The organism is Acidimicrobiales bacterium, assembly GCA_035531755.1.
GTDB lineage: Bacteria > Actinomycetota > Acidimicrobiia > Acidimicrobiales > UBA8190 > DATKSK01.
Genome location: DATKSK010000036.1, coordinates 1 through 57,671 on the forward strand (window position 1 = coordinate 1; position 57,671 = coordinate 57,671).

Sequence of the window (57,671 nt, forward strand, 5' to 3'; positions counted from 1 at the left end):
GAGCTGCGCCGACATGGTGCTGCTGCCCGGGGCTACGAGGACCACCGACCCCGAGGGCTGCAGGTTGCCGCCGTTGCTGATGGAGACGGGCATGCCCGATGCCACCGGGGGCCCCGCCGCAGGGCCGAGGGCGACCGTACCGGACTCGTCGTAGTGGAACGCGGGGACGAAGGTGGGCAACCCGGCGGTCACGACCGAGATCGACGACTGGCTGGGCGCGGCGAGCTCCTGCCAGTCGATGAAGGCGGGGCCGCCGCTCGGGCTCGCCAGGCTGACCGTGTACGTGCCGACCGGCTCCTGGAGGTAGACACAGCCGTACTGGTCGGGGTTATAGGTGGTCGTGCTCCCGCCGTTCGGCGTGACGTTCACCGCCACCCTGACGAGGTTGGCCGTGTCGGCCGGCGCCTTCGGTGCCGACGCGCCCTGGATCTGAACCGAGAGGAAGCCGTCGCCGGGGACGAGCGCTCCGTAGGGAGGGTTGATCACGGTCGTCTCGCCCAGGGACTGGCCGTTCCCCCACTTCACCGTCATGGTGGCCCGGACCACCTGGGGCGGGTTCCCCGAGGTGCACAGGCTGGGCTGGGTCCCTGTCGCCGCCCACTCGAGGTGTGACCACACCGAGTACCCGACGCCGCCGATCGTGACCGGCGTCGCCGTGAGCAGGACGTCCTTGGAGATATTGGCCTGCAGCGAGGACAGCGTCGAGTTCGCCGTCGTCTCCAGGTACTTCTCGGCCAGCTCGGCGGCGGCCACCTTCTCCCGGTTGATCGCCGCCTGCTTGACCGTGGTGTCGACGAGGTAACTGCTCGACACCAGGACGATGAGGAGCACCGACAGCGACAGCATGACCTCGACGAGCCCGAAGCCGTCGTCTCCACGCTCGGACTGTCGACCCCCCCGTGCCATACCTCGTCCTCCCTGCTCCCCGGCCGTCGCCCGGGGAGCCTGCCCGCGCGCCCACGGGCACGACGACGACACCAGTCGCGGTCCGGTGGTCCCCGGCGTGTGCCCGCCGCACCGTCTGCGTGGAGCTGAGCGCGCCTGGCGCGTCCGCCCTGGAGCACCGACGTTCATCGACCGCGACCCGTTCTCGCCACCTTGCGAAGATCGACACCTTCGGGGTCGAACTTGACGGCCGCGTCGTTGAAGTGGCCGACTCCCCGGTTCCAGGACCTCGACGCCGCCGCTGCCGCGAGCGGCCGGGTCGGTACCTAGGCTCGCGTGGGCCAGGGATCGTCGTAGTCGGACGTGCTGTAGCGCGCCTGGGAGTGCTTCCAGGATTCGGCGCTACCGGTCCGAGGCGCCTCCATGATCAGGACCCCCTTGCCGCCCCCGTGCCGAGGCAGGTGGAGACCGAACCGACCGAGCGTTTGCTTCAGTTGCATGGCGAGTCCCTCGTGATCCGCTGTCGGAACCCTCCGGCACTCGGACGCCGTCGGTGACGAGTGTCCTCAGCCGGAGGCTTGTGTTTTGCTGCCGTCTACGTCCCCATAAGTCGGCACTATGAGTGGCGTAGCTTGAGATCTACGACCACGTATTGTGGTAACAGAGGGGAATCCGGCAGACGCGATGCCCGAGTTGACGCCCAGTCAGCGGGACGAGCGCGCCGTCAGCCCGAGATGCGCCGTCAGCCCGAGATGCGCCGCGCCGCCACCTCGGGCAGGGCGAGCTCGGCACCCCGGCGCGGCGGGTCCAGCGCCACCAGGACGAACTCCCGGCGCTCGCCTCGCTCGATCACCTCGCGGGCACCGCGCGGCGGGGGCGTCCCCAAACCCGCGAGCGGGACATAACACAGCATCGCGTCGACATCGACCATGGCGCCGTGCGACACGAACGACGACACCGTCCCCTCCACCGTCGAGCCGACCGGATGCTCGGTGACGAACGTCAGGAAGGTGAGTGGGTCGTTGACGGCGGGCGGCGGCTCGGCGCGCCGACGGGTCGGGGTTGCGCCGGGTGTGGAACCGCCAGGGTGGGGCGGGGCGATCGCCTCGGTCGTGGCCACGTCGATGGCGGCCCGTACGTCCGGGCCCGATGCGCGCCGTCCGCGGCGTCGTCGACCCCGGGTGGCCGGCTGGCCGGGCTCGCCGCCAACGGCGTCCGCGGATATCTCGACCTCGCTCCCCCCGGCGGTGCCGGACCTGGCGCCCCCAGCGCCCGCCGTGCTCCCGGCCTTCTTGCCTCGGGCCGACCGGCCGGCCGTGCCGGCCGTGGCCACCTTGTCGCTCTCGGCAGCCCTACCCGCCTTCTCACTTCCGGCCGCCCTACCCGACTTCTCGGTCTTGGCCGCCTTCTCGGTCTTGGCAGCCCTACCCGACTTCTCGGTCTTGGCAGCCTTCTCGGTCTTGGCCGCCTTCTCGGTCTTGGCAGCCTTCTCGGTCTTGGCAGCCCGCTCGGTCTTGGCCGCCTTGCCCGCCTTCGCGGGTGGCTCGGCACCGGGAGTCTCGCCTGCCTCTACCACGGTGGCCGCGCCGGCCTTGGAGGACCTGCGCGACCTCCTCTTCGGCGCGGTCCCTTCGCCCGACGTCAGTTCGTCGGTCACCTCGGCCATGACCGAGGTGACCGCGTCGGTCGCCGTCGACGACCGGGTGGCCCTGCCCGCCGTTGCGGCCTTCGCCGCCCTCGGCTCCCTGGTGGCTTTGGCGGCCTTGGTCGACCCCGCTGCCAGCGAGGCGCGGCTTCGCGCCCCGCGCACCGGGCTCCGCGGCGTGAAGATCCACCCGGCACCGGGGACCGGCTTCCCGCCGATGAGGCGGCCTTCGTCGAAGAGCCATGGGTGCTCGGCGTGGAATTCCTGGAAGGAGTCGTTGGAGAGCACCTGTCCGCCGACCCGCTCGGCGACCCGGAGGAGGAAGGCGTCTCCCCGTCCCACCGCCCCGGCCGGCGGGGACACCAGCTCGGCATGGGCCACGGCCTCGTCGAACGCCTTGCGCTCGGCCGGGTCGATCCGGTGGCCGAACGTGGCGTCCACCACGACGATCATCTCGCTACCCGGGAATTCCGCCTGGAACTGCCGGACCGCCTGGTCGAGTTGCTCGAGACTGGGCACGGACCTGCCCTCGGTGGCGATATTCGATCCGTCGACGACGACGTATTCGTGGTCCATGCGGGTCCCAGTCAACCATCCCGCGGGGTCGATCGGTCCGACCCTCGCCGGCCCGACCGACCCGACCGGCTCGACGATCACCGGCCCGACCCTGCCGGACCGTCACGGCTCGGCCGCCTCGACCTCTTCGAGCTCGACCGCCTCGACACTTCGGGCCCGACCGCACCGGCGGTGGCCGCGGTCGGGCCACCCCGTCCCTGCCACGCCTGCCGCCCATAGGATGCGGACCATGGCCGGCGACCTGGCAGGAGAAGTCGCAGAGCTCCTGCAGACGATGATCCGCAACGCCTGTGTCAACGACGGCACGCCGACGTCAGGGCACGAGCAGCGCAACGCCGACGTCCTGCGCAGCCTCCTCGAAGGCCGCGGGCTCGACATGGAGGTCTACGAGCCGCTCGCCGGCCGCACCTCCGTGGTGGCGCGGATCGAAGGCAGGGACCGCAACGCCCCGACCCTCGCCCTGCTCGGCCACACCGACGTGGTCCCGGCGAACCCCGAAGACTGGAGCCACGACCCGTTCGGCGGCGAGATCATCGACGGCGAGGTGTGGGGCCGCGGCGCGGTGGACATGCTGAACCTGACCGCCTCCATGGCGGTGGCGGTCCGCCACGTCGCCGACGAGGGCTTCCGGCCCGACGGTGACCTCGTCTTCATCGGAGTGGCCGACGAGGAGGCCCTGGGGAGCCACGGCGCCCAGTGGCTCACCGAGCGCGTCCCCGACGACGTGCGAGCCGACTACCTCATCACCGAGGCCGGTGGGTTCCCCATGGCCAGCCCCGACGGCGTCCGCCTCCCGGTCATCACCGGGGAGAAGGGCGCGTTCTGGTGCACCATCACCGTGCGGGGCACCCCCGGGCACGCGTCGCAGCCGCTGCGGACCGACAACGCGCTGGTAAAGGCGGCCGAGGTGGTGCGACGGCTCGCCGCGCACGAGACGCCCGCCGACATCCACGACGCCTGGCGCCGCTTCGTGGAGGGCATCGGCCTCCCCGCCGAATTCTCGGGGCCCCTGCTCGACCCCGACCGGATCGGCGAGTTCTGTGAGACGCTGCCGGCTCTGGGCCTCGCCCGCCAGGCCCACGCCTGCACCCACACCACCATGGCCCCCACGGTCATGCAGGCCGGGACCAAGGTGAACGTCATCCCCGACCGCGTCAGCCTGCAGGTCGACATCCGGACGCTCCCGGGGTGGGGGCAGGAGCGGGTCGAAGCCATGCTCCACGACGCGCTCGGCGACCTCGCCGACGATGTCGAGCTGACCTGGCACGCCATGGACGTCTCCACCACATCGCCCACCGACACCCCGCTGTGGGACGCCCTCGAACGCGTGGCGCGCCAGTCGTACCCCGATGCGCGCTGCGTGCCGTTCCTCACCGTGGGCGCCACCGACGCCCGCTTCTTCCGGCGGATGGGCACGGTTGCCTACGGGTTCGGCCTGTTCAGCGAGCACCTCTCCTTCGAGCAGTACGCGGCGATGTTCCACGGCGTCGACGAGCGGGTCGACGTGGCCTCGCTGGGCCTGTCCGCGAAGCTGTGGGACGGGCTGGTCCGGGAATCCCTGCGGTGAGCGCGTCGGGCGCACCCGCGCCGGCGCCCGTCACCGCCGTGCTGTTCGACTTCGGCGGCGTCATCACCGACAGCCCGTTCGATGCCTTCGAGCGTTACGAGCGGGAGCACGGCCTGCCGGTCGGGTTCATCCGGCAGGTGAACACCACCAACCACCTGGACAACGCATGGGCCCGCCTCGAGCGCAACGAGGTCCAGTTCGACGAGTTCTGCGACGCGTTCGAAGCCGAGGCCGAGCTCGCCGGTGGCCGCATCGACGCCCGCGAGCTCTTCGCCATGTTCACAGGGGCCCTGCGCCCCGAGATGGTGGAAGCGGTCGACCGGTGCCGGCGCCACTTCACGACGGGACTCCTCACCAACAACTTCGTGACGCCCCTGGCCGCGTCGCGCCCGGCGCGATTCGCCGAGGTGCTCGCCATGTTCGACGTGATCGTCGAATCCTCGGTCGTCGGGGTGAGGAAGCCCGATGAGCGCTTCTACCTGTTGGCGTGCGAGCTGCTGGACATCGAGCCCGGCGAGGCGGTGTTCCTCGACGACCTCGGCGTCAACCTGAAGCCCGCCCGGGCGCTCGGCATGGCCACCATCAAGGTCACCGACACCGAGCGTGCGATCGTGGAGCTCGAAGGCCTCGTCGGCATCCCCCTGCGCCGACATTCGCGGCCACGGCGGTGACGACGCAGGGTATGGCGATGCTGACCTGCACGACTCCGCACCCCGATCGGGCATAGCCTCACCCGGCGTGGGTGTCGTCGACCGGTTCTCGCGCAGGAGGCGGGCGGCGGACGCGATGCCCGGTCCGCTGCCACTGCCAGCCGGTCCGGTCTCCAACGGCGAGTTCATCCCATCGGCTGCGGGCCCCCGAGATCGGGCCGTCGACGATCTCATCCGTTCGGCGATCGACGAATCGGCCCGTCGGCTCAACGTCGACCGTCGCCGCTTCCTGCAGGGTGCGGGCGCGGTGGCCGCGTCACTGGCCGCCTTCGAGCTGACGGGTTGCTCAGGCCCTGGGCCGACGCGTTCGTCAGGGAGGACCACGGGCGGCACGGGCGGCACCTTCGCCGTTCCGAGCCCCGCCGACACCGCCGCATGCCAGGAGGCGCTGGCGGCCGGCGACGAGTTCATCTTCGACGTACACACCCATCACGTCATCCCGAGCGGCCCGTGGGTCCAGAACGCGCCCGAGACGGTCGGCCTGATCCTGGGGATGCTTCCGCCCGGGTGCACCGACAACCCCCGGCTCGATTGCGTCGACCGGGCGACGTACCTGCACGACCTCTTCCTGTCGAGCGACACGACCGTGGCGATGTTGAGCGACGTCCCCAACTCGGGCGACGCGACGGCACCCGTGCCGTTCCCCGATGCGCTGGGCACCCAACGGATCACCGCCGGCTTCACCGGCGGGGGCGCGAGCCGCCTCCTGGTGCAGAACGTCATCGCCCCCAACGTCGGCCCCCTGGGCGCCACGCTCGACGAGATGTCGGGTGCCGTGCAGGCAGGCCCTCCTGCCGCGTTCAAGGTGTACACGGCCTGGAGTCCCACCGCCCGCGGATTCTCCTTGGAGGACCCGTCTATCGGCCTACCCACCGTCCAGCACGCCCACGATCTGGGCGTGAAGGTCTTCGTCGCCCACAAGGGGCTCCCCCTCGTGAACTTCGACCCTGCCTTCAACCACCCCGACGACATCGTGGCTGTCTCACGCCAGTTTCCCGACATGGACTTCGTCGTGTACCACGCCGCCTGGGAGCCGTCCCACGTCGAGGGGCCATACGACGCCATCGCGCCCGTCGGCATCGACAGCCTGCTCGCCGCACTCGATCGCCACAACGTGCCGCCCGACGACAACATCTGGGTGGACACCGCGACGATGTGGCGCCAGCTCCTGACCCAGCCCGACCAGGCCGCGCACGCACTGGGGAAGCTGTTGCGCCGTGTCGGTACGGGCCGGGTCATGTGGGGGACCGACGCGATCTGGTACGGCAGCCCGCAACCACAGATCATGGCCATGCGCGCCTTCCGGATCAGCGCCGAGTTCCAGGACCGCTACCACTACCCGGCGCTGACGGACGAGGTGAAGGCCGGTGTCTTCGGGCTGAACGCGGCCCGCCTCTTCGGCGTCGACCCCACCGCGACCCGTTGCGGGCTCACGACCGACCCCCTGACGGCGAACGTCGAGGAGTCCGCCCAGTTGCGCGGCGACGGCGCCATCCCCTCGGCATGGACTCCCCGGGGGCCGACCACCCGTCGGGACGTCCTGGGCTGGCTGGCCTCACCCACCACGAAGTGGGTGCCCACGTAAGGGACCGCCGATCGGCGCGTCGGCACCCGCTGCCGGCGTCAGGCGAAGGCGCGGACGAGGATGTCCTCCTGCTCCAGGTGGTGCAGTGCCGCGCTCCCCGTGGCCGGGCTCGCCGACTCCGCCCGGCTGACATGGGTCAGGACGAAGCGCTCCCGCAGGAGCCGGTGCAGTCGCCCGTGGACGAACGACCACGCCCCCATGTTCTCAGGCTCCTCCTGCACCCAGACAACCTCGTTCGCGGCCGGGTACCGGTCCATCACCGCGGCCAGCTCCCGCTCGGGCCAGGGAAAGAGCTGCTCGACGCGCACGACGGCGACGGCCGCGGGGTCCACGCCGGGGACAGGGAGCCCCGCCTCGCCACCGGTCAGCGCCTCGCGGCGGGCCATGGCGTCGAAGGCCACCTTGCCCGAGCACAGCAGGACCCGCCGCACCGCACCGGGCTCGACCGGTCGCGCCACCGCCGGAGCACCCCGGCCACCGGTCGCGGCCGGGTCGTCGACGACCTCGGCGAACGAGCCCACCGTGAGATCGTCCATGGCCGAGCGCGAGGCGCGGGCCCGGAGCAGCGACTTGGGCGTGAACACGACCAGCGGCCGGTGGCCGATGCCCCGCACCTGGGAGCGCAGCAGATGGAAGTACTGCGCCGCGGTGGTGGGCTGGGTCAGGCGCATGTTGTCGCGCGCGCACAGGGTGAGGAAGCGCTCGATGCGCGCCGAGGAGTGTTCCGGGCCCTGGCCCTCGTACCCGTGCGGGAGCAACAGCACGAGGCCCGACCGTTGTGCCCACTTGTCCTCGGCGGCGACGAAGAAGTTGTCGATGATGATCTGCGCCCCGTTGGCGAAATCGCCGAACTGCGCCTCCCATGCCACCAGCGCCTCGGGGGACGCCACGGAGTAGCCGTACTCGAACCCCACGGCGGCGTACTCCGACAGCAGCGAGTCGTAGACCCCGAAGTGCCCGATCCCCTCCCCCGGCAGGTGCGCCAGGGGGACGCGCTCCTCCCCGGTGTGGTAGTCGACGAGCACGGCGTGGCGCTGGCTGAAGGTCCCCCGCCGCGTGTCCTGGCCCGACAGCCGGACGTCGGTGCCCTCGAGGAGGATGGAGCCCAGGGCCAGCGCCTCGCCGAGGGCCCAGTCGACCTCGCCGCCGGCCACCATCTGGGCCCGTTGCCCGAATTGGCGCAGCAGCTTGGGATGCACCGTGAACCCCTCGGGCACCGCCGTGGCCGCGGCCACCAGGCGCTCGAGCTCGTCGCGGGCGACCCCCGTCGGCACCGCGGCCGGGGGCTCGACGGGTGCGGCGGGCGTCGGCAGCGCCGTGGGGTGCGGGGGTGCGGCCTGGCGGGTCTCGTCGAGCGCCACCTGCAGCCGGGTCTGGAAGTCCTCGAGCGCCCGCTCGGCCTCGTCGAGCGTGATGTCGCCCCGGCGCACCAGCGACTCGGTGTAGAGCTTGCGCACCGAACGGGTGCCTTCGATGATGGCGTACATGCGCGGCTGGGTGTAGCTGGGGTCGTCACCTTCGTTGTGCCCGTGGCGCCGGTAGCACACGATGTCGATGACGACATCCTTGTGGAACGCCTGCCGGAAGCCGAACGCCAGCCGCGCGGCGCGCATGCAGGCCTCGGGGTCGTCGCCGTTCACGTGGAACACGGGGGCCTGCACCATCTTGGCCACGTCGGTCGGGTACACCGACGACCGCGCCGACTCCGGAGCGGTGGTGAACCCCAGCTGGTTGTTCACGACGACGTGGACGGTGCCGCCGGTGCGGTACCCGGTGAGCTGCGACAGCTCGAGCGTCTCGGCGACCACCCCCTGGCCCGCGAAGGCGGCGTCGCCGTGGACCAGCACCGACAGCACGTCGAAGCACCGGTCTCCACCGAGCATGTCCTGCTTGGCCCGGGCCATGCCCTCGACCACGGGGTCGACGGCCTCGAGGTGCGACGGGTTGGATGCCAGCGTCACGGGGATCTCGGCGCTCGACCGCCCCACGAACTTGCCCGTGGCCCCCTTGTGGTACTTCACGTCGCCCGTTCCCTGGACCGAATTGGGATCGAGGTCGCCCTCGAATTCGCGGAAGATCTCCCCGTACGACTTGCCCACGATGTTGACCAGGACGTTCAGCCGTCCCCGGTGGGCCATGCCCAGCACCGCCTCGCTCAGGCCCGCCTCGGCTGCCTCGTCGAGGACGGTGTCGAGCAGGACGATGGTGGACTCGGCGCCCTCCAACCCGAACCGCTTCTGCCCCACGTAGCGCGTGTGGAGGAACCGCTCGAAGGCTTCGGCGGCGTTGAGCCGGTCGAGGACGTGGCGCTGCTCGGCAGGGTCGAGGGAGGCGGGGACGCCCTCGAGGTGCTGCTGGATCCACTGCTTCTCCTCGGGATCCTGGATGTGCATGTACTCGACGCCGAGCGTGCGGCAATAGGCATCGCGCAGGATGTCGAGCGCCTCGCCGAGGGTGAGGGTGTCCCGCCCGGCCAGCCCGTCGACCACGAACTCGCGGTCGAGGTCCCACAGGGTGAGCCCGTAGGTGGTGGGGTCCAGCTCGGGGTGCAGGGGCCGGGCCTCGGCGGACAGTGGGTCGAGGTCGGCGATGAGGTGCCCGCGCACCCGGTACATGTTGATGAGGCTCTGGACGTGGACCTGCTTCACCAGACGCCGGTACTCACCGTCCCCGGCGTTGACGTCGGGCTGCCAGCGCACCGGCTCGTAGGGCACGTCCATGGCCGAGAACACCGACTCGTAGAAGCCGTGCCCGCCGGTGAGGCAGTCGGCCACGTACGCCAGGAAGAGCCCGGATTCCGCCCCCTGGATGATGCGGTGGTCGTAGGTCGACGTCAGCGTGACCACCGGGCCCACACCGAGCTCGGCCAGGCTGCGCGGGTCCGCCGCCTGGTACTCGGCGGGGTACCCGAGGGCCCCGACCCCGACGATGGCGCCCTGGCCGGGCATCAGCCTCGGCACCGATTGCACCGTCCCGAGGGTTCCCGGGTTGGTGAGGGTGACCGTGGCCCCGGCGAAGTCGTCGGGGCTCGCCTTGGCGGTATGGACCTTGCGCACGAGGTCCTCGTAGGCCATGACGAAGCCCCGGAAGTCGAGCACCTCGGCACCGCGCACGACGGGGACCATCAGCGTGCGCGTCCCGTCCGACTTGGCCACGTCCACCGCCAGCCCGAGGCCCACGTGGTCGTGGCGCGCCACGCCCGGTGTGCCCTTGCCGTCGGCATCGGGGACGAACCCGGCGTTGAGCGTGGGCACCGCCTCGAGCCCGCGGACGACGGCGAAGCCGATCAGGTGCGTGAAGCTCACCTTCCCCCCGGACGTGCGCGCCAGATGCCGGTTGAGCACGGCCCGGTTGACCTCGAGGAGCTTGGCGGGGACGGTGCGCACGCTCGTGGCGGTGGGGACCGACAGCGACGCCTCCATGTTCTTGGCGATGCGGGCCGCCGCCCCACGCAACGCAGAAGTGGCGTGACCGTCGTCGGTGCGAGGCCCGGGAGCGGCCGCCGGCGCCTGGCCTGTCGGCGCCGTCGTCGGCGGGGACGCCGCCGGGGCCGGTGCAGCCGGGGCCGGTGCCGCCGGGGCCGGGGCCGCCGACGTCGGGTGCGCCGGAGCCGGTGCGGTCGCCGCCAGCGTGGCACCCCCCACCGGCACGTAGTCGGCGAAGAACTCCCGCCAGCTCTCGCTCACCGACGACGGGTCGCTGCGGTACTGCTCGTACATGTCGTCGACCAGCCAGGCGTTGGGGCCGAAGGCACCTCCGGCGGCGGGGCTCGTGACGCTGACCTGGTCTTCGGACATCCATGTCGATCCTACCGGGACCCCTCGCAGCCAACCCCCGGTGGCGCTGTAGCCTTCGCGACCGTGCGCGACGGCGTCACGGGCGTCGGCTCGACCCCTGGAGCGGTGATCACGCCGCTCGCGGAGCGAACCGAGCGGTCCGGGTGGCGGCGGCCCCGGTGACGGGGACCGCGCCCGGGGGCCTCCATGTGGTCGAGCACGGCCTCGACGCCCACGCCGCCGGGCTGCCGACGGTGGTCCTGGTGCACGGCTCGCTCGACCGCGGTGCCAGCTTCGCCCGCGTCGTGCGCCGACTGGAGGGCATCCACGTCGTCACCTACGACCGGCGCGGCTACCACCATTCGCGGGCCATGCCCCTGGCCCGGTCCCTGGCGGCGCACGTCGCCGACCTCGTGGCGCTGGTGGGCGACGGGCCGGCCGTGGTGGTGGGCCACTCCTACGGCGGCGACGTCGCCATCGGTGCCGCCCTCGAGGCCCCTGACGCCGTGCGCGCCGTCGGCGCCTTCGAGCCGCCCCTGCCCTGGATGCCGTGGTGGCCCCGGCGCACCGCCTCGAGCATCACCGGCGAGGACCCCGCCACCTTCGCGGAAGGCTTCTTCCGGCGCGTGGTGGGCGACGCCGGCTGGGACCGGCTGACCGACCAGGCCCGCGCCGCCCGGCGGGCCGACGGCCCCGCGCTGGTCGCCGAGCTCGCCGACCTCCGTCGCCACCGGTCCCCGCTCGACCTCTCTCGCCTGCACGCTCCGCTCGTGCTCGGGCGAGGCGGCCGGTCGGTGCCGCACCACCGGCGGGCGATCGACGCGCTCGTCGAGCTCGTGCCCGACGCCGACGTCGTGGAGATCCCGGGGTCGGCACACGGCGCCCCGCTGAGCCATCCCGACGCCTTCGCCGCCTTCGTGCGGCGGGTGGTGGAGCGGGCCGGCATCCCGCCGGCCAGGTAGGCGCGGTCGCCTCGACGCCGACCTGTGTGCCCGGAGGGGGCGGCGGCGCGTGCGGTGGGGGGCGACGCGGCGCGTCAGGCGGGGGGAGGCGTCAGGCGGGGACGCGCGACTGGGCCCACGACCGGTCGCCCTCGACGTCGACGTCGTGGGGCAGCCCGAGGACGCGCTCGGCGATGATGTTGCGCTGCACCTCCGACGTCCCGCCGCCGATGGTGAGCGCCCGAGAGAACAGATAGCCCTTGGCCCACGCCGACGACGGCCAGCCCGACGCCTCGCCCGTCTCGTCTGCCCCGGGTTGCGTGGCCCCCGGTGCCCGGCGCAGCTGCGCGAGCCCTTCGGCCGGACCGCCGTCCGCCAGCTGCCCGTGCATCCCGGCGAGTCCCTTGGCCAGCTCCATGACGTGCTGGCCGTGGTCGTCGGCGAGCGCTTTGCGCACCGATGCCTCGGGCCCCGGCTCGCGGCCCGACAGCGCCGCGCTCACCGTCCGCAGCCGGATGAGCCGCAGCACCTCCCCTTCCGCCCACACCTGGACGAGGCGCTGGCGCATCACGGCATCGGGAACGCCCCCGGACCGGCGGGCGAGGTCGACCAGCTCGGCGGCCGTGGGCCCCTGTCCCCACAACGCCCCCTCGCCCGACAGCGACACGCGCTCGTTGCCGAGCGTCACCTTGGCGAGGGCCCAACCCCCGTTGACCTCGCCCACGAGGTTCTCGGGCGGCAGGCGCACCTCGTCGAGGAACACCTCGTTGAAGGCGTGGTCGCCGGTCATGTCGACGATGGGACGGACCGTCACCCCCGGTGCGTCCATGGGGCACACGAAGTAGGAGATGCCACGGTGCTTCGGGACGTCGGGGTCCGTGCGGGCGAGCAGGATCCCGAGCGCTGAGACATGCGCGTAGCTGGTCCACACCTTCTGACCGCTCACGACCCATTCGTCGCCGTCGCGCACGGCTCGGGTGGACAGCCCCGCCAGGTCCGATCCCGCCCCCGGCTCGGAGAACAGCTGGCACCAGATCTCCTCGCCCGCCAGGAGGGGCAGGAGGTAGCGCTGCTTCTGGGCGTCGGTGCCGGCGTGCACGAGCGTGGGCCCCGCCCACCCGATGCCGATCTGGTTGAACGGCCGGCGCACGCCGGCGCGCCGCAGCTCGTCGTCGATGACCAGCTGCGCCACGGGGTCGGCGTCGAGGCCCCACGGGCGCGGCCAGTGCGGGGCCACGTAGCCGGCCTCGGCGAGCCGGCGCGGGCTCGGATCGGGGTGCTCGGCCAGCCAGGCCCGGAACTCGGCGCGGGCGGGATGGTCGTCTCCGGGAAGGGCGAGGTCCACGGCGATGCAGCGTAGGCTGCCGCCGTGACCGACTGGAACTTCGCCGACGTCTGGGAGACCGTCGCCGACACCGTGCCGGACGCGCCGGCGTTCATCCACGGTGAGCGGCGCCTGACCTGGGGGGAGACCGAGGGCCGCGCCAACGGCGTGGCCCGGGCTCTGCTCGAGTCGGGGGTGGCCCACCAGGACAAGGTGGCGCACTACCTCTACAACGGCCCCGAGTACCTGGAGTCGACCTTCGGCATCTTGAAAGCGGGCCTCGTCCCCGTGAACACGAACTACCGCTACACCGACGACGAGCTCGTCTACCTGTGGGACAACGCCGACGCCGTGGCGGTCATCTTCCACGGTGCTTTTGTCGAGCGCATCACCGGCATCCGTTCGCGCGTGCCCACCGTCCGCTCGTGGCTGTGGGTCGACGACGGCTCGGGCGAGTGCCCCTCGTGGGCGACGCCCTACGAAGCGGCGGCGACGAGCGGCGCCGACCGGTCGGCGCCTCCGTGGGGGCGGTCGGGCGACGACCTCTACCTCCTCTACACCGGGGGGACGACCGGCATGCCCAAGGGCGTGATGTGGCGTCAGGACGACCTGTTCTGCCGGCTCAACGCCGGGAACTTCCTGCGCGTGCCCGAGGACGGGGGGCTCGAGGGGGTGCGCAAGGCGATCGTCGGCGCGGGGCCCGTCCACCTCCCCGCCTGCCCGCTCATGCACGGCACCGGCGGGTTCACGTCCATGGCCGCCATGACCATCGCCGGGTGCGTCGTCACGCTCACCGGCCGCCGCTTCGAACCCACCGAGCTGCTCGACACCATCGACCGGGACAACGTCAACACGGTGGCCATCGTGGGCGACGCCTTCGCCAAGCCGATCCTCGCCGCCCTCGACGAGCACCCGGGCCGCTGGCGCCTGTCGACGCTGCTCGCCTTCGTGTCGTCGGGCGTCATGTGGAGCGAGGAGACCAAGCGGGGGCTGCTCACGCACCACCCCACCCTGATGCTCATCGACGCCTTCTCGTCGTCGGAGGCACTGGGCATGGGGTCGTCGGTGTCGAGCGGGACGGCCGCCGAGCACACGGCCCGATTCACGCTGAGCCCCGACGTGCGCGTGCTCGACCCGGAGTCGGGCAAGGACGTGACCCCCGGGTCCGGCGAGGTGGGCGTGCTCGCCCTCGGTGGCCGCAACCCGCTCGGCTACTACAAGGACGCCGACAAGTCGGCGAGCACGTTCAAGGTCATCGACGGGGTGCGGTACTCGGTGCCCGGCGACTTCGCCACCGTCGACGCCGACGGCGCCATCCAGCTCCTCGGCCGCGGCTCGGTCGTGATCAACACCGGCGGGGAGAAGGTGTTCCCCGAAGAGGTCGAGGAGGTGCTCAAGCGGCACCCGACGGTGCGCGACGCGGTGGCCGTGGGCATCCCCGACGACCGCTTCGGGCAGGCGGTGGCGGCGGTGGTGGAGCTCCGCCCCGGCGCCGAGGCGACCGAGCGCGAGCTCGTCGACCACGTCCGGGGGCACCTGGCCGCCTACAAGGCGCCCAGGCGGGTGCGCTTCATCGACACCATCGGCCGGTCGCCCGCCGGCAAGGTGGACTACGCCCGCCACCGGGCCGAAACGACCGAGTGGGCGACGACGCCCGTCTGAGCGGTGCCCCCGGGCGCGAGCCCGGAGCCCTCGGTGCCGTGACGGGCTGGCCGGTTGACGCCGCCGCCGCCGGCGTGGTGCTTCTCGACGGGGCCGTGGCCGAGACCGTGGGCGACCTCGACCGGGCCTTCCCGTGGGCGTCGGTGTCGAAGCTGCTCGTGGCCGTGGCCGCTCTGGTGGCGACGGAGGAGGGCTCGCTCGGTCTCGATGAGCCCGCGGGCCCGCCGGGGTCGACCGTTCGCCACCTGCTGGCCCACGCCTCGGGGCTCGGGCCCGACTCGCCGCACCCCCTCACCGAGCCGGGCGTGCGCCGCATCTACTCCAACATCGGGTTCGAGATCCTCGCCGACACCCTGGCGCAGCACTCGGGCATGCCCTTCACCGACTACCTCACCACCGGCGTGGTCCTCCCCCTGGCGATGACCGGGACGCGGCTGGCCCCCGGGGCGTCACCGGCGTCGGGCGCCCTCGGCCCGCTGCGCGACCTCTTGACGCTCGCCGGCGAGCTGCTCGCCCCGCGCCTGGTGGCTCCGGGCACCCTGGCCGCCGCCACCACCGTGGCCTTCCCGGGCCTGGCGGGCGTCCTCCCCGGCTTCGGGCGGTTCGACCCCTGCGACTGGGGCCTCGGCTTCGAGCTCCGTGACGGCAAGCGCCGGCACTGGACCGGGGCGCGCAACTCGGCCGCCACGTTCGGGCACTTCGGCCAGTCGGGCAGCTTCCTGTGGGTGGACCCGGTGGCGGGCGTGGCCTGCGCCGCGCGGGGCGACCGGCCCTTCGGCCCGTGGGCCGTGGACGCCTGGCCCGCCCTGGCGGATGCCGTGCTCGAGCACTGGGGCGGGCAGGGCGGGCAGGGGCCGTAGGCCGCGGCTTCCCCTCCGGCGGGCCTCGGCTGCGGCCCCTCCGGCGGACCTCGGCCCCGTGGCCCGGATGTCGGTGGCCCCGTTGCCCCGTTGCCCCGTGGCCCCGTGTCGGGGCCCGCGCGGACCGGATCACCTAAGCTCGCCCGGCGTGAAGGGCGTGATCCTGGCGGGAGGGAGCGGGACGCGGCTGCACCCGCTGACCCGGATCACCAACAAGCACCTCCTGCCCATCTACGACCGCCCCATGATCAGCTACGCCATCGAGGCGCTCGTCCTGGCCGGCATCAACGAGATGATGCTCGTGACCGGCGGCACCCACGCCGGAGAGTTCCTGCGGCTGCTCGGCAACGGTCACGACCACGGCATCGACCGGCTCAGCTACGCCTACCAGGACCGGCCGGGCGGGATCGCCGAGGCCCTGGGTCTGGCCGAGCGGTTCGTGGCGGGCGACTCGGTGCTCGTCATGCTGGGCGACAACATCGTCGAGCGCACCTTCCGTCCCACCGTCGAGCACTTCGCGCAGCAGGGCGGGGGTGCGCGCATCGTGCTCACCGAGGAGGCCGACCCCGTCCACCTGCGCCACCTCGGGGTCCCCGCCTTCGACGCCGAGGGCCGCATCGTGCGCATCATCGAAAAGCCCGAGGACCCCCCGAGCACCTACGCCGTCACCGGCATCTACTGCTACGACCCCGGCGTCTTCGACGTCATCGCCACGCTCGAGCCGTCGGGCCGCGGCGAGCTCGAGATCACCGACGTGAACAACTACTTCGTCGACCAGGGCACGATGGCCTACGACGTCCTGGAGGGGTTCTGGGGCGACGCCGGCGAGTCGATCGACGCGTACTACGCCGTCAACGACTTCGTGCGGGAGAACGGCGCCAACAAGGGCTGACCCCGTCAGGCGTCGAGGAACCGGCGGATGCCGAGGGCCGAGCCCACCGAGCCGATCACCACACCGATCAGGAGCACGAACAACGTGGTCATCAGGACCTCGCTGGTCGGCATCTGCATCTGGTACCAAATGTTACCGGTCTTGGTGTTGCTGAAGCTGTCGAGCAGCCAGTGCAGCGAGAACACCGCCAGCGACGCGAACAGCGCGCCGAGCACGCCCTGGACCACGCCCTCGAACATGAACGGCACGCGGATGAACCAGTTCGTGGCCCCCACGAGCTTCATCACCGACACCTCGCGCCGGCGGGCGAAGATGGCCAGCCGGATCGTGTTGAGGATGAGGACCGACGCCGACAGCAGGAGGATGACGGCCAGCACCAGGAACACCACCTGGAGGATGCGGCTCACCTCCTGGATGTTGTGGATCGTGCCGGTGGGGACGGCCACGCTCTTCACCCCGGGGTAGCCGCTGAACTGCTTGGCGATGGCGATCGCCTCGCTCGGGTTGTCGAGCTGGCAACGCAGCGATGCCGGGGTCGTGGCCACGGTGAGCACCTGGTACTCCGGAGGCGTGAGGAGGTGCTGGGCCTCCTTCAGGTCCTCGGCCTGGGACCGGTAGGTGACGGTCCGGACGAAGGGCAGCTGGTGCAGCTGCTGCTCCAGGGAATGCACCTGGGAGGCCGAGGCCTGCGGCTGCACCCAGACGATGGCGTCCACCCCGTGGGCCCACTGCGTCGTGGCGTGCGCCACCCCCTGCCGCAGCAGCAGCGAGGCGCCCACCAGCGACAGCGACACGCCCACCGTCAGCACGGCGGCGATCGTCATCAGCCGGTTCCGCCACAGGTTGGCGGCCGTCTCGCGGGCCACGTAGTCGAGCGATACCGCCATGTCAGCGAGCCCGTCCGCCGCGGCCGGCCGCCGTCGGCACGGGTGCCGGCTCAGGTGCCATAGCCGTACACCCCCCGGGCCTGGTCGCGCACGAGCGTCCCGTGGTCGAGCTCGATCACGCGCCGGCGCATCTGGTCGACGATGCCGGCGTCGTGGGTGGCGATGACCACGGTGGTGCCGGTGCGGTTGATGCGGTCGAGCAGCCGCATGATCCCCTGGCTGGTGGCGGGGTCGAGGTTCCCGGTGGGCTCGTCCGCCAGCAGGACGAGGGGCCGGTTCACGAACGCCCGCGCCACCGCCACCCGCTGCTGCTCCCCACCCGACAGCTCACCGGGCAGGCTGTCGCTCTTCTTCGACAGCCCGACGAGGTCGAGCACCTGGGGCACCTGGGCGGCGATCACGTGCTTGGGCCGGCCGATCACCTCGAGCGCGAATGCCACGTTCTCGAAGACCGACTTGTTGGGCAGCAACCGGAAGTCCTGGAAGACGCACCCCATGTTGCGCCGCAGGTACGGGATCCGCCACTGGCTGAGGTGGCCGATCTCGCGCCCCGCCACCCAGATGCGGCCCTCGCCGGGATCCTCCTCGCGCAGCAGGAGCCGCAGGAACGTGGTCTTACCCGAGCCCGACGGGCCCACGAGGAAGACGAACTCGCCCTTGTCGATCTCGACAGACACGTCGCGCAAAGCGATCGACCCGGCCTTGTATGTCTTGGTGACGTTCTCGAATGTGATCATCGAGCAGGTCCTCGGCGGCATGCCCCTACCGCCATCGGCCGACACGGCGCTCGCCCGAACAGGGCACGAGGTCGACGCGACCCTACCAGCCTCGTCTCGGCGCGCACATCGCGGCGGGCGCGGCGCGAGCCGTCGCCAGGCGTGCCGCGGTCGACGCCTCGGCGCCGGCGGTGCATCCGGGGCCGCCGGGGGTCGCGTACAAAGGCCCTGGTCGCAGCGCTGTCCGTCACCGTCACCGTCACGTGACCGTCACCGTCTCCCTCTCTGGCATCCTCAGCCGTCGACCGGCCGACGGCGGCGCAGCTCGGCCTCGATGAACTCGTCGATGTCGCCGTCGAGCACGGCGTCGACGTTCCCCGTTTCGTACTCGGTGCGCAGGTCCTTCACCATCTGGTAGGGCGCCATCACGTAGGAGCGGATCTGGCTGCCCCACGCCACGTCCACCTTCGGCCCCGACAGCGAGTCGAGCTCGGCGCGCCGCTCGGCGCGTTGCAGGTCGAGCAGCTTGGCCGCCAGGATCTGCATGGCACGCGCCTTGTTCTGGTGCTGGCTGCGCTCGTTCTGGCACGACACCACGATCCCGGTGGGCAGGTGGGTGATGCGCACCGCCGAGTCGGTCTTGTTGACGTGCTGGCCCCCCGCGCCCGACGACCGGTAGGTGTCGATGCGGAGGTCCTTCTCGTCGATGGCGACCTCGGCGTCAGCCTCGCCGAGGAAGGGGATGACGTCGACCGTGGCGAAGCTCGTCTGGCGACGGTGCTGGGCGTCGAACGGCGACATGCGCACGAGGCGGTGCACGCCGCGCTCTGCCGACAGCAGCCCGTAGGCGAACCGGCCCTTCACGATGAAGGTGGCCGACAACAGCCCCGCTTCCTGGCCCTCGGTGACCTCGTCCACCTCGAAGTCGAAGCCCCGGCGCTCGGCCCAGCGCAGGTACATGCGCAGCATGATCTCGCACCAGTCCTGGGCGTCGGTCCCCCCGGCCCCGGCGTGCAGCTCGGCGATGGCGTCGCGCTCGTCGTACTCGCCGGTGAACAGCGACCGCAGCTCGAGGTCGCCCAGCCGGCGCGTGAGGTCGTCGACCGCGGCGGTGAGCTCGCCCGATACCGACTCGTCGGACTCCTCCACCATGAGGTCGAAGAGGACCTCACCGTCCGACAGCCGGCGCTCGAGGTCCTCGAGCATGGCGATGTCGTCGTTCACGGCGCTGAATTCGGAGGTGACGGCGCGGGCGTTGTCGGGGTCGTCCCACAGGTCCGCCGCCGACACCATCTGCTCGAGCTCGGCCCGGCGGGACCGCAGGCGCTCCAGGCCGAGATAGCCCTGCGCCTCCTCGAGGCGCTTACGGAGCGACGCCAGCTCCCCCCGGAGGTCGCGCGGCTCGCCGCCCCCGGGCGGCTCAGGCCGCGCCATGACAGAGCTTGAACTTCTTGCCGCTCCCGCACCAGCAGGGCTCGTTGCGCCCGATCTTCTCGCTGGGGGCCTTCACCAGGGGCGCCTGGGTGTCGGGGTCGGCCTGGTGGCGGGGCGACACCTGGGACCCGGGCACGGAGATGCCGCCCGCTCCGACGCCCGCAGGGACGCCGGCCCCGGCGGCGGCCACCTCGGCGTCGGGGGCGGTGGCCCGGAAGGCTTCGAGCAGGCTCGCCCCCTGGACCGGGTCGTCGGCGGCCTGGTAGCTCGCCTGGCGGAGGTCGGGCTCGGGAGCGGGCTCCGCCACCACCTGGACGTGCATGACGTAGCGCAGGTAATCGTCGTCGATGGCGTCCACCATCGTCCCGAAGATCTCGAAGCCCTCGCGCTGCCACGCCACGAGCGGGTCCTGCTGTCCCATGGCGCGCAGGTTGATGCCCTCGCGCAGGTAGTCCATCTCCGCCAGGTGGTCGCGCCAGCGCTGGTCGATGATCTGGAGCATGACCTCGCGCTCGACCTGGCGGGCCTCGTCCTCGCCCCCCGGGAAAGCGGCGTCACGCGCGTGATAGGCGTCGAGGGCCTCGGCCAGGAGGCTCTCGGAGATCTGCTCGGCGGTCGTCGCCTCGGTCAGGTCGTCCACCGTGAACGCCGTCGGGTAGTACTGGTGCACCTCCGACAGGAGGCGCTCGAGCTCCCAGTCCTCGGGGAACTCCCCCGGGCACGCCGAGCGGACCAGCTCGTCGATGGTCTGCTCGAGCAGCTCCTCGGTGTGCTCGCGCAGGTCCTCCCCGTCGATGACGTGGAGCCGGCGGGCGTAGATCACCTTGCGCTGCTCGTTCAGGACCTCGTCGTACTTCAGGACGTCCTTGCGGATCTCGGCGTTGCGGCCTTCGACCGTGCGCTGGGCGCGCTCGATCGCCTTGGTGACCATGTTGGCCTCGATGGGCACGTCGTCGGGCAGCGTGCGGCTCATGACCCACTGCATCGCACCGGTGGCGAACAGCCGCATCAGCTCGTCCTCGAGCGACAGGAAGAAGCGGCTGGCGCCGGGGTCGCCCTGGCGGCCCGACCGGCCGCGGAGCTGGTTGTCGATCCGCCGGGACTCGTGGCGCTCGCTGCCGAGCACGTAGAGGCCTCCGAGCTCGCGGATCTGGTCGCCCTCCTCGCTGCACTCCTTCTCGAAGCGGGCCAGGAGCTTCTCGTACTCGGCCATACCCTCGTCGGTCCCGAGGTCGCATCCCTGGCCGATGGCCTCGCGCAGCGCCAGGCCCTCGGCGTTGCCGCCGAGCAGGACGTCGACGCCCCGGCCGGCCATGTTGGTGGCCACCGTGACGGCGTGGAGGCGGCCGGCCTGCGCCACGATCTCCGCCTCCCGGGCGTGCTGCTTGGCGTTCAGGACCTCGTGGGGGATGCCCCGGCGCTCGAGCAGTCGCGACAGCTGCTCCGACTTGGCCACCGACGCCGTGCCCACCAGGACGGGCTGGCCCCGCTCGTAGCGCTCCACGATGTCGTCGACGACCGCCCCGAACTTGGCGTCCTCGGACTTGTAGATGAGGTCGGCCCCGTCCTCGCGGATCATCGGGACGTTGGTGGGGATCGGGACGACGGGCATGTTGTAGGTCGTGGCGAACTCGGCGGCCTCGGTCTCCGCCGTGCCGGTCATGCCCGAGAGCTTCTCGTAGAGCCGGAAGTAGTTCTGGAGGGTCACCGTCGCCCAGGTGTGGTTCTCCTCCTTGATCCGCACGCGCTCCTTGGCCTCCACGGCCTGGTGCAGCCCGTCCGACCACCGCCGGCCGTCGAGGGTCCGTCCCGTGAACTCGTCGACGATCTTCACCTCGCCCGTGGCGACCAGGTAGTCCTTGTCGCGGTGGAAGAGCTCCTTGGCCCGCAACGCCTGCGTGAGGTGGTGGACGTAGTTGACCGACACCAGGTCGTACATGTTCTCGACGCCCACCTGGCGCTCCACCTTGGCGATGCCGGCCTCGGTGGGGACCACGATGCGCTTCTCCTCGTCGACCTCGTAGTCCTCGTCGCGCGCCAGGGTGCGGGCGATGCCGGCGAACTGGTAGTAGAGCTTGGCCGACTCCGACGCCGGGCCGGAGATGATGAGCGGCGTCCGGGCCTCGTCGATGAGGATCGAGTCGACCTCGTCGACGATGCCGTAGACGTGGCCCCGCTGCACCATGGCGTCGCGCGACCGGGCCATGTTGTCGCGCAGGTAGTCGAAGCCGAACTCGGTGTTCGTCCCGTACGTGACGTCGGCGGCGTAGGCCTCGCGCTTGTCGGCGAAATCGGGGATGTCGGGGCTGACCCGCCCGACCCTCAGGCCCAGGAACTCGTGGACCTGGCCCATCCACTCGGCGTCGCGGCGCGCCAGGTAGTCGTTGACGGTGATCACGTGCACGCCCCCGCCGCCGAGCGCATTCAGGTAGACGGGGAGGGTCGAGACGAGGGTCTTGCCCTCGCCGGTCTTCATCTCGGCGATCCAGCCGAAGTGCAGCGACATGCCCCCCATGAGCTGCACGTCGAAGTGGCGCTGGCCCAGCACCCGCCACGCCGCCTCGCGCACGGTGGCGAACGCCTCGACGAGGAGGTCGTCCAGGCTCTCGCCGTTGGCCAGCCGCTCCCGGAAGAGCGCGGTCTGGTGGGCCAACTCCTCGTCGGAGCGGGCCTCCATCTCGGGCTCGAGGTCGTTGATCAGGGGGACGAGCTCTGCCAGCCGGCGGACTTTCTTCCCCTCGCCGGCCCGCAGGACGCGGGTGAAGACACTCATGAGGACACGAGTCTACCGCCGGCCCGCCGAGCCTCAGCGGCACAACCGGCCCCGCGACCCCCCTGGCCAGGGGCCCCGGGAGGCCCGGTCAGGCCTTGGCCATGGAGCCGCCGCGCCGGGGATGCGACCGGCCCACGAGCTTGCCCTTCAGCCGCTCGACCTGGTGCTCGAGCTTGTCGACCACCCGGTCCACGGCCACCAGCATGTCGTGGGCGGCGGCCCGCGCCCGCACCGTGTGCCCGTGGCCGGTGATGGTGACCTCGCACACCCGCCTGCCGGCGCTCGGGGCGTCGCGGTCCTCGGTCAGGCGAACCTCGGCTCGTTCGAGCACCGGGTTCAGCTTCCCGATCTTGGCGACCTTGGCGTGTGCGAGTGCCCGCACCTCGTCGGGCACCGTGTCCTTTCGTCCCAGGACGGCGACGTCCACCGCTGCACCTCCTTCAGGCCGTGGGCAGGGTGCTCCCTCCCCTCGCGGATGACGCATGTGATGCATATGGGTCGCGTCCGGCTGACCTGGTCTTTGTCCCCACACCCGCCTGCTGAGGAGTTGGCGGCCGGGCGGCCGGCGGCCACGGGAAAGACCCTCGTGACCCGACGGCAGCCGTCATGACCTGCTTCGCTCCTTCTCCGCCGGGCACCGACAGCCGGCACCCCGCCGGGCAGGGCTTACCTCTAAGCCGCACCATGCTCAGCAACCATGAGTTGCCTTACGTGGGTCGTTTCGCCTGCGGCTGGCTTCGACTTGCAACCACAGACCCGGACGCGACCCATGACGCAAGCGTACGCCTCCCGCGGCGGTATGTCTCGGGGGGAAACCTCGTTCTCACGGCCGTCCCAGGAGCACGGCCGTCCCAGGAGCACAGCCGTCCCACGATCGCGGCCGTCCCACGATCGCGGCCGTCCCAGGATCGCGGCCGTCCCAGGATCGCGGCCGGTGGGGATCAGGAGTGGTGGCGGCTCAGGAGTGGTGGCGGCTCAGGTGCCGGTCTGCCAGGAGCCCAGGTACTCCTCCTGCGTCGGCGTGAGCCGGTCGATGGCCACGCCCATCGTGTCGAGCTTGAGGCGGGCGATCTCGGCGTCGATGGTGCGGGGGACGTCGTAGACGCGCCGCTCCAAGGTGGCCGCGTTGGCCATGACCCACTCCGCCGCCAGCGCCTGGTTGGCGAAGCTCATGTCCATCACCGCCGCGGGGTGGCCCTCGGCCGCGCCGAGGTTCACGAGGCGCCCCTCGGCGATGACGAGGATGCGCTTGCCCCGCACGACGAACTCCTCGACCATCGGGCGCACGGGGCGCCTGCGGCCCTCGGACAGGTCCCCCAGAGCGATCAGGTCGATCTCGATGTCGAAGTGCCCGGAGTTGGCGACGATGGCCCCGTCCTGCATCCGCTCGAAATGCTCGGCACGCAGCACGTCACGGTTCCCGGTGACGGTGATGAAGATGTCCCCCTCGGCGGCGGCGACCTCCATCGGCTCGACGCGGAAGCCGTCCATGACGGCCTCGAGGGCGCGCAGCGGGTCGATCTCGGTGACGATGACCTGCGCGCCGTGGCCGCGCGCCCGGCTCGCCACACCCTTGCCGCAGTACCCGTAACCGGCCACGACGAGCCGCTTTCCGGCGATCAGGACGTTGGTGGCGCGGATGACGCCGTCGAGCGTGGACTGCCCCGTGCCGTAGCGGTTGTCGAACATGTGCTTGGTGTCGGCGTCGTTGACGGCGACGATCGGGTACTCGAGCGCCCCTTCGGCCTCCATGGCGCGCAGCCGGATGACGCCGGTGGTGGTCTCCTCGGTGCCGGCGATGACTTCGGTCACCTGGTCGGGTCGCATCTGGTGGATGCGCGACACCAGGTCGCACCCGTCGTCCATGGTCAGCGTGGGGTGACGGTCGAGCAGGGCGTCGATGTGCGAGAAGTAGCGCTCGGTGTCCTCACCCTTGACGGCGAACGTGGGGATCTTCTCGTCGCGCACCAGGGAGGCGGCCACGTCGTCCTGCGTCGACAGGGGGTTGGACGCGCAGATCAGGACCTCGGCGCCACCAGCCTTCAACGTCCGCAGCAGGTTCGCCGTCTCGGTGGTGACGTGGAGACAGGCGGCGGCGATGGCGCCCTCGAGCGGGCGCTCCTTGGCGAAGCGCTCACGGATCGACGTCAGGACGGGCATGTTGGCGTCAGCCCACGCGATGCGCTGGCGCCCGAGGTCGGCCAGGCCGAGATCGGCGACGTCGTGGTCAATGGCGGGCGTGGACATTGTGTGTTGTGTGCTCCTCGTGTGATGGACGGGCTGATGATCTACGCCTCGTGCAGGCGATGCTTCAACTCCTCGAGGACCGGTACCGGCCCCGGGTCGATACCCTCCTGGGCGGCGAGGTGGAGCGAGACGAAGTCCCCCACGAGCACGAGGTCGAGGAGCTGTGCCAGGTCCCCCTCGCCCTGGGCGCGCACCTCGATAATGTCAGCTACGACCTCCCGAAGCACGTCCGACACGAAGGCGAAGCGCCGGACCACCTGCGGATGCTCGGTGTCGTGGCGCAGGTTGACCAGGGTGATGACCTGCCGGGTGACGTCGCCGTGCTGGCCCCAGCCGGCGATCTCGTTGTGGCAGAGCTCGGGGTAGACGGCCGCGAAGGCGGGCGACTTGGCGTTCTCGTTGACCTGCGCTTTCCAGCGCAGGGTTGCCGCCGACCCGACGGCCTGGGCCCCGTGCACCAGGGGGATCGTCCGGCCGATGCGGCGGGCGACCTCCTCGGCCGTGCTCCCGGGCTGCACCAGGCGGTCCCGGCGATACTTGAGCTGGTCGACGGCCAGCGCCACCCACTGCGCCGCCCCCGGGAAGAGGCCGATTTCCTCGAGCACCACCAGGGGCGGGATGGCCATGGACCCGAGCGCGGCCCGGGGCTGGGGGATGGTGGCCGTCGGCACGGGCACGACCGGCGCACCCCACTCCTCGGCCAGCCGGCCCAGCTCGCCGCCGCCGGTGACCGCCACCAGGCTCGCCCCGGCATTGGCGGCCTCGCCGGCGGCCTCGACGGTCTCCTCGGTGTTCCCGGAGAACGACACCGCGAACACGAGGGACCCACGGCCCACGAAGTCGGGCAGGTCGTAGGACTTCACCACCGTGATCGGCACGGGCACGAAGGGCCCCGCCACCGCCACCATCACGTCGCCGGCGAGGCCGCTGCCACCCATGCCGAGCACCACGACATTCTCGACGTACTCGCGCTCGGGGAGGCCGTCGAGCCCGTGCGCGGCGCCGACGGCCGCGGCCACCTGCTCGGGGAGGCCGGCGGTCACCTCGAACATGTCGAGCGTGTCCAGGACGCCGTCGGCCACGGGGAGATCGGTCATGTGGCCTCGCCCGGCTGCAAGGTCGACCGCACACCCTGCGACTGCGCCTTCGCCATGAGGCGCTCGTGCTCGGCGTCGTCGACCGTCGTGGCCTCGTCGACGAGCATGACCGGGATCCCGTCGCGCACCTCGTAGCTGCGCTTCAGGCGCGGGTTGTACAGGCGGTCCTCGTCCTCGAAGTACAAGAGCGGGCCCTTGTCCTCGGGACAGGCCAGCACCTCCAGTAGCAAGGGGTCCAGTGCCATCGTCTTCCTCGTGCTCCCCCGTCGTCGGTCGTCCCCGCCCGGCGGCGGGTCGGTCGTGTCGGTCCGGTCGTGTGGTGCGGAGTGGGTCAGTGCGGTTCAGCGGCCGCCGCCGTCCCGGCCAGCCGGGCGACGAGGTCGAGCAGCTCCGTCGTGTGATGATCGCACTCCTCGGGCGACTTCGCCTCGACATTGAGCCGGAGCAGCGGCTCGGTGTTCGACGGTCGCACGTTGAACCACCAGTCGTCGAACTCCACGGTCAGGCCGTCGGTCCGGTCGCCCTCACGGCCCTCGGCGGCGAAATGCCGGGCCAGGGCCTCGACGGCGCCCGTCGGGTCGTCCACCTTGGTGTTGATCTCCCCGGAGTCGGCGTAGCGGCGGTAGGGGGCGAGGAATTGTGACAGAGGCATGTCGGCGGCCGACAGCTCCTCGAGGATCACCAGCGCGGCTATCAGCCCCGAGTCGGCCCGGTAGTTGTCCCGGAAGTAGTAGTGCCCGGAGTGCTCACCGCCGAACACGGCGCCGGTCTCGGCCATGACCTGCTTGATGAACGAATGCCCCACACGCGTGCGCACGGGTGTCCCGCCGTACTGCTCGATGGTCTCGGGGACCACCTTGGAGCAGATCAGGTTGTAGAGCACCGTGGACCCGGGATGCTTGGCGAGCATGGCCCTGGCGACGAGCGCGGTGGTGAGCGAGCCCGAGACGGGCTCGGCCTTCTCGTCGACGAGGAAGACCCGGTCGGCGTCACCGTCGAATGCCAGGCCGACGTCGGCCCCCGTGCGCAGCACGGCGTCCTTCAGGTCCCGGAGGTTCTCGTCCTGGATCGGGTCGGCGGGGTGGTTGGGGAAGGTGCCGTCGAGCTCGGGGAAGAGGATCTCGAGGTCGACGGGGAGGCCCTCGAAGGCCTTCGGGACGACCAGTCCCCCCATGCCGTTGGCGGTGTCGGCCACCACCTTGAGCGGGCGCAGCGCCGAGGTGTCCACGAACGACCGGACGTGCTCGGCGTACTCGTCGAGCAGCTCGCGCCGTTCGTAGCCACCGGTCTCGGCCCCCTCGTCGAGGTTGGAGCCGATCGCCGCTTGCGCCTCGTCGCGGATGTCGGCGAGACCTGTGTCCTGGCCGATGGGCCGTGCCCCGGCCACACACATCTTGATGCCGTTGTACGCGGCAGGATTGTGCGATGCCGTGAACATGGCCCCGGGGGCGTCGAGGAGGCCCGACGCGAAGTACATCATGTCGGTCGACGCCAGCCCGAGGTCGACCACCGTGGCCCCGGCGGTGCGCGCCCCGGCGGTGAAGGCCGCCGACAGCTCGATGCCAGACTCCCGCATGTCGCGTGCCACGAGCACGCGGTCGGTGCCCGCGAAACGCGCGAAGGCCCAGCCGATGGCATGGCAGGCACGGCCGTCGAGCTGCTCGGGAACCGTCCCGCGCACGTCGTAGGCCTTGAACACGGCATCGAGGGCGGTCATGGCGCCCGAAGCCTACCTGTTCCCCTCGACGGGCCCCGAGGCCCGGGGCACCCCGTCGCGCCCCGGGGCGCCGCCCTTTCGTAGGCGGCCGGGAGTGGCGTCATCACCCCGGCACCCGGGCCGTCGTGCTCGCCGTCCCCCTGGGTCCTCACGGACGTCGGTCCCGAACCGCCCGGCGGATCGGTCCCGACGTCCCGACGTCCCGACATCCCGGAGTCCCGACGTCCCGGAGATCCCGGATCTGCGGCGGTCGGTCCCGACGTGCCGGGCACCCGTCCTGACCTACCTACCGCAGGTCCGCCCTGATCTGCCGCAGGTCCGCCCTGCCCGACTGCAGGTCCGCCCTGACCTGCCGCAGGTCCGGCCCTGACCTACTGCAGGTCGCCCTGACCTACTGCAGGTCCGCCCTGATCTGCCGGGCGTCGGTGTAGGCGGTGTGCAGGTCGTTGCGCGCGTTCACGAGATCGGTGCGTGTCGTCAGGAACACCGGCCAGTTGCCCGGGTACCCGCTCGGCGTCTGGGCCAGCACCTGCACGGCCCGACCACCAGTGGCGCCCTGGGCAGCGGAGACCTGACCCTTCAGATCGGTGAAGGCGGCCTGTGCGGCGGTCACGTTCTTACCCTGCGCCTGCGCGTTCTGGATCGCCCGGGCGATCGCCGGCTCGAGGCTGACGAGTTGGCCTTCGACGTACGTCTCGTCGTCGGCCACGATCGTCAGGTGCGTCTGGGGTGTCATGACCACGAACACGCGGTAGTCGAAGACCATCGAATGTGCATCACGGAGCAACTGCGCACACGTCGTCGCCTCCTGCACCTGTGGCTGCAGCGCCTCGATGCCCGGCAGCTCCACGGTGGTGATGTCGTTCTGCAGCGTCTGGCGATCGCCGGACGTCAGATGGTTGGCAGAATCGCCCACCGCCCTCTGGAGCGCGTCCAGCTGGGAGAGGCGCGCCGCGAGGTTGGCCTCGACTCGCTGTTGCGCCTGGCCGAACACCGCTGGCGTGCACACCGGGCGCGACGGCAACGTCATCCCGGTCGGCCCGGTCGTGGCTGCCGTGGCCACCGTGGGTGACGCCGCCGCGATGGCTGTCGACCCGTTGCGCGACGGGGCTGCAGACGCCGGCCCGGAAGCCGTGACAACGATCCCGGCGACCACTCCCGCCGCCAGCACACCGGCGACCGCTCGACTCTTCACGGTGCGATTCTTCACGGTGCGACTCATCTCACGAATCTCCTTGCGGGTTGTTCAGGTCGGAGCTCGCGGTGTTGAGGCTGTTGTCCAGCGCTCCGAGCTCCGCGGCGACCTGATCAAGGGTGTGCTGGGTGAGGCCGTTGGAGGCTGTGGTGGTCGGCGTGTCCGGGCCCGGTGCGGTCGTCAGGCCCGCCGCGACCGTGACGGTGGACGACGTCGACACCGTGACCGGCGACGTCGCCCCCGTCACGACGTGCGACGCGACTCCCGCACCACATGCCGCCAGGGCCAGGGCGCCGCCGGCCGACAACGCAGCGACCGTGAGTATGCGGGTCGTCATCTCCACCGTCCTCCTCGTGCCGTGCGGTCCCGTCGAAGTCCTCTCGTGGTCGATCTTTTGCCCCGACCCCTTGAGGTCGCTCCTCTGGGACTGCCTCCATCCTCGGACCCGCCCGTGTGGGGACCGTGAGTGGCGCGTTAGGGAACCGTGAACCTCACGAAGCGTTGCCGAGCGCGCCGGCGACGCTCTCCGGTCGGGAAGCTGCCCGGGGCCCGCTCGGGCGGGCCTGCTCAGGCGGGGCCTGCTCGGGCGGGAGATCGCTGCAGTCGGGGTCCGCTCAGGCGGCGGTGAAGCGACGCCGGACGAGCACTACCACGACCACCACGCCGGCCAGGGTGAGGACCAGGCCGAGCTGTCCGGCACCGGTCGACCCGTACGAGAGCGTGACGTGATGCGAGGTGGGTACGACCACCATGAGGTTCGGCTGGGCGCGCCAGGGCCCGAGGGCGCCGGCGGCATGCCACGCCGGGAAGTAGGAGACGCGCACCAGGACGGGGACCCCGGTTCGGTCCACGTCGAAGCTCACCTGGCCGTTGTGAGCCTCGATGGCCGACACGTGGACCGGCGGGAGCGGCTGCTGCTGCGGCGGCGCCACCCCGCCCGGGGCCTTGGTCCACGAGGACGGCCCACCCGCCACGAGTTGCTGCGCCCACTTCGTGGGGTCGGCGTACCAGCGCTGGGCGACGGGGAGCCACGAGCTCTGCTTGGCGCTGACGCCGGTGAGCACGTCGGGGCGTTGCGGGAGCGGCGCCACGAGAGCGGAGTCGTGGACCTCGTAGACCTTCCACGTGGTGGTCAGGATGGCGCCGTTGTAGAGGGACTTCCACGGTCCGGTGGTGGCGACGAGGGTGAGCGCCGGGCTGGCGTCCGCCTGGTCCTGGATGACCGGCGAGGAGGCCAGGAAGTACTTCACGCCCAGCAGCTGCAGGTGCTGGATGCCGAGCGGCACATTGACCGGTCCGTAGGTGATCCCCGTCGTGGACGACACCATCGCCTCCGACGGCTGCACCGACAGCTCGGCCTGGTTGATGAAGTGCCACGGTGTCGACGAGGAGGACTCGAACAGCAGGCCCTCCATGGAGTCGATGCACCCGCCGGTGAAGGTGGGCAGCATCATGAGCGCCATCGGCGTGCCGAACCGGTTCAGGTCCGAGTTGTACTCCCACATGGCCCGGCCGCACCCGTGGGTGGCCGACACCCTGTCCATGGTGGCCACGATCCCGTTGTGCAGCTCGGGCCACGCCGCCTTGCGCTGCACCCCCGAGTAGTTCCACTGCGCCCATGACGGCACGTTGTTGGTCCGGACCGAAACGGGTCCGAGCCGGAAGACCGAGCCCGGGGTGACGAGCAGCGGGGGCAGGACGACGAGGGCGGCAGCGGCCAACGCCACCAGGGGCACGACGACGGCCCCCGGCGCCCACGCCCGCCGGGGCGCGTACCCGTACGGGCCGGCCGTGGCGGTGGCCGGGGCCGGGGCCCACGGGGGCGCGCCGGTGTCCGTGCCGGCCACGTCGCCCGGGCGCGTGCCCACGGTCCCGAGCGCCGTGCCGGCGGCCGGCTCGGTGACGTCGGTGGCGCGCAGCACCGGGGGGGCGAATGTCGACATCGAGCCCGCCGGCCCACCGGCGAATGCGGGAGTCGGCCCACCGCCGGAAAAGGCCGGCGTCGGCCCCGGCGACGGAGCCATGCCGGGGAGGTCGGTCGGCGCCCAGCGCAAGGCGTCGCGAAGGCTGCGCCACAGTCGTGCCGTGAGGATCCCGAGCTCGGCGAAGGCGTAGCCGGCGAGCAGGTACACGACGATCCACCACAACGGCAGGACGCGCGCGTTGTACAGGGCGGTCTGCGGAGCGAAGCGGACGAAGAGGGCGGCGATGATTCCCACCACCGCGAGCGCCAACACCGACCGCTCGAACCGCACGCACGCGATCAGGAAGCCCACGAAACCGACGATGAGCGCCCAGATGTTGCCGCCGGGCGCGAGCAGCCCGACATAGGTGGACACGTTCTGCCAGCCCATGGTGGTGCTGTAGGCCTGCTCCGTGACGAACGGCACTGCCCACCACGCCACCAGGAGGAAGCTGGTGCCGACCACCGAGGCCGCCCACCACAGGCGCCGCTTGGTGGGGCCGGAAAGGAGGACGATCACGACGACGCCCACGACGGCGAACAGCGAAGTGACGAGGTGGCACAGCACGCAGGCGGCGAGGAGCAGCGCCGCGGGCACCCGCATGCGGCCGGTGCGCATGCCGCGCACGACGGTCCCGAGGAAGAGGAGCGCCACCGACAGCCCGAGCGAGAAGGCGTACTCGCCCGCCATGGTCGAGTAGAGGTTTCCCCCGTAGATCGTGTACGACTGGTCGAAGAGGAACGGCAGCGTGGCGACGGCCAGCACCGCCGGCCGGGGGCGCTCGAGCCCCGCCAGGCGACCGAAGGCCCAGGCCGCCACGGGGAGGGTCACCGAGCCGAGGATGGTCATCAGCTTGAAGGCGATGTTGAAGGGGATGACGACCCCGGCGAGAGCGGCCAGGGTGTCGGGCAGCGGGAAGTAGAAGGTGTAGAGGGGCAGGCCGTCGTAGGCGCCCGGGAACCAACCCGTGAGATGGCCGTGGGGCATGAGGTTCGACTTCAGGAAGGCCGCCGTGCCGAAATGGGCCCCGGTGTCGCCCCCAGTGATCGTCGTGTTGGCCAGGAGCAGGCCGGGATCGACCTGCCAGATGACGATGCCCATCACCGCACCGACGGCGGCAAGGGTCACCAGCGTGGGGCCGGACGGTCGGCGCATCAAATCCATCGTGCCCGAAATAGGTGTCGAAGCGGCAGCACAGGGCCCGAAACGCCACCCGCCGGACGCCCCCCGGACGCCGTCGGGCGCCGGGTCCGGCTCCCCCCATGGCACCCGCTCCCGCTCGGCGGGAGCGGGTGCGGTCCCCCCCGGACCATCGGCGTGCCCACCCGTCCTCAGATCCCGTGTACAGCGCCGGTCGGGAATGCGACCGACAGGATGGCGATGAGGTTGAACGTGGCGTGGGCGAAGATGCACGGGCCCAGGCGGCGGAACCGGTAGGCCATGGCGGCGAGGACGGCGCCGAAGGTCGCCAGCCCGAGCAGCTCGAGCGGCTCGAAGTGCGCCAGCCCGAAGATGACGCCGGTGACCACGATCGCCAGCACCGGGCCCACGACGTGGCCGGCGCGCCGGAAGACCCGGACCAGGGCATGCTGGACCAGCCCCCGGAAGAACAGCTCTTCGACAACGGGCACGACCACGACGGTGAGCACGGCGACGACGGCGAGGTCGGCGCCGGGGAACCCACCGGTCAGGTGTTTCGCCGGCTGCTGCAACCTGTCGTCGAGATGGGGGATGACGCGTCGCAGCGGGTAGTAGAGCACCGGGAGGAGCAGGAGCTGCCCGGCGAGGCCGATGACCGGGCCGGTGAGCACGTCCCAGCCCCGCACCCGGAGCCCCATGTCCCGTCGGACGCTGCCCGAGCCCCGCATCCGACTGGCGAGGACCACGGCGCCCACGAAGCCGGCCCACAAGCCCGCCAGCTCGCTCACCACGATCCACGCCGGCGGTTCCGTCCTGGCCGCCAGCTTCGACACGTCGGGCAGGTGCCCGGTGGCGGCGGCCACCACGACCAGCAGGATGCCGCTGGCGACCTGTCCGGCCAGGAAGCCCATGGCGGCGATCAGCAACCACGCCACCGCGTCCCTCGTCGTGCGCGGCGCCGCCTCGTCGGTTCCGTCGTCGTCCGGCCCGGGCGCCAGGCTCCCGGGCGCACCGTGCCGGCCGGCTCGCGGTGCCCCGACAGGGACCGGTCCGGCGCCCGGGCACCACGGGACCCCGGGAGGAGGCGGGTGCGCGCCCACGCCCGGTGGGGAGCCCAGGCGCTCGCCGTGAGCCGGGACCGCAGGTGCCGACGGGGAAACGGGCTGCGGGGGCGCGCCGGGAGGCGGTGGAACCGAGGGCGCGTGGTGCGAGGGGCTCGACGCGCTGTTCCCCGGCTCGCCGTCACCCGAGCCGGGCGCACCGCTCGCCATGGCGCGAAGGTTAGCGACCGCCTGTCCGGGCGCGAAGACGACCCATGCGTGCATGGTCGGGTGCCTGGGCGCGTACCATGGAGCAATGAGCCCCTCCTTTCCCGACCGTCGGTCGGGGCGCGCCTCTCCTGGTGGGCCCGGCGGTCCCCTGCCTGGTGGAACGGGTGGTCAGTCGCCTACCGGGGGTGACCAAAGCTGGCGCTGGGTCTTCGCCCTCCTGATCCTGGCGGTCTTCGCCGTCGTGATCATCCCGCCGCTGCTGTCCAAGCCGGCGGTGAAGCAGATCCAGTACAAGCCCTACATGCAGGACTACGTCGCGGCGCACCTGGTCAAGTCGGCGACGGTCGACAACAACACCGGGATCATCACCGGCCAGCTCAAGAACGGCCAGCAGTACTCGGTGAACGGCCCGGACCCCGCGCTCGAGGCCGACGTCCAGACCATGAAGAAGGACATCGCCACCGTCAAGTTCAACACGCCCCAGCAGAGCGCTCTGGGTCAATGGCTCCCGACGATCCTGATCCTGGTGGCGTTCGTCGGCATCTTCTTCTGGATAAGCCGGCGCGCCCAGGGACAGATGAGCGGGATCATGTCCATCGGGCGGTCCCGGGCCAAGCTCTACACGACCGAGCGGCCCCGGACGACCTTCGCCGACGTGGCCGGCTACCAGGGCGTGAAGATCGAGATCAGTGAGGTCGTCGACTTCCTGAAGTCGCCCCACCGCTTCCGCGACATCGGCGCCAAGATCCCCAAGGGCATCCTGCTCGTGGGTCCACCGGGCACGGGCAAGACGCTCCTCGCGCGCGCCGTCGCCGGCGAGGCCGGTGTGCCCTTCCTGTCGGTCAGCGGCTCCGACTTCATGGAGATGTTCGTGGGGGTCGGCGCCAGCCGGGTGCGGGACCTGTTCCAGACGGCGCGCAAGCAGGCACCCGCCATCATCTTCGTGGACGAGATCGACTCGATCGGCCGCAAGCGCGGCGCCGGGCTCGGCGGCGGCCACGACGAGCGCGAGCAGACACTCAACCAGATGCTCTCCGAGATGGACGGGTTCGACCCGGCCGAGGGCGTGGTCATCATGGCGGCGACGAACCGCCCCGACATCCTCGACCCCGCCCTCCTCCGGCCCGGGCGCTTCGACCGCCAGGTGGTGGTGCCCCTCCCCGACCTCGAGGAGCGCCTGCCCATCCTGAAGGTGCACTGCAAGGACAAGCGCATCGGCCAGGACGTGGACCTCGGGCTCGTGGCCCGGGGGACGCCGGGGATGAGCGGCGCCGACCTCGCCAACCTGGTCAACGAGGCGGCGCTGCACGCCGTGCGGCGGGGAGCGCACCAGGTCGACATGCAGGACTTCGAGGCTGCCCGCGACCGGGTGCTGATGGGCCAGCGGCGCGAGAGCCTCGTGCTGTCCGAACCCGAGAAGGAGCGGGTGGCGTTCCACGAGGGCGGTCACGCCGTGCTCGCCTACGTGCTCGAGCACGCTGACCCCGTCCACAAGGTCACGATCCTGCCGACGGGCCTCGCACTCGGCGTGACCCAGCAGCTCCCCATCGAGGAGCGCCACATCTACCCCCGCGAGGTCATCGAGGACTCGCTGGCCGTGCGGATGGGTGGCCGGGCAGCGGAGCTGCTCGTCTACGGGGACCTGTCGACGGGCGCCAGCAACGACCTGGTGGGCAACACCGAGCTGGCGCGCAAGATGGTGCGCGAATGGGGCATGAGCGAGGAGCTCGGCCCCATGGCCTGGGGATCGCAGGGGATGGTCTTCCTCGGCGAGGACCTCATGCACTCGCGCGACTACTCGGAGGACACCGCCCGGGTGGTGGACGCGGAGATCGCCCGCATCCTCCGCCAGCAGGAGGAGCGGGCCATCGAGCTGCTGAGCCGCCACCGCGCCGGTCTCGATGCCGTGGCACGTTCGCTGCTCGAGCGCGAGACCCTCGACGGCAGCGAGGTCGGCAAGCTCGTGGACGCCGCCTACGGCCGTCCCGTCCACGAAGGGGACCCCGCCTTCTCCGCGCACTTCACCACGTCGAACGGTGCGGGCCTCAGCGCCGAGGACGCGCCGCTCGCCAACGGTGCCGAAGAGCCGGCCGCCGGCAACGGCACCGAGGACGCCGCCCACGCCTCGCCCGCCGGCGGCGCTGCGGTCAAACCCGTCGACTGACGGGCGTCGGCCGCCCAGGTCTCGGTTCAGGCCGGACCGAGCACCCTCCCCCTTGCCGTCTTACCGTGCAGGGCTCCCGTCCAGCGATGGCACGACGACCACCCCGGGCCCTGCCACCGGCAGCGCGTCGAGCTCGACGGCCACCGGCTGGTCTGCCGAGATCCCCAACGGGGACGTCCCGAACGGCGCCCCCGGGTTCGGCCCGATCACGAGGGGGGTCCCCGGCTTGACGTGCCTGGTGGTCTGACCCGCGACCGCCCGCCCGTTCGGGGTGGTCACCCTGAGAGCGGCGGCCCGCGGGCCGAGGTCCACCAGGGCGAGCGCCCACGGCCCTGTGCCCGGCGGCACGACGGCAGGAAGGATCCACCGGGTCTTCCCCCCGGCCACACCTGGGACGTCTCCGTCCTCGGGGACCGGTGCCGGCGAACCCTGAGGTGACGTGACCTGCCGGCAGACGACCACGCCACCACCCGCACTGGTGAAGACGGCCGAGTAGGCGACGTTCGTCGGGATGCGCGTCTGGTGCTCCGCCACCAGCGTCGCCACGGAGTTCGCCGCCACCCGCAGGGTGAGGGGCTCGGCCGCCGCGCCCTGCGGCAGCCCGATCGCCACGGAAACGACGATCGGGCGCGCCGAGGGATTGAGGACGTGGAACGCCACGGTGCCCCCCGTGAGATCGGTGTTCTGGGCGAACACCCACTGCCGTGCCGGCCGTGGGCTGCCCGCCATGAGCGAGATCCCCCCGCTGCCCGGCACGCCGAGCGACTCCAGCTCGGTGGCCACCACCGTGCCCGACAGCGCGTCGACCTCGGTGGCGAGGGCGGCGTCGTCGGGCGCGTGGTCGCCCACGTTCTCGGTGACGTAGGAGCCGGGCGGGATGTCGATCCCCTGGTACGCCGCCGGCGCGAGGTAGCCCGCCGTCGACGACAGGAGCGAGACGTCCACGGTGGCGTCCGTGGCGGTGGGATTGAACAGCGACAGCGTGAGGCCGCTGCCCTGCGCGGTGGCGCCGTGCGCGAAGTACCAGTCGGGGGCCGTCGACGACGCACACGGCGCCATGCTCCACCCGAGTGGGCTCGAGACGGCCTCCGACACACCCACCCCGCCGCCGTCGAACACGACGGCGGCGGCCACGAGCGTCGTGGTGCCGAGTTGGTCGGCACCCACGGCGACCTGTCCGTCGGCGGGGACGCTCACGGCGACGCTGCGCGCCTGTGCCCAGGGACCGGACGTGGGCGCGCCCGGCGCCAGGGCGGGCACCGCGGTCAGGGTGCCCGTCACGGTTCGGGTCGAGGCGTTGGTCAACACGATCGTCGCCGGCGCGCCGCCCTGCGCGCCCGTTCCACCGGCGCAGTACCAGGCCGTCGACTCCGTGCCGGTGCTGGGCGCCACCCGCGTGGCCGACAGCGCGCCGAACGACGGGGCCTTCGGCGGGGCGGGCCGCGTCACCAACCGGTCGACGACGCCCGCGCAGACGAGGGCGGCAGCGAGCACGCCGATGAGCGCCACCCGGCGCGACGGGCCGCTCACGACACCCTGCCCGGTGGCGAGCCGGTCGGCCCAGGGTCACCATGGACGCCCTCGTGCCTGTGGCCACCGGGGCGCGCTGGACGGTCCAGTCGACCTGGAGTGGCCGGTCGCCCTGGGGCATCCCCGGATCGGCGACCCATGACGGGCGCGGTCACGTGGCGGGGCCGGTGACCGTGGCCGACGGTCGGGTCGTCGCCGGGCCGGTGGTCTCCGGGCCGGTGGTCTCCGGGCCGGTGGTCTCCGGGCCGGTGTGAACGACGGCGCCGTCCCCGATCACCGTCGGCGGCACCTCGCCTGAGCGGGAGACGGCACCGGCTGTGCGCAGGCCTGTACTCGGAACCCCGACCCGGCGCCGGCGCCGGCGCCACCGCCACAGACCGAACCACCGGCGCCGACCGGCCAGCACGCCCGCGACGGCCACCCACGCCGCGGTCTCGAGGCCGACCTCGAGCCCGTGTGCCCACGACCCACCGAAGGCGACGGTCACCACGCCGGGCCGCGCCACCCGGAACGCCGCGGCGTAGCCGAACGCCGTGGTGGCGACCTGTACACGGCCGCCGGGGCCGACGAGGTGCCAGTCGCGCGCTGGCGCGACGGCGGCCAGGACAGTCCCCGCCGGCACGCGACCAGACACCCGGGTCGTGCCCGCCGGAGCGGGCAGGGCCGGCTTCCATCCGGACAGGCCGGGAGCGGGGCCGGCGACGACCGACGCCGCGGAGGACGGGGCCGTCGCCACGGTCCGCACCGCCCGCTCCGGCACGGCGGCGTCGTCCACGAAGACGTCGAACCCGCCCTGCGAGATCACCTGGCGCAGGTCCATCTGGGCGGAGAGGGCGGGAAGGAGGTCGGGCGGCGGCGGATGTGCGACGGGGGTCTGCAACCCGGGAATCGAGGGCGCCAAGGTGTCCACCACGACGACGTAGCGGACGGCGTAGGGCGCGAGGAGGCGGCCCAGGCGGACCGTCGCGTGGCGACGTGCCAGTTGCACGCCGCTCCCGATCGCCGTCGCCTTCCCGGGCGACGACCCGGCCCAGAGGGCGGTCGTGTCCGGCAGGCCGTTCTCGCTCAACGAGAAGGCGAGCCCCCGCGACAACTCCCACCCGTCACCGGGTAGGACCCGCGGGTCGGCCAGCCACAGCACCCGGAAGTCGCCCTGCGCGCGATGCGACGCCATCCACGACGTTGCCTGGCCGTAGCCGCTCGGCACCATGTCCCAGCGCCCGTTCAGGCTGCCGGCCAGGACGGGGAGCATCCCGACCGCGGCGGCCGCGGCCGCGATCACGGCGGCGCCCTGCCGCCAGCCGAAGCGGTAGCCAGGGAGGTCGCGCTGGAAGGCGGCGACCCCCAGGCCGACGGCCACGGCGAGGCCCACTCCGGCGGGCACGAGGAGCACCTGCGGGGGCAGCGCCACGGCCCCCAGCCATCCGCGGCCGGACATCCAGGCCACCGCCCACGCCACCACCGCGATCGACCACGCCCGGCCCGCCCAGGCAAGGCGCGAGCGGGCGCCGATGAGAAGCGGCAGGGCAGCCGCGACGAGGAAGGCCCAGGCCAGGGCGTTGTTCCCGATGGGCCCGACGGCCAGGTGCAGGAGCTGGCCCCAGCCGGCGGCGGTGGACGGGTCCAGCGCAAGGCCCGCCAGCGTCTGCCAGCGCCCCGGGCCCCCGAGGACGGCGATGGACCACGGGGCCAGGAGCACGATCGTCACGGCGGTCGACCCCACGGCGGCGGCCATGACGCGACCGGCGGCCCTGAGCCCGGCGCGGCCTCCGACCACGAGGTTGCCGAGGGCGAGGCCTGCCGCCACCACCAGGATGACGAGGGCGCTCGTCGGGGCCACCGACGTCACGAGCGCCTCGAGGAGCCCCAGCGCCAGGGCGCACCCCACGAGGGACCGACGCCACGGTGCGCCCGGTCGCCCCCTGCGGATCGAGGCCACCGCCACGGCCGCACGACGTGGCGCGGCGGCCCCCTCGGCCGTCGACGTGCGCCAGTCGGCAAGGGGACCATCATGAGGCTCGACGCGCGACGCCCGGGCCAGCAGGTGCACCACCCAGGGACAGGCGCTGTACATCACCAACGCGTCCCACCGCGCCGTCGCCAACGCATCGTAGGGAACCGGGATGGCGAGGTAGATCACGGTCGACGTCACGCGTGCCCACGCCGTGCCGAGGGGCCGCGTCAGCCGCGCCATCCCGATGGCACCGACGGGGATGCACCCGAGCACGATGATCTTCTGCAGCAGCCCGACGCCACCGAACAGCACCATCCCGGCCACACCGAGGATCCCCGTCGCCGGTGACGCGGGGTCGGTGGTGCCCACCCCGGTCGGCTGCCAACCGGCGAGGAAGCGGTGCACGAGCGTCGCCCACGACGGCATCGGGAGGAGCTGGCCGATGAACGGGAAGCCCGACCCGACGAGCTGGCGGGTGCCGAAGACCACGACCAGCGTCGCCGCCAGCCACACCAGTAGGCGTGTCGACGTCGCCGGACCCTCCCCCGCCTCCCCCGCCTCCCCCGCCGCCGCCCCGCCGGCGGGCACTGCCACCCCCCGGCCGGCGGCGGCGCGCGGCATGGAGGCCGCTCCTCCGGCGGACGCCACGAGGTCCTCCTCTGCGCCCCCGAGGTTCGCCGCCTGCAGGCCGTGGGTGACTGCTCGCCGCACATAGGCGTTCACGCGCGCACTGCCGTGGAGCTGCAGCCTGCGCACCGCGGTGTCGTCGAGACGGCGATGGGCGCGTACCACCGCCCGGGCTGAGCGCAGCGAGCGCCGGTGGGCCAGGTTCCAGCCCCATGCATGGGCCACGGCCGATGCACGGTCGCGATGGCGCGCCACCAACGCGATCACGGCTTCCGCGGCAGCGAGGAGCACGACCTGCGGCAGCACGCGCACCAGATGAAAGCGCCCGTACGCCTTCAACGCGGCGTGCAGCTCGTGCCGGCGCTGCAACGACTGGAGGGTCACGCGCTGCACGTGGCGGTGGCCGGCGCGTGCCGCGCCACGGCGTCGACGCGGCCCCGACGGCGAGGTGCCGGCCACGGGACCGGTCGGCGACTCCTCGTTGCCGCCACCGATGGCGGCAACGGCCGTGCCGGCGCTCGTTTCGCCGCCGGCGGTGCCCGTCGCGCCAGCGGTCGCGCCGCCGGCGGTGCCCGTCGCGCCAGCGGTCGCGCCGCCGGCTGTGCCCGTCGCGCCAGCGGTCGCGCCGCCGGCTGTGGCTTCCGTGACGACCTCGGCGGCGGGGGGGCTCGTGGTCTCGGGGCCGGCCCGCGACCCACCCCGCGGCGTGCCCGTCAGTACGTGCTCGGGGAGGCTCCGGCGACCGCTCGCCAGGAGCTCCAAATGGCGGACACGTGCCCCCGGGGCGACGACGACCCGGGCGCCGAAGATCTGGGCACGCCAGCACAGGTCGAGGTCCTCCCCCATGGCGAACACGTCGGGGTCGAACCCCTCGAGCTCGGCGAAGAGGTCGGCGCGGACCAGGGTGCACCCGCCGGGCGCGAGGAAGACGTCGCGCACGGCGTCGTGCTGCCCGTGGTCGATCTCGCCGGGCTCGACCCGGTCGACGACAGCACCGCCTTTGTCCACGGCCATGCCGACGTGCAGCAGCCTCGCCGGGTCGTCCCAGCTGACCAGCTTCGGCGCCACCACGCCGGCGTTGGAGCGGAAGGACTCCTCGACGAGGATATGGACGGCATCTGGGTCGGGGGCGACGTCGTCGTGGCAGAACAGCAGGAGCGACGCTCCCTCCACCATCGAGAGCACCTCGTTCGCCGTGGCCCCGAAGCCCCGGTTCTCGGGCAGCCGGCGGACGAAGGCCTCCGGCAGCACGGCGGCCACCCTCGGCGTGGGGTCGACGGCGCTCGCCGCGTCGAGCACCAGGACCGACAGCTCGGGGTAGTCCTGGGAGGCGAAGGCCCGAAGTGTCTCGTCGAACCACTCCCCGGGATCGCACGTGACGATCACGGCGACGACCGGCGGAGCAATCGTCTCCATCAGGGCCACGAGGCTACCCGTCACCGCTGTGGCGACCCCAAAAGCCGAGCCCACGCTCCCCGGGATCCCGGGCCACCGGGCCGCCTGAGCAGGGACGGAGCAAATTGTGCTTGCAACTGTTAGCGGTTGGCCGTACAATAGTTAGCAGAAGCCACCCCCCCGGCTTTCCCACAGGAAGGACACCGAGATGCCCGAGTTCAAGGACATCACCGACGAGATCACCAAGACCGCACGGGACGCCGCCTATGTCGTGGTCGGCCTGGGCGTGCTCGGGTTCCAGCGCGCGCAGGTTCGGCGCCAGGAGCTCCAGAAGCGCCTCGCCGAGCCCCGCACCCAGATCGAGGAGCGCCTCGGTGGCGTGCGTGGCGGGCTGACGAAGCGGGTCAAGGGCGTCGACGACGCCGTCGAGACGGTCATCGGCCGCATCGAGGCCTCGCTCGTTCCCATCGAGGAGCGGCTGCCCGTCCCCGCCCGCGAGTTGGTCACCAAGGCCCACACCCAGGCCCGTGAGGCCCGGCAGCAGCTGCGCAAGCTCCTGACGACGGCGGCCTGACACCGGCCTCACGTCGACACCGGCCTGACACCGACACCGGCCTGACACCGACACCGGCCTGACATCTGTCGAGCCTGTCGGGCGGCGCCGGACCGGCGACGCCCGGTGACGATCAGCACCCGTCCTGACCCCCCGGGACGGCCCGGCGGGCAGGGTCCCCAAGGACTCCCCCCGCCACCCGAACGCCCTGCCCCCGCAGGGCGTTCGGCGCGTCATGGGCCGGGCTCAGGCGGCGCGCTCACCCCATTGTGCGAGCACGTCGGCCAGCGTGGTGTCGAGGTCGATCTCCGGCGCCCACCCCGTGGTGGCGTGCAGCTTGGTGGGGTCCCCCCGCACGACCGGGACGTCCACGGGCCTCGCCAGCGACGGGTCGAGCTCGAGGCGCAGGTCGGTGCCGGCGAGAACCTGCAACCGCTCGGCCACCTCCTCGATGGCGACGTCGTGGCCCGTGCACACGTTGTAGACGTCCCCCGGAACGCCCTGCTCGGCCAACAGGCGATATGCACGCACGACGTCGCGGACGTCGGTGAGGTCGCGCCGGGCGGACAGGTTCCCGACGAGGATGCTCGAGGCGCCGGTGCGACGGGCGGCCATGATCCGCTCCGCCAGGGCCGGCACCACGAACCCCGACGACTGTCCCGGCCCGACGTGGTTGAAGGGGCGCACGCGCACGACCGGAAGCCCGTGGGCGAGGTGTGCCTGCACCCCGAGGTACTCGGCCGCCACCTTGGACGCCGCGTACGGTGTGACCGGGGCGAGCGGCGCGTCCTCGCTGACGGGGAGGCGCTCCTCGGGGACCGCGCCGTAGACCTCCGCCGAGCTGATCACCAGCACCCGCGGCGGGCGCGGACAGGCTCGCGCCGCCTCGAGCACATACAGCGTCCCGGTGGCGTTCACCTGCAGCACCTCCGCCGGATCGGTCCACGACCGCCCCACGTGGGTCAGTGCCGCCAGGTGGTACACGACGTCGGGCGCGGCATCGAACATCGCGGCGCGCACGGCCTGGCCGTCGGTGACGTCGACCTCGTGGTCGATGGCCACGACCTCGTCACCCTGCTCGGTGAGGTGCGTGGTCAACCACGTGCCCACGAAGCCCCTGCCCCCCGTCACCAGCGCACGCACGCGCCGAACCTTACCGGGGAGCGGCGCTCCCACCCGGTGGCGGCCCCGGTGGCGGCCTCGGTGGCGGCCCCGGTGGCGAGCCCGGGTGGCCACCCACCGCCCACCGGTACGCCGCCATGTGCCCGGCCGCGCACGCCGTCCAGGTGTGCCCGGCGGCGACGGCCAATCCGAGACGGCGGCGCTCCGCCACGGCGTCGTCGCCGCCTGCTACGGCGCGCAGGGCGTCGGCGAGCTGGCCCACCGACCCCGGTCGGACCTCGAAGGCGGCCCCCGCCGACAGCTCGGCCATCGTCGTCCCCGCCGTCGTGACCAGCGGTGTCCCGCACGCCAGGGCCTCGAGGGCCGGGAGGCCGAAACCCTCCTCCAGGGCCGGGTAGGCGGCGGCAACGGCTTGGCGCAGGAGCGCCGGCACGGCGTCATCGGGGACGTACCCCGTGCGCACGACGCGCCCCCCGGCGCGCGCCGCCGCCACCGCGCGCTCCACCGCCGCCGCGCCCCAGCCCGGCTGGCCCGCCAGGACGAGCGACAGCTCGGAGCTCGCGCCCGCCACCATGTCGAACGCGGCCACCAGGTCGGGCACCGCCTTGCGCGGCTCGAGCGTCCCGACGAACACCACGTAGGGCGGGTGGACGCCGAGCCCCTCGAGGATCCGCCCGTCGGCGTCAGCAGCGCCGGGGTCGGGGCGGAAGCGATCGTGGTCGACGCCGTGCGGCACGACGAAGACCCGGCCGGTGGGGCTGCACAGCGCCTCGAGCCGCTCGGCCGTCCGCGCACTGACGCAGACGATGGCGTCGGCCCGGCGGGCCGCCACCCGGATGGCGCGGCGGAAGACGACGACTTTGGACCGCTCGTGCCACTCCGGATGCTCGAAGAAGGTGAGGTCGTGGACGGTCACGACCCGGGGCAGGCGGGCACGCTCGGGCATCGTGTAGTGCGGGCCGTGGTGCACGGCGACATCCGCACGACGCAGCAGGCCGGGTAGCCGGGCCTGCTCCCACGCCAGGCGCAGCGGGCGCCGCTCCGGCGCGACGGCCTCGACGTGGGCACCGGCGCCGCCGGCGCCGGTCATGGCGCGCCAACGTGCCGCGTCGCCCCGCCGGCTCCACAGCGTCGGCGTCACGTCGTCGCGCGCCAGGAGCGCGGTGGCGAGGTCGATGGTGTAGCGCCCCGCACCGACCGGTCGGTCGGGGACGGCGCTCACGTCGAGCGACAGGCGCAGCGACGGCCCGCTCATGCGAGTGACGCCCACACGGCCACATGCGCGCCGGCTGCGGCGCTCCAGGTGAGGCGCGCCGCGTGGGCGCGGCCGGCGGCGGCATGGCGGGCCCTCAGCGCGTCGTCGGTCGCCAGGCGCACGATCGCCCCGGCGATCTCGTCGACCCGCGCCGGATCGACCTCGAGCGCGGCGTCCCCCGTGCTCGGCAGCGGGCTCGCCACCACGGGTGTGCCGGCGCGCATCGCCTCGAGCGGCGGGAGCCCGAACCCCTCCTGGAGCGGGACGTAGGCGAGCAGTCGCGCCCGTTCGTACAACGATGCCAGGGTGCCATCACCGACCGGTCCGGCGAACACGATGCCGTCCCGTGACGGGGTCCGCGCTCCCCATCCCGTCGGCCCGACGACCACCAGCGGCCACGGCCCGGGCAGCGCGCCGCGGGCGTCCGCGTACGCGTCGAACAGGCGCGTCAGGTTCTTGCGCGGCTCGAGCGTCCCCACCGACAGGAGGAACTCGCCGCCCACCCCGAGGCGCTCGAGCAGCGCCCCGGCGGCGGCGTGGTCGGGCGCGGGGAGGTGGTCCGAGCCGTGCGGCACCACTGTCACCGCCCCCGACGGCGCGCCGGCAGACACCAGATCGCCGGCGACGGCGGCGGAGGGCACCACGAAGTGCGAGGCGCGGCGCAGGGCGCGCCCGAGGGCCTTGTCGTGCCACCGCCGGCCGCGACGGGGGTAGGCGTCGGGGACGGCGCGCCACGCCAGGTCGTGGACCGTCACGACCTCGGCGCTCTTCCCGGTCGGCGGCACCGCCAGGGACAGGGCGTGCACCACCGCGAACCGGCCCGGTGTGCGCAGGAGCCCGCGGTCCCAGGCGCGGGTGAGCAGCGGGCCCGGGAGCGCCGACGCCATCACCGGCAGGCCGAACGCCGCCAGCGGGTCGGGAGTAGCGGGCGGGCGGCTGGCGAGCAGCGTGACCGGGGGCAGGGCGCCGTCACCGCCGGCGAGCGTCGCCAACCCCTGCAGGAGCCCGCGGGCGTAGGTGCCGATGCCCCCGGGGACCGCCCGCCGCAGCTGCTCCACGACGAGGAGCACCCCGCCGTCGCCGGTGTCGCGCGCCGCGCTCACCGGGCCCGCCCCCGCGCTCGTTCCCCCGGCCGCGCCCGCCACGGCCCGCGCCTACCGGGCACGGGACGCGTCGGCGTACAGCTCGGCCAGGCCGGCCGCGCACGCCTCCCAGCTGAACAGGCCTGCCCGCTGCCTCCCTCGCGCCACGAGGCCGGCGCGCCGTCCCTCGTCGTCGAGCACCCTCGCCAGCGCGCCGGCGAGCGCGTCCACGTCGCGCGGCGCCACCAGCAGGGCGGCGTCGCCGACGACCTCGGGAACGGCGCCCGCCGCCGTCGCCACCACGGGCACGCCCGCGGCCATCGCCTCGAGGGGCGGGAACCCGAAGCCCTCGTACACCGACGCGAAGGCCAGCACCACCGCGCCCGCCACCCACCGGCCCAGTGCCTCGTCGGAGACGTAGCCGAGCTGGAGCACGCGGTCGGCCACGGGCGACGCGTGGACGGCCTCGTGGAAGGCGTCGGCCCCCCACCCGTCGGCGCCCGCGACCACCAGGGCCACGTCCGGACGGCCCGCGGCCACCGCCGCGAAGGCGCGCACCAGGCCCGGGTAGTCCTTGCGCGGCTCGACGGTCCCCACCGCCAGCACGTACCGCGTGACGCCGGGCGGCAGGTGTGGCGCCGCACCTCTGTGGGGCCCGGCGCCGCCCGCGCCCTGGCGTCCGGGCTCGGCCGCGGCCTCGGGCGCCCCTTCGAACACGTGGGGTCGCGGGATGCCGTGGTGCACGGCCCGCACCTTCGCCGGGTCGGCGGCGAACTCGGCGACGACCTCGTCGGCGACGAAGCGCGAGGGCGTGTGCACCCACGCGCCCTCGGCGATGGCTCGCCGCACCAGGCGGGGGAAACCGAGGGTGGAACGGTCACACAGCTCGGGGAAACGCAGCGTCGTGAGGTCGTGGACCGTGACGACGCGGGCCGCCCACCGGCAGGGCGGGACCACGAAGTTCGTGCCGTGGACCACGTCCTCGGGCCCCACGAACCACTCCACGCCCGGCCGGCCGACGCGCGCCCAGGCCAGGTGGAGCGGTCGGGCGGGCATGGCCCGCTGGTGGACGCGCACCCCGGGGGGGACGGCGGGCGGCAGCCGACGACGGCGGCGCCAGGTGACGGCGAAGGCGCTCACGTCGAGGTCGGACCGGGTGGCGAGCGCCCCCAGCGCCCCCTCGCAGAAGCGGCCGACGCCGGTGCGCGTGCCCAGCAACGGTGTGGCGTCGACCGCCACCCGCAGGCGCCCGGTCTCAGGTCGCGCGCTTCCCGCCACCGAGCGAGCCTTGCACACGGGCGACGGAGCCCGGCGCACGGACCATTAGCCTTGCGCCGTGATCACGGCCCTCGCCGGAGGAGTTGGCGCCGCCCGCCTGCTGCGTGGCCTGGTCCGGGTGGTGCCGCCGGGCGACGTCACGGCCGTGGTCAACACCGGGGACGACACCGTGCTCCACGGCCTGCACATCAGCCCCGACCTCGACACCGTGACCTACACCCTGGCGGGGCTCAACGACGACGAGCGCGGCTGGGGCCTCGCCGGCGAGACGTGGACCGTCATGGAGCGCCTCGGGCAGCTCGGCGGGCAGGCGTGGTTCCGCCTCGGCGACCGCGACCTCGCCACCCACCTCTACCGCACCCAGCGCCTGTCCGAGGGCGCACCGCTGTCGCAGGTCACCGCCGAGCTCACCGCCGCGCTCGGCGTCGGGGCGCGGCTGGTCCCGATGTCCGACGACCCTGTCCGGACCATGCTGACGCTGGTGGGCGGGCCCGAGATCTCCTTCCAGGAGTACTTCGTGCGCCACCGGCATGCCGTGGCGGTCGAGGCCGTCCGCTTCGCGGGCGCCGAGGCCGCAGCCCCCGCACCCGGGGTCCTGGAGGCCATCGCCCGGGCCGACCGGGTGGTCGTGTGCCCGTCGAACCCCGTCGTCTCCATCGGGCCCCTGCTGGCGGTGCCCGGCATCGCCGACGCGCTGGCGGCACGCCGCGACGACGTCGTGGCGGTCTCCCCCATCGTCGCCGGCGCCGCGCTGAAGGGCCCGGCCGACCGGCTGCTCACCGAGCTCGGCCACGAGTCGACGGTCGTCGGCGTCGCCCGCATGTACACCCCGCTCGTGGGCACGCTCGTGGTGGACGAGGCCGACGCCGCGCTGGTGGGCGACGTCGAGGCGTGCGGGCTCAGGTGCGTCGTCGCCCCCACGATCATGCGCACACCGGCGCTGGCCGAGGCGCTGGCCGGGCTCTGCGCCGTCGGCGCGTCCCGGTGACCGGTGCCGCCGGTGACGGGTGCCGGTGCCGACGGTGATCCGGTGCCGCCGGTGACGCCGGTGCCGCCGGTGCCCTCCGGGACCCAGGTGCCACCGGGCGCGCTGCTCGTGCTGCCCGTCACCGGCATGGGAGAGGTCCGTCAGGGAGACGACATCGCCACCATGATCGCGGCACGCGTCGAGCTCGCCGACAGCGACGTCGTGGTGGTCACCCAGAAGATCGTGTCCAAGTCCGAGGGGCGCCTCGTGCCCGTCGACCCTGATGACCCCGACGACCGACTGCGGGTGATCGAGGCGGAGTCGGTCCGCGTGCTGCGGCGCCGCGGCGACCTGGTGATCTCCGAGACGCGCCACGGGTTCGTGTGCGCCAACGCCGGCGTCGACCTCTCCAACGTCGAGCGAGGGTTCGCGGCGCTGCTGCCCGAGGACTCCGACCGCTCCGCCCGGCGCATCCGCGACGGCCTCCGGGCGGCCACGGGACGGCAGGTGGCGGTGGTGGTGTCGGACACCTTCGGCCGCCCCTGGCGCAAGGGCGTGGTGGATGTGGCCATCGGCTGCGCGGGCCTGGCGGCGGTGGTGGACCTCCGGGGGACGGCCGACGCCACCGGCCGGAGTCTCGTGGCGACCGAGGTATGCGTGGCCGACGAGGTGGCGTCGGCCGCCGAGCTCGTCATGGGCAAGGCCGCCTCGATCCCCGTCGCCGTCGTGCGCGGCGTGGAGGCCGCCTGGCTGCGGCGCGGGTCGGTGGCCGAGGAGGTCCTGCGCCCGCCCGCCGAGGACTTGTTCCGCTGACCCCGTGTTGCGCTGACCCGTGTTGGGCTGACCCCGTGTTGCGCTGAGCATGCCCGGCCCCGCCGAGTCCGACGGCCGGGCACCCTGACCGGGTCGGTGATCAGGTGGCCGGGCGTCGCCGCGTGTGGTCGAGGACGGCGCCGACGCCGTCGCCCAGCGTGGTCCACGCCTGCCACCCCAGGTGGATGCCGGCGCGTTCGGGGTCCAGGACGTTGCGCCGCAGCTCTCCGGGGCGCGCCGGCGCGTGCGCCGGGGCCACGGTGGCGCCGGCGCGCTCTCCCATGACGCGCGCCAGGTCGCTCACCGACACCTCCAGGCCCGTGCCGATGTTGAGGACGAGCCCGCCGCCGCGAGTGGCGGCCCGGACGAAGGCGTCCACCACGTCGTCGACGTAGACGAAGTCACGCGTCTGCTCCCCGTCGCCGAAGATCGTCACGGGCTCCCCGCGCAGCAGGCGGTCGGCGAAGATCGCCACCACGCCCGCCTCGCCGTGCGGGTCCTGGCGCGGGCCGTAGACGTTGGCGAGGGCGAGGGCGCAGAACTCCAGGGCGTGCAGCTCCCGGTATGCCACGAGATAGTCGATCGCCGCCATCTTCGACACCCCGTACGGCGAGAGCGGCCGGTGGGGGTGCGACTCCTTCAACGGGAGCTCGGCCGGGTCCGATTCGCCGTAGAGCGTCCCGCCGCTGGCGGCGAAGACCACACGGGCGGTGCCCGCGGCACGCGCTCCCTCGAGCACGCGCAGCGTGCCCAGGATGTTGACATCGGCGTCGAACACGGGGCGTTCGACCGACACCCGCACGTCGGCCTGCGCGGCGAGATGGAACACCACTTCGGGGCGGCGGCGGCCGATCACCTCGACGAGCTCGTCCGACCGTACGTCGAGCTGGTGGAAAGCGAGGGCGTGCGAGGACGAGGCGCGAGCGTCGGCCAGGTTGGCGAGCGACCCGCTCGACAGGTCGTCGACGACGGCGACGCTGTGGCCCTCGGCCAGGAGGCGGTCCACGAGGTTCGACCCGATGAACCCCGCGCCGCCGGTGACCATCACCTGCATCAGCGCGCTCCGATCGCCGTGGGCGCCGTGGGCGCCGTGGGCGCCGTGGGCGCCGTGGGCGCCGTGGTCGCCGTGGGCGCCGTGGGCGCCGTGGGCGCCGTGGTCGCCGTGGTCGCCGTGGTCGAGTTGACCACCGTGGTCGAGTTGACCACCGTGGTCGAGTTGGCCGCGGTCGGCGCCGCCCACGTCCGGGTCCCGGTCACCTGGGCCCCGGTCACCTGTGTCCCGGTCACCGGCGCCCGGCTCACGAGGCCATCTCCGCGGGAACCCGGGCGTCGTCGAGCTGCGTCCCTGCGGCCACCATCATCCCGTCGCCGATCACCGTCACCGGCGTGAGCTCGCAGTCCCTGCCCACGGCGCAGTGCCGGCCCAGGATCGACCCGGTCACGCGGGCCCCGGCCTCCACCCTGGCCCCGGGGAGGAGCACCGAGCCCTCCACGTGCGCACCGGCCTCCACCACGCTGCCCGCGCCGATCACACTGCCGTCCACGGTGGCGCCGGCCTGCACGGTGGCGCCGTCGCCGACCAGGCTGGGCCCGCGCACCTCACCGGCCACCTCCGGGTCATCGAGCACCCACACCCCTGCGGTGACCTCGCGGGCTCCGGGGGCGGGCACGCCGGGCCGCGTGCCGTCGAGCAGGTCGGCGTTCGCCTGCAGGTAGGCCACCGGGGTGCCGGTGTCGAGCCAGTACGCCTCGCTCGCCAGCGCGTACACGGCACCCTCCGACGCCAGTGCCGGGAACGTCTCGCGTTCGACCGACACCCGCCGTCCGGCCGGGATGCGCTCGATGACCTCGGGCTCGAGCACGTAGGTGCCGGCGTTGATCAGGTTGGTGGGGGCGGTGCCGGGGTCGGGCTTCTCGACGAACTCGAGCACCCGGCCGTCCTCGTCGGTCGGGACCACACCGAAGCGCGAAGGGTCGGGCACCGCGGTCAGTTGGATCGTGGCGGCCGCGCCGTGCGAGCGGTGAAAGGCGACCAGCGCGGACGTGTCGACGTCGGTCAGCACGTCGCCGTTCACCACGATGAACGTCTCGTCGATGCCGGCGTGACGGGCCGCGAAGGCGACGGCCCCGGCGGTGTCGAGCGGTTCGGGCTCGACGGCGTAGACCAGATGCACGCCCGCCGCCTCGCCGTTCGGGTAGGCGGCGAGAAAGGCGTCGGGCTGGTACCCGAGCGACAGCACAGCCTCGTCGACCCCGTGGCGGGCCAGGTGGGCGAGGACGCGCTCGAGCATCGGGACCTCGGCGACGGGGAGCAGCTGTTTGGGAGTCGTGTAGGTGAGCGGCCGGAGCCTGGTCCCCTCGCCACCCAGCAGGACGACGGCCTTCACTTCCCGCGCGTGGTGGTGGGTGAGGCCGCCGGCTTGGTCGTGGTCGTGGCGTGCGCCGAGGTGGTGGTCGTGGCGGCCGAGGTCGGCGGCGCCGTCGTGGCCACGGTGGTGGTCGTCGCCCCGGCGACGGTCGTGGGCGAGAGCGTCGGCAGTGTGGTGGACGTCGCCCCCGCCGACCCGGCCCGGTCGTTGAGCATGGCCACGATCGACGACGGCTTGGGGATCGAGGAGCCCTGCGGGACGAAGGCGACCGTGATGAGCTGCCCGTCGGCCAGCTTCACGGCGGCGGGGTCGTGGAAGACCACCGGGTGGTTCGACCCCGGCGGGGTGAAGTACGGCCACACCTTGATCTGCAGCGACGCCTTCTGGCCGGCGTCCTTCGTCCCCGCCGCGCACGCCTGCCCGTTCTTGTACGCGGTGCCGCCGGGGAGCTTGAGGGTGGTCGCCGTCAGCGTGAGCTTGGGGTAGTGGGCCACGAAGCGGGCCAGGGTGGCGTTGTTCCCGGCGTCCGAGGCGGCGGTGGGCGATACCTGGATCACCCCGTCACCGTTGGTGCGGATGCCCGGGACCGGCGGGGTCGAGGCATTCGGGTTGGCGGGGAGGTTCACCGGCGTCGGCGGCGACCCGCACACGTCGAAGGACAGCGCCTGGTACCAGTGGGCCCCGATGGCGGGCTGCACCGCCGGGGCCGGGTGCTGGCGCTCGTAGCGGCTGTAGACGATCAGCGCCACGCCCAGCACGCAGATGAGGACGAGGCTGGCATACCACTTCACGGGCATCTGCCCGCGGTAGGTCCGGCCTCCGCCCGTGGCGCCTGCGCGCGCCACCCATTTGCCCGTATCACCCCTGGCCATGATCGGCCCGCAACCCTACTCGGCCGGGCGCGGGGCACCGCGCCGCGCCGCCAGGGCCTGCCGGGCACAGGCCACTGCCAGCCGGACCGCCAGGAGCACGGCCATGGCGGGCAGGGTGGCGCGCCGCCACCCCTTCGTGGTCCGCGAGGCGAACCGCAAGACGGAGCGGTGGTGGGCGAGGAGCATCCGGTAGGGGCGGCGGGCGGTGGAGATCCCCTGCAGGTGCGTCACGACAGCGTCGGGCACGTAGGCCACGCCCCACCCGGCCTGCCGGGCCCGCCAGCACAGGTCGGCGTCCTCCGCGTACATGAAGTACGCCTCGTCGAAGCCCCCGAGCTCGTCGAGGGCTCGCCGACGGGCCAGGAAGCACGCGCCCGACACCCAGTCGACCTCGGTGGGGGCGTCGGGGTCGAGGTCCGCCATCCGGTAGCGGCGCGAGAAGCGGTTGGTGGGCGCCACCCCGGCGAGCAGGGCGTGCCCGACGGCGTCGACGAGCGACGGGAAGCGGCGCGCCGAGGGATAGCGCGAGCCGTCGGCCTCCAAGATGCGCGGCCCGACGACCGCGAGGGTCGGGTCCGCGGCCAGGACGCGGGCGAGCGCGACGAGCGCGCCGGGGTGCACCGCCACGTCGGGGTTCGACACGAGCACGAGCTCCGCCGTCGCCGTGGCGATGCCGCGGTTGGCGCCCGCTCCGTAACCCAGGTTGGCCCCCGTGCGGACCACGCGCACCTCGTCGTCGACCGACTCGAGCGCGGCCGGCGACCCGTCGGTCGAGGCGTTGTCGACCACGGTCACCTCGGCGACGCCCTCGGCGCGCAGCGAAGCCACGCACTCGAGCAGGGCGCGGCCGGCGTCGTGGTTGACGACCACCGCCGACACGCCGGGAGGGGCCGTCGCCTCGCCGTCGGACCCCACGTCGTGCCCGGCGCCGGGCACCGAGGGGGTCTGCGACCGCGTCATGTCGGGGATCAGACCCGGCGGACGAGCCGGTAGCGGACCAGCGTGGTGAGGGCGTGCACCCCGTCGCGCCAGGCGAATTTCGTCCCTTCGGATGGGTCGCGCCCGGTGTAGGAGACCGGCACCTCGTAGATGCGGTGCCCGCGCCGCAGGACCTTGGCCGTGATCTCGGGCTCGAAGTCGAAGCCGTCGGATTCGATGGTGATGCCGTCGAGGACGCGGCGGTCGAAGAGCTTGTAGCAGGTCTCCATGTCCGACAGTGTCGAGCGGTACAGGACGTTGGCCGTCAGGGTCAGCAGGCGGTTGCCCAACCACTGAGTCGGTCGCATGGCGCGCCGCTCGCCGGTGAAGCGGCTCCCGTAGACGACCTCGGCCTTTCCCTTGAGGACCGGGTCGAGCAGGCGCGGCCAGTCGTCGGGGTCGTACTCGAGGTCGGCGTCCTGGATGAGCACGAGCTCGCCCCGGGCCGTCGCCACACCGGTGCGCACCGCCGCCCCCTTGCCTCGGTTGTCCTTGTGCGTCACCACCCGCACCGTGGAGTCCTGCAGCGCGGAGAGCACCTTGTCGGTCCCGTCCGTCGAGCCGTCGTCCACCACGACCACCTCGAGCTGCAGCGGCAGGTCGACGGCGCGGATGCGGCGCAGGATCTCGGCCACGGTGTTGCGCTCGTTGTAGACGGGGACGATGACCGACAGCGTGCGGAACACCGGCGCCGCCGCCACGCTCTCCGCCGGGACCACCCGGGCCGCCACCGCCGGTGCGGGCGCGGCGGTCTCGGCGGGCGCGGCGGGCGCGGCGGTCTCGGCGGGCGCGGCGGTCTCGGCGGGCGCGACGGTCTCGGCCGGTGCGGCGGTCTCGGCCGGTGCGGCGGTCTCGGCGGGCGCGACGGCGCCCTTGCGGGTGCCGTTGTGCTTGACGCGGGCGTTCACGTCGCGGGCGCTCACCGTGCGGACCTCCGAGCCGGCCTGTCGTTGCTGCGGCGGCGGCGCACCGACCGGCGCGCCCGGCCACCTCCTCCCATCATGGCCGAGGCCCGACGCCTTCCGGGGTGCCGGCGGAGAAGAATTCGGCCGTGCGTCGTAGGCCCTCCTGGAGGGTGACGACCGGCTCCCACCCGAGCTCCCGGCGGGCCACCGAGATGTCGGGCCGCCGCCGGGTGGGGTCGTCGACGGGGAGGGGCTCGTGGACCACGGGCGAGGAGGACCCCGTCAGGGCCAGCACGGCGTGGGCCAGCTCCAGCACGGTGAGCTCGGCGGGGTTGCCGATGTTGACCGGCCCGGTGAGGCCCGAGTCGAGCAGCGCCAGGATCCCGGCCACCTCGTCGTCGACGAAGCACAGGCTCCGGGTCTGCGACCCGTCGCCGTACACCGTCAGGGGACGCCCCTCGATGGCCTGGACCAGGAAGTTCGAGACGACACGCCCGTCACCGGGCCGCAGGCGCGGGCCGTAGGTGTTGAAGATGCGGACGATCCCCACGTCGGTGCCCTTGGCCCGCCGCCAGGCCATGGTGAGCGCCTCGGCGAAGCGCTTCGCCTCGTCGTAGACGCTGCGCGGCCCCACGGGATTGACGTTGCCCCAATACGTCTCGGGCTGCGGGTGCACCGTCGGGTCGCCGTACACCTCGCTCGTCGACGCCAGGAGGAACCTCGCCCCGTGCTCGGCGGCCAACGTCAGCGCGTGCCGCGTCCCCTCGCTGCCGACGGCCAGGGTCTCCAGGGGGCGCTCGAGGTAGTCGGGCGGCGAGGCCGGGCTGGCGAAGTGCAGGACGGCGTCGACCGGGCCGGTGACGGGCAGGCCCTGGCTGACGTCCGCCACGACCAGCTCGAAGCCGGGCGTGCCATCGAGGGCGGCCACGTTGTCGACGACCCCGGTGGACAGGTCGTCGACGGCGACGACGCTGTCGCCGCGCGCCACCAGCGCCTCGCACAGGTGCGATCCCAGGAACCCGGCCCCGCCGGTGACCACCACCCGCTGCGACGTCCCGGGGCCGGGCCTCGCCGGGGCCCGTCCCGGTGCCGCGTCGCCGGCTGGTGCCGCGCCGCCGGCTGGTGCCGCGTCGCCGGCTGGTGCCGCGTCGCCGGCTGGTGCCGCGCCGCCGGCAGGCACTCGCGCTCCCGGGTCGGTCACGGGCGCCCCACGCCGACGTAGGTGAAGCCCAGGCGCCGCATGGCGGCCGGGTCGAGCAGGTTGCGGGCGTCGACCACGTGCGGATCGGCGAGCAGGTCGCGGACCTTGGAGAAGTCGAGCCAGCGCAGCTCCTCCCACTCGGTCAGCACCACGACGCAGGAGGCACCCTCGCACACCGCATAGGCGTCGGGGAGGATCTCGACCGACGCGGGGAACTCGGGGATCGGGCCGTGCACGGTGGGGTCGAAGGCCCGGATGGTGGCGCCCTCGGCGACCAGCCGGCGCAGGATCTCCACGGCGGGCGAGTCGCGCCGGTCGTCGGTGCGCGCCTTGAAGGTGAGGCCCCACGCCGCCACGACCCGGCCCTGGAGCGATCCCCCCACAGCGGTGCGGATCTTGGTGGTGACCGAGGCCAGCTGGGCCTCGTTGGTCTCGATCGCCCCACGCAGCAGCGAGAACTCGTACCCCGACTGCTCGCCGATGTAGACGAGCGCCCGGGTGTCCTTCGGGAGGCACGAGCCGCCCCAGCCGGGCCCCGGGCGCAGGTAGTCGAAGCCGATGCGGTGGTCGTAGGCCATGCCGAGCAGCACGTCGCGCACGTCCGCGCCCACGGCCTCGCACAGGTTGGACACCGCGTTCACGAAGCTCAGCTTGGTGGCCAGGAAGGCATTCGACGCGTACTTGATGGTCTCGGCGGTGGCGGCGTCGGTGACGATCATCGGGGCCTGGGTCGAGGCGAACAGCGACCCGACGCGCGCCGCCGCCGCCTGGTCGTCGGCGCCCACCACGATGCGGTCCGGGTGCAGGGCGTCGTGGATGGCGGTCCCTTCGCGCAGGAATTCGGGGTTCGACACCACGGCCACGTCGGGCCGGTCGAGCAGCTGTTCGACGAGGTGGGTCGAGCCCACCGGCACGGTGGACTTGTTGACGACGATCGCCCCGTGCTCGAGGTGCGGGCCGATCTCGACGGCCACCGACTCGAGGAAGCTCACGTCGGCGGCCCCGTCGGCGCCCTGGGGGGTAGGGACGCACAGGAAGACGAACTGCACGCCCCGTACCGCGGCCGTGGCGCCCTGCACGAACTGCAGCCGGCCCGAGTCGAGCCCGGCGCGCAGGATCTCCCCGAGGCCGTCCTCGACGATGGTGGGCTCCCCGCTCGACAGGGTCGCCACCTTGGCGGGGTCCGACTCCCCGCACGCCACCTGGTAGCCCAGGTGCGCCAGGACGACGGCGGTGGTGAGCCCCACGTACCCGGCGCCGATGACGGCGGTGCGCACCTCGTGGGGTTCCGTGCCCTGCAGGCTCACCGTTCCTCCTTCACCGGCGCCCGCGACGCCGAGGCCGGCACCGGCACCGCCGCGGGGTGCAGCTCCGCCACCAGGCGCGCCAGGCCGTCGCGCCAGTCGGGCAGCAGCGGCATCCCGAGCAGCCGGAGCGCGCAGTTGTCGAGGGCGGAGTTGGCCGGGCGGGGGGCGGGGCGCGGCGGGTGGAGCTCCGCCGTGGCGATGGCCTCGACGCGGTCGGGGTCGTCCCCGGCCGCCTCCACCACGGCGCGGGCGAACCCGTACCACGACGTCACGCCGGCGTTGGTCACGTGGTAGGTGCCCGGGACACGGTCCGTGGCCAGCACCGCCAGCCTGCCGGCGAGATCGGCGGTGAAGGTCGGGCTCCCCCACTGGTCGTCCACGAACCGCAGCGGCCCGGGCCCGGCCGCCAGGCGCAGCACCGTGCCCACCATGTTGGCGCCGTGCGCGCCGCAGACCCACGACGTCCGCACCACCGTGGACCCCGGGTCGAGCTCGCCCTCGCCCGCCAGCTTGCTGCGCCCGTACACCGACAGGGGGTTGGTGGCGTCCCATTCCCGGTACGGCGTGGCCGACGTGCCGTCGAAGACGTAATCGGTCGACACGTAGGCGACGTGGGCGCCGATGCGGCGCGCCGCCTCGGCCACGTTCCGGGTGCCCAGGGCGTTGACGGCGAAGGCGCGGTCGGTGTCGTCCTCGCAGGCGTCCACGGCCGTCCACGCCGCGGCGTGCACCACGACGTCGGGGCGCAGCGCGTCGACGGCTGCCAGCACGGCATCGCGGTCGGCGACGTCGAGCCCGGCGTGGTCGGCCGCCACCACGTCGCACGGCGGTCGCGTGCCCAGGCGGCCCGTCGCCGGGTCGTCCGCCCTGCCGCCCGCGGGCACCCGGCCCTCGAGCGCGTCGACGACGTCTCTCCCCAGCTGGCCGCCCGCGCCGGTGACGAGGACCCTCATGGCCTCGACGGCTCCACCCGCTAGCGCGACTCGGGCGTGGCGGCGGAGGCGTCGCCCCACGACGTCTCGACCACCGGGGACCGGTCCAGCAGCGGCTCCCACCAGGCGCGGTTGTCCGCGTACCACCGCACCGTGTCGGCGAGGCCCTGCTCGAACTCGACGGTGGGCGCCCACCCGAGCTCCGTCGTGATCTTGGTGCAGTCGAGGAGGTACCGGCGGTCGTGGCCGGGGCGGTCGGGAACGATCTTCTTGAGCGACGACGGCTTACCCAGCGTGGCCAGCACGGCGTCGGCGATCTGCTCGATGCTCGCCTCGACGCCGCTGCCCACGTGGTAGGTCTCGCCGATGCGGCCGCGGTCGAGGACGGCTTCCACGGCACGGCAGTGGTCCACCACGTGGAGCCACTCGCGCCGGTTCTGCGTCGACTCGTACAGCGGCAGGGGCCGGTCGTCGAGAGCGTACGCGGTGAAGAGGGGGATCACCTTCTCGGGGAACTGGAAGGGGCCGTAGTTGTTGGAACAGTTGGTGATGGTGGCAGCCAGGCCGTAGGTCTCGCCGTAGGCGCGCACGGCGTGGTCCGCGCCCGCCTTGGAGGCGTTGTACGGGGTGCGGGGCCGGTAGGCGTCGTCCTCTTTGAACGCTTCGTCCGAGTCGAGGTCGAGGTCGCCGTACACCTCGCACGTCGAGATGTGGTGGAAGCGCACCACCTCGGCGAGCCGGGCGGCCTCCAGCATGGCCTGCGTGCCCAGCACGTTGGTCCGGAAGAAGCGGCCCGGGTCGAGCACCGCCAGGCTGTTGTGGGACTCGGCGGCGAAGTGGACGACGGTGTCGATGTCGTGCTCCCGCAGGGTGCGCAGGGCGAGCTCGACGTCGCACACGTCGCCGTGCACGAAGGCGATCCGGTCCTCCACGTCGGCGAGGTTGGGGCGGTTGCCGGCGTAGGTGAGGGCGTCGTAGGCCACCACGACGTCCCCGGGATGGCGCTCCACCCAGTAGCGCACGAAATTGGAGCCGATGAAGCCGGCACCGCCGGTGACGAGGACGTTCATAGCCTGGCAATCGTAGACCGGGGCAACGGGGTACCGGTCAGCCCGAGGTACGCAGGTGCACGACGTCGCCCGCCGCCACCGTCTTCAGGCAGGTGCCCACGTCCACGACCAGGTGGCCCTCCACGGTGATGTCGGCGGCGGTACCCGTGAAGTCCCCGTCGGAGCCCGACACGCGCACCACGCGCCCCAGGGTGGTGCAGCGGCGCCGGTACTCCCCGGCCATGGCCCGCCGGCCCTCGGCCGTCGCCAGGGCGGCCACCCGGGGCTCGAGCGCGACGAGCAGGTGGTCGAGCACGTCGGCGGGCGCCGGGTGCAGGCCGGTCTCGCGCCAGATGGAGGTGGCGGTCCGCAGGACCTCGTCATGCTCCGCCGACCCCGGGCCGTCGACGGCGGTCGTCTCGGGACCGGCACCCTCGGGTGGTGGCCAGCCGAC

Annotated in this window: 44 protein-coding genes (1 of these 44 running past the window's edge); 11 read left to right on the plus strand and 33 right to left on the minus strand. The window is 72.9% G+C overall.

Annotation, left to right across the window (positions count from 1 at the left end; genetic code table 11):
- Together VMV22_07580 and VMV22_07585 are read right to left on the minus strand one after the other, a co-directional pair.
- Positions 1-906: hypothetical protein (locus VMV22_07580; GenBank protein ID HUY22187.1), on the minus strand; the 906-nt coding region annotated here is incomplete at its 3' end.
- Positions 907-1,627: 721 nt separating this feature from the next.
- The gene (locus VMV22_07585; GenBank protein HUY22188.1) at positions 1,628-3,106 is read right to left on the minus strand and encodes a hypothetical protein; all 1,479 of its coding nucleotides are present in this window, start codon (positions 3,104-3,106) and stop codon (positions 1,628-1,630) included.
- Between the two features lie 229 nt (positions 3,107-3,335).
- Here VMV22_07585 and VMV22_07590 point away from each other — a divergent pair, with 229 nt between their 5' ends.
- The 3 genes from VMV22_07590 (at position 3,336) to VMV22_07600 (ending at position 6,968) form a co-directional block, all read left to right on the plus strand.
- The gene (locus tag VMV22_07590) at positions 3,336-4,673 is read left to right on the plus strand and encodes a M20/M25/M40 family metallo-hydrolase (protein ID HUY22189.1); all 1,338 of its coding nucleotides are present in this window, start codon (positions 3,336-3,338) and stop codon (positions 4,671-4,673) included.
- Positions 4,670-5,344, plus strand: coding sequence for an HAD-IA family hydrolase (locus tag VMV22_07595; GenBank protein HUY22190.1), 675 nt, complete (start codon positions 4,670-4,672; stop codon positions 5,342-5,344). The genes VMV22_07590 and VMV22_07595 overlap by 4 nt, the downstream gene beginning before the upstream one ends.
- Positions 5,345-5,411: 67 nt before the next feature.
- On the plus strand, positions 5,412-6,968 hold the full coding sequence (locus tag VMV22_07600; GenBank protein ID HUY22191.1) for an amidohydrolase family protein: 1,557 nt from the start codon (positions 5,412-5,414) through the stop codon (positions 6,966-6,968).
- Between the two features lie 38 nt (positions 6,969-7,006).
- Here the strand turns inward: VMV22_07600 and VMV22_07605 are convergent, their stop codons facing one another.
- Complete coding sequence (locus tag VMV22_07605; protein ID HUY22192.1) at positions 7,007-10,765, minus strand: multifunctional oxoglutarate decarboxylase/oxoglutarate dehydrogenase thiamine pyrophosphate-binding subunit/dihydrolipoyllysine-residue succinyltransferase subunit; 3,759 nt, start codon at positions 10,763-10,765, stop codon at positions 7,007-7,009.
- 143 nt (positions 10,766-10,908) lie between these two features.
- Between VMV22_07605 and VMV22_07610 the strand changes: the two genes are divergently transcribed.
- On the plus strand, positions 10,909-11,706 hold the full coding sequence (locus VMV22_07610; protein ID HUY22193.1) for an alpha/beta hydrolase: 798 nt from the start codon (positions 10,909-10,911) through the stop codon (positions 11,704-11,706).
- Between the two features lie 91 nt (positions 11,707-11,797).
- Here the strand turns inward: VMV22_07610 and VMV22_07615 are convergent, their stop codons facing one another.
- On the minus strand, positions 11,798-13,030 hold the full coding sequence (locus tag VMV22_07615; GenBank protein HUY22194.1) for an acyl-CoA dehydrogenase family protein: 1,233 nt from the start codon (positions 13,028-13,030) through the stop codon (positions 11,798-11,800).
- 24 nt (positions 13,031-13,054) lie between these two features.
- Between VMV22_07615 and VMV22_07620 the strand changes: the two genes are divergently transcribed.
- The 3 genes from VMV22_07620 to VMV22_07630 all read left to right on the plus strand — a co-directional run bounded on the left by VMV22_07620 (position 13,055) and on the right by VMV22_07630 (position 16,423).
- Entirely contained in the window at positions 13,055-14,671 is a 1,617-nt protein-coding gene (locus VMV22_07620) for an acyl-CoA synthetase (GenBank protein ID HUY22195.1), read from the plus strand.
- 38 nt (positions 14,672-14,709) lie between these two features.
- Positions 14,710-15,531 (plus strand): serine hydrolase domain-containing protein, encoded by an 822-nt coding sequence (locus tag VMV22_07625; GenBank protein ID HUY22196.1) that lies wholly within the window; start codon positions 14,710-14,712, stop codon positions 15,529-15,531.
- 148 nt (positions 15,532-15,679) lie between these two features.
- Positions 15,680-16,423 carry a sugar phosphate nucleotidyltransferase gene (locus VMV22_07630; protein HUY22197.1) on the plus strand — a complete coding sequence of 248 codons (744 nt, stop codon included), beginning with the start codon at positions 15,680-15,682 and terminating at the stop codon, positions 16,421-16,423.
- 5 nt (positions 16,424-16,428) lie between these two features.
- Here the strand turns inward: VMV22_07630 and VMV22_07635 are convergent, their stop codons facing one another.
- The 13 genes from VMV22_07635 to VMV22_07695 all read right to left on the minus strand — a co-directional run bounded on the left by VMV22_07635 (position 16,429) and on the right by VMV22_07695 (position 32,528).
- Positions 16,429-17,310, minus strand: coding sequence for a permease-like cell division protein FtsX (locus VMV22_07635; GenBank protein ID HUY22198.1), 882 nt, complete (start codon positions 17,308-17,310; stop codon positions 16,429-16,431).
- A gap of 50 nt (positions 17,311-17,360) precedes the next feature.
- A complete protein-coding gene (gene ftsE / locus VMV22_07640) occupies positions 17,361-18,047 on the minus strand; it encodes a cell division ATP-binding protein FtsE (GenBank protein ID HUY22199.1) in 687 nt (228 codons plus the stop codon).
- 273 nt (positions 18,048-18,320) lie between these two features.
- Positions 18,321-19,460 carry a peptide chain release factor 2 gene (gene prfB / locus VMV22_07645; protein HUY22200.1) on the minus strand — a complete coding sequence of 380 codons (1,140 nt, stop codon included), beginning with the start codon at positions 19,458-19,460 and terminating at the stop codon, positions 18,321-18,323.
- Positions 19,447-22,233: a preprotein translocase subunit SecA gene (gene secA / locus VMV22_07650; GenBank protein HUY22201.1), complete on the minus strand. Its 2,787-nt coding sequence runs from the start codon at positions 22,231-22,233 to the stop codon at positions 19,447-19,449. The genes prfB and secA overlap by 14 nt, the downstream gene beginning before the upstream one ends.
- A gap of 88 nt (positions 22,234-22,321) precedes the next feature.
- On the minus strand, positions 22,322-22,660 hold the full coding sequence (gene raiA, locus VMV22_07655; protein ID HUY22202.1) for a ribosome-associated translation inhibitor RaiA: 339 nt from the start codon (positions 22,658-22,660) through the stop codon (positions 22,322-22,324).
- A 548-nt stretch (positions 22,661-23,208) separates the two neighbouring features.
- Positions 23,209-24,480, minus strand: coding sequence for an adenosylhomocysteinase (ahcY, locus tag VMV22_07660; protein ID HUY22203.1), 1,272 nt, complete (start codon positions 24,478-24,480; stop codon positions 23,209-23,211).
- Positions 24,481-24,521: 41 nt separating this feature from the next.
- On the minus strand, positions 24,522-25,577 hold the full coding sequence (locus VMV22_07665) for a bifunctional phosphoglucose/phosphomannose isomerase (GenBank protein ID HUY22204.1): 1,056 nt from the start codon (positions 25,575-25,577) through the stop codon (positions 24,522-24,524).
- Positions 25,574-25,822: a Trm112 family protein gene (locus VMV22_07670; protein HUY22205.1), complete on the minus strand. Its 249-nt coding sequence runs from the start codon at positions 25,820-25,822 to the stop codon at positions 25,574-25,576. The genes VMV22_07665 and VMV22_07670 overlap by 4 nt, the downstream gene beginning before the upstream one ends.
- An 86-nt stretch (positions 25,823-25,908) precedes the next feature.
- Complete coding sequence (manB, locus tag VMV22_07675; protein ID HUY22206.1) at positions 25,909-27,294, minus strand: phosphomannomutase/phosphoglucomutase; 1,386 nt, start codon at positions 27,292-27,294, stop codon at positions 25,909-25,911.
- Between the two features lie 391 nt (positions 27,295-27,685).
- Positions 27,686-28,489, minus strand: coding sequence for a hypothetical protein (locus VMV22_07680; GenBank protein ID HUY22207.1), 804 nt, complete (start codon positions 28,487-28,489; stop codon positions 27,686-27,688).
- A 28-nt stretch (positions 28,490-28,517) separates the two neighbouring features.
- A complete protein-coding gene (locus tag VMV22_07685) occupies positions 28,518-28,826 on the minus strand; it encodes a hypothetical protein (GenBank protein ID HUY22208.1) in 309 nt (102 codons plus the stop codon).
- A gap of 277 nt (positions 28,827-29,103) precedes the next feature.
- A complete protein-coding gene (locus VMV22_07690; GenBank protein ID HUY22209.1) occupies positions 29,104-31,608 on the minus strand; it encodes a hypothetical protein in 2,505 nt (834 codons plus the stop codon).
- Positions 31,609-31,784: 176 nt separating this feature from the next.
- Positions 31,785-32,528, minus strand: a complete 744-nt coding sequence (locus VMV22_07695) for a CPBP family intramembrane glutamic endopeptidase (GenBank protein ID HUY22210.1) — start codon at positions 32,526-32,528, stop codon at positions 31,785-31,787.
- 421 nt (positions 32,529-32,949) lie between these two features.
- Here VMV22_07695 and ftsH point away from each other — a divergent pair, with 421 nt between their 5' ends.
- The gene (ftsH, locus tag VMV22_07700; GenBank protein HUY22211.1) at positions 32,950-35,028 is read left to right on the plus strand and encodes an ATP-dependent zinc metalloprotease FtsH; all 2,079 of its coding nucleotides are present in this window, start codon (positions 32,950-32,952) and stop codon (positions 35,026-35,028) included.
- Positions 35,029-35,088: 60 nt separating this feature from the next.
- On the opposite strand, the gene VMV22_07705 is transcribed toward ftsH, so the two are convergent.
- Complete coding sequence (locus VMV22_07705) at positions 35,089-36,558, minus strand: DUF5719 family protein (protein HUY22212.1); 1,470 nt, start codon at positions 36,556-36,558, stop codon at positions 35,089-35,091.
- Positions 36,559-36,709: 151 nt separating this feature from the next.
- The gene (locus VMV22_07710; protein HUY22213.1) at positions 36,710-40,555 is read right to left on the minus strand and encodes a glycosyltransferase family 2 protein; all 3,846 of its coding nucleotides are present in this window, start codon (positions 40,553-40,555) and stop codon (positions 36,710-36,712) included.
- Between the two features lie 187 nt (positions 40,556-40,742).
- On the opposite strand from VMV22_07710, the gene VMV22_07715 reads away from it, so the two are divergent.
- Positions 40,743-41,108, plus strand: a complete 366-nt coding sequence (locus VMV22_07715; GenBank protein ID HUY22214.1) for a hypothetical protein — start codon at positions 40,743-40,745, stop codon at positions 41,106-41,108.
- Between the two features lie 225 nt (positions 41,109-41,333).
- Here the strand turns inward: VMV22_07715 and VMV22_07720 are convergent, their stop codons facing one another.
- Genes VMV22_07720 through VMV22_07735 form a run of 4 tightly spaced genes read right to left on the minus strand, consistent with a single transcriptional unit; the run spans position 41,334 to position 45,824 of the window.
- Positions 41,334-42,230 (minus strand): GDP-mannose 4,6-dehydratase, encoded by an 897-nt coding sequence (locus tag VMV22_07720; protein ID HUY22215.1) that lies wholly within the window; start codon positions 42,228-42,230, stop codon positions 41,334-41,336.
- A 10-nt stretch (positions 42,231-42,240) separates the two neighbouring features.
- Positions 42,241-43,464, minus strand: coding sequence for a glycosyltransferase family 1 protein (locus VMV22_07725; GenBank protein HUY22216.1), 1,224 nt, complete (start codon positions 43,462-43,464; stop codon positions 42,241-42,243).
- Positions 43,461-44,609, minus strand: coding sequence for a glycosyltransferase family 1 protein (locus tag VMV22_07730; protein HUY22217.1), 1,149 nt, complete (start codon positions 44,607-44,609; stop codon positions 43,461-43,463). The genes VMV22_07725 and VMV22_07730 overlap by 4 nt, the downstream gene beginning before the upstream one ends.
- Before the next feature lie 9 nt (positions 44,610-44,618).
- On the minus strand, positions 44,619-45,824 hold the full coding sequence (locus VMV22_07735; protein HUY22218.1) for a glycosyltransferase family 1 protein: 1,206 nt from the start codon (positions 45,822-45,824) through the stop codon (positions 44,619-44,621).
- 58 nt (positions 45,825-45,882) lie between these two features.
- Here VMV22_07735 and cofD point away from each other — a divergent pair, with 58 nt between their 5' ends.
- Positions 45,883-46,812 carry a 2-phospho-L-lactate transferase gene (gene cofD, locus VMV22_07740; protein HUY22219.1) on the plus strand — a complete coding sequence of 310 codons (930 nt, stop codon included), beginning with the start codon at positions 45,883-45,885 and terminating at the stop codon, positions 46,810-46,812.
- 42 nt (positions 46,813-46,854) lie between these two features.
- The gene (gene cofE, locus VMV22_07745) at positions 46,855-47,604 is read left to right on the plus strand and encodes a coenzyme F420-0:L-glutamate ligase (protein HUY22220.1); all 750 of its coding nucleotides are present in this window, start codon (positions 46,855-46,857) and stop codon (positions 47,602-47,604) included.
- 100 nt (positions 47,605-47,704) lie between these two features.
- On the opposite strand, the gene VMV22_07750 is transcribed toward cofE, so the two are convergent.
- The 10 genes from VMV22_07750 to VMV22_07795 all read right to left on the minus strand — a co-directional run.
- A complete protein-coding gene (locus VMV22_07750; GenBank protein HUY22221.1) occupies positions 47,705-48,844 on the minus strand; it encodes an NAD-dependent epimerase/dehydratase family protein in 1,140 nt (379 codons plus the stop codon).
- A 58-nt stretch (positions 48,845-48,902) separates the two neighbouring features.
- On the minus strand, positions 48,903-49,991 hold the full coding sequence (locus VMV22_07755; GenBank protein HUY22222.1) for an NDP-sugar synthase: 1,089 nt from the start codon (positions 49,989-49,991) through the stop codon (positions 48,903-48,905).
- Entirely contained in the window at positions 49,988-50,770 is a 783-nt protein-coding gene (locus tag VMV22_07760) for a hypothetical protein (protein HUY22223.1), read from the minus strand. The genes VMV22_07755 and VMV22_07760 overlap by 4 nt, the downstream gene beginning before the upstream one ends.
- Positions 50,771-50,860: 90 nt before the next feature.
- On the minus strand, positions 50,861-51,805 hold the full coding sequence (locus VMV22_07765) for a glycosyltransferase family 2 protein (protein ID HUY22224.1): 945 nt from the start codon (positions 51,803-51,805) through the stop codon (positions 50,861-50,863).
- 8 nt (positions 51,806-51,813) lie between these two features.
- A complete protein-coding gene (locus tag VMV22_07770; protein ID HUY22225.1) occupies positions 51,814-52,746 on the minus strand; it encodes a glycosyltransferase family 2 protein in 933 nt (310 codons plus the stop codon).
- A 76-nt stretch (positions 52,747-52,822) separates the two neighbouring features.
- On the minus strand, positions 52,823-53,767 hold the full coding sequence (locus VMV22_07775; protein ID HUY22226.1) for a UDP-glucuronic acid decarboxylase family protein: 945 nt from the start codon (positions 53,765-53,767) through the stop codon (positions 52,823-52,825).
- 158 nt (positions 53,768-53,925) lie between these two features.
- Positions 53,926-55,236, minus strand: coding sequence for a UDP-glucose/GDP-mannose dehydrogenase family protein (locus VMV22_07780; GenBank protein ID HUY22227.1), 1,311 nt, complete (start codon positions 55,234-55,236; stop codon positions 53,926-53,928).
- Positions 55,233-56,189: a dTDP-4-dehydrorhamnose reductase gene (gene rfbD, locus VMV22_07785; protein ID HUY22228.1), complete on the minus strand. Its 957-nt coding sequence runs from the start codon at positions 56,187-56,189 to the stop codon at positions 55,233-55,235. Before rfbD ends, VMV22_07780 begins: the two co-directional genes overlap by 4 nt.
- Positions 56,190-56,209: 20 nt before the next feature.
- Positions 56,210-57,238, minus strand: a complete 1,029-nt coding sequence (gene rfbB / locus VMV22_07790) for a dTDP-glucose 4,6-dehydratase (protein HUY22229.1) — start codon at positions 57,236-57,238, stop codon at positions 56,210-56,212.
- Positions 57,239-57,275: 37 nt separating this feature from the next.
- On the minus strand, positions 57,276-57,671 hold the end of the coding sequence (locus VMV22_07795) for a biotin--[acetyl-CoA-carboxylase] ligase (GenBank protein ID HUY22230.1). The gene runs 531 nt beyond the window's last position; only the last 396 of its 927 coding nucleotides appear in the window; the start codon falls outside the window, past its right edge; it ends in the stop codon at positions 57,276-57,278.

Bases quoted from the DNA above. Each gene is read 5' to 3' on its own strand.
- VMV22_07715 (HUY22214.1), top strand. From the start codon at position 40,743: ATGCCCGAGTTCAAGGACATCACCGACGAGATCACCAAGACCGCACGG.
- VMV22_07635 (HUY22198.1), bottom strand. From the start codon at position 17,310: ATGGCGGTATCGCTCGACTACGTGGCCCGCGAGACGGCCGCCAACCTG.
- VMV22_07590 (HUY22189.1), top strand. From the start codon at position 3,336: ATGGCCGGCGACCTGGCAGGAGAAGTCGCAGAGCTCCTGCAGACGATG.
- prfB (HUY22200.1), bottom strand. From the start codon at position 19,460: ATGGCGCGGCCTGAGCCGCCCGGGGGCGGCGAGCCGCGCGACCTCCGG.
- VMV22_07665 (HUY22204.1), bottom strand. From the start codon at position 25,577: ATGACCGATCTCCCCGTGGCCGACGGCGTCCTGGACACGCTCGACATG.
- VMV22_07690 (HUY22209.1), bottom strand. From the start codon at position 31,608: ATGCGCCGACCGTCCGGCCCCACGCTGGTGACCCTTGCCGCCGTCGGT.
- rfbB (HUY22229.1), bottom strand. From the start codon at position 57,238: ATGAACGTCCTCGTCACCGGCGGTGCCGGCTTCATCGGCTCCAATTTC.
- VMV22_07710 (HUY22213.1), bottom strand. From the start codon at position 40,555: ATGGAGACGATTGCTCCGCCGGTCGTCGCCGTGATCGTCACGTGCGAT.
- ahcY (HUY22203.1), bottom strand. From the start codon at position 24,480: ATGTCCACGCCCGCCATTGACCACGACGTCGCCGATCTCGGCCTGGCC.
- rfbD (HUY22228.1), bottom strand. From the start codon at position 56,189: ATGAGGGTCCTCGTCACCGGCGCGGGCGGCCAGCTGGGGAGAGACGTC.
- secA (HUY22201.1), bottom strand. From the start codon at position 22,233: ATGAGTGTCTTCACCCGCGTCCTGCGGGCCGGCGAGGGGAAGAAAGTC.
- VMV22_07605 (HUY22192.1), bottom strand. From the start codon at position 10,765: ATGTCCGAAGACCAGGTCAGCGTCACGAGCCCCGCCGCCGGAGGTGCC.
- ftsH (HUY22211.1), top strand. From the start codon at position 32,950: ATGAGCCCCTCCTTTCCCGACCGTCGGTCGGGGCGCGCCTCTCCTGGT.
- VMV22_07670 (HUY22205.1), bottom strand. From the start codon at position 25,822: ATGGCACTGGACCCCTTGCTACTGGAGGTGCTGGCCTGTCCCGAGGAC.
- VMV22_07685 (HUY22208.1), bottom strand. From the start codon at position 28,826: ATGACGACCCGCATACTCACGGTCGCTGCGTTGTCGGCCGGCGGCGCC.
- manB (HUY22206.1), bottom strand. From the start codon at position 27,294: ATGACCGCCCTCGATGCCGTGTTCAAGGCCTACGACGTGCGCGGGACG.
- VMV22_07725 (HUY22216.1), bottom strand. From the start codon at position 43,464: ATGAGCGGGCCGTCGCTGCGCCTGTCGCTCGACGTGAGCGCCGTCCCC.
- VMV22_07765 (HUY22224.1), bottom strand. From the start codon at position 51,805: ATGACGCGGTCGCAGACCCCCTCGGTGCCCGGCGCCGGGCACGACGTG.
- VMV22_07585 (HUY22188.1), bottom strand. From the start codon at position 3,106: ATGGACCACGAATACGTCGTCGTCGACGGATCGAATATCGCCACCGAG.
- VMV22_07760 (HUY22223.1), bottom strand. From the start codon at position 50,770: ATGCCCGTGAAGTGGTATGCCAGCCTCGTCCTCATCTGCGTGCTGGGC.
- ftsE (HUY22199.1), bottom strand. From the start codon at position 18,047: ATGATCACATTCGAGAACGTCACCAAGACATACAAGGCCGGGTCGATC.